Below are 44,098 nucleotides of genomic sequence, written 5' to 3' on the forward strand. Positions count from 1 at the left end.
AAAGAGTGGGTTCGGCAAAACCGGCTTACGAAGTCAGGAAAAATGCTATATAGGAAGAGAAGTCAAACCATTGAGCGGAGTTTTGCAGACGCTAAGCAACTGCACGGACTTCGCTATTGCCGGTTTAGGGGTAGAGAGCATGTACAAGAGCAGGCGTTACTAACGGCTGCTTGTCAAAACATGAAAAAGATTGCCAATCACCTCGCCAGACTGGCGTAGGTATCGGCAATCTTTTCTTTTTGAGTCTACTTAGTGATGGTTTTCCTTTTGTTTTGTCTAATAGAAACCCCCATGGCTTAGATCTTTCCCAAACCATGGGGTTCTTCAACAGCCTGAAGCAGCCTGCCGGCTGCTTGTTTGTTGTTAAAACAGACTTATCTGGTTGTCTTAAGCTGATTGTACTGGGCAAGAATACCGGAGAACAGCGCCGTACCTGCAGCAACTCCCGTATAGTGCTCAATGGCCTTTTCAATTCCCTTGTCCCGGATAAAACCCTGCACTTCGACAGCTTCCGGATCCTCCTGATAATCAAACAGCAGCGCGGCGGCAATAACGGTTGCCAGCCCGACCGGTTCAAACTCATAGGCTGCTGCCTGTGTGGCCGGACTTACCAGACGGTCGGCCGGCGACAGCTTGCGAACCGGTGACCGGCCCACCCGGGTCACCTCATCGCTGATATACGGATTGGTAAAGCGTTTTAAAATTTTATTGATATAGGCTTCATGCTTCTCCCGGTCAAAGCCGTATTTGGCGACCAGGACAGCACCGGTTTCGTGCAGCACTTTCTGGGTCGTGGCCACAATGTCCGGGTTTTTCATGGCCTGGTCAATGCTGGGCAATCCCTGCAGATAGCCAAGATAGGCTACCGTGGCATGACCGGTATTGACAGTAAACAGCTTACGCTCAATAAAAGGCTTGAGGTCATCCACATAGGTTACCCCGTCAATCGCCGGGATAGCGCCGACGATCTGAGATTTATTGACCACCCATTCATAAAAAGGTTCGACTGTAACCAACAGCTTGTCGTCATTTTTCTGCAACGGAACAATCCGGTCAACCGCGGCATCAGGAAAACCGATAACCTTATCGGCCTGCGCCTTGTCGGCGTCGCTCAAAGCAGCATAGACAAAGGATCGCAGTGCCGAGCTGCCGCCAATCATGTTCTCGCAGGCGATGACATTGAGCGGTTCCCCGCCTTGCTGCAGCCGGAGTGAAATGCCCTTGGCAATGACGGGAGCAATAAATTTTAAGATATTGGGACCAATGGCGGTGGTAACCAGATCGGCTTTGGCAATCTCCCGGGCTACCGCGTCTTCATCTTTGCCGTTGACCGCCCGGACCGAGGTCACAGTAAAAGCCGTTTTTTCCTCAGCGGCCAGCACTACCGTATATTCTTTGCGGTTATTGATTTCTTCCACCAGTTCCTGATTGACATCAACAAAGCAAATTTCATATCCTGCCTGATGCAATAACTGTCCGATGAAACCCCGTCCAATATTGCCGGCACCATAGTGAACTGCCAGCATATTACATACCCCTTTCAAAAATATCGATAATCTCTTCGGCGCTCTTAGCCGCTACCAGTTTCTTTACGTTTTCTTCCTCAGCACAGACCAAAGCGATATTGGAGAGAATCTCCAGATGTTCATCGCCCACACCAGCAATGCCGATTAAAAGATAGGCCTTATTGCCTTCCCCGAAGTCAACGCCTTGCGGTACCTGGACAACCGAAATTCCCGAGGATTTTATAAACGGTTTAGCCTCGTTGGTGCCGTGCGGAATAGCTACGCCATTGCCGATATAGGTGGTGATCAGCTCTTCCCGCTCATACATTTTAGTAATATAATCCGGCGCCACATGCCCGTTATCAACCAAAAGCTGGCCGGCCAGGGCAATCGCTTCCCGTTTGTCGGCAACACTGGCATTCAATTTAATTTTATTTTTTCCGATTAATGCTTGACTCATCATTATCTCTCCTTTTTTATCTTTGCTAATACATATTTATATAGATGGGTTGTAAAAAACGCGATAATGCGTTGCTGATTGCCGGACTCCAGGATAGGAGCCAGTTCGTCCTCAATGAGCAATGAGCTGACTTCGCTCAGCACTTCCAACCCTTCCTTGCTGATCCGGGCCGGGGCCAACAGGAGTAAAATCCGGTCGACATCCAGGTATTTCTTATCCATGCCTTTAATGAGCAGCGGATTATCCAGAAGATATAGCCGTGCCGCCGGCCGCAGCACCGCTTCGGTTTTAGCGTGGAACAATGCCAGCCGCATATTGGGAATACCCAGGCCCCCCAGTCTTTGTCTTTCCAACAGCTTTTCAATGACCTCTTCTTTATCGCGGATGACCTGCAACTGCTCCAATTTCCGGCAAATAGCCTCCAGGACCTCTTCTATATGCATGTTTTGATTCAACACGGTATCAAAACGAAAGTTTTCAATAATCGATAAGGTATGACCAATATAAGCCTGCCAGCCTCTCAAATCGCTCAGCACTTCCTCAGTGTTCAGCACATTCGAAGCATCCGGCTGCCAGGGACCTTTTCTGATACCTTTCAGAAAAACATTGATATTGTGAACATCCTCCTTGGTTAGCAAGGGCGTAACCAATACATAATCATCGCGCTGCAGCGACAGGGGAACCGTCGAAATAATCAAGTCATACTCGGTTTCCGGAATTTTATTAATATCAAACAAGGATATATTTTTCGCCAGACCGATATAGGGTAATTCCTTCTCAATCCGGCTGGCCAGTATCTTGGAGGAACCGATGCCGCTGGAGCACACAACCAGGGCCCGGAATTTCTGGTTAAACTGCCCCATTCGTTCCAGCGAAGCGCCAATATGCATCACCAGATAGCCAATTTCCTCCTCAGGCACCGTCAGTTCGTCAAAAACCTCGGCCACTGCCTGCTTCAGGACCTGAAACAAATCGCTGTACCTGGCTTTGATCTCGGTGAGCAAGGGGTTGCGAATCTTCATGTTCTTCTGGATTCTAAATAACGCCGGCTCAATATGCGTGAGCAGACCCTGTACCAGATTCGGGTCAGCCTGAAATGAAACGTCAAGCTGTTCTTCACAGTAGCGAATCATCCGGTTAACTTTAGTGACCAGTTCCAGATTTTTGAATTCAAACCAATCATCATAAGAGCTGCGCAGTTTGGCGCCGCGAAGATGCATGGTAATGTAGCCGATTTCAGAGTCAGGAATATCCATCTGAAAAATACTGCGCAACCGTTGAATAATGGTTTCGGCGATCCGGAATTCGGAGGTAAGCTCCAACTCCTTCAGATGCTCTTCGTCAAAAGTAATTTGTTCTCCCTTTTCAATGCGCTCAATGGCCAGCGCCAAATGAATCACCAGACCGATGAACGAACTGTCCGCCAGAGGATAGGGTAATTCTTCCTCCAGGGTTCGCAGCGAGTTTTCAATCATAATCAGTTTTTCTTTTTCAATTAAGCCCAGCAGCCGTTCGGAAACGGTATTGATATGCCGGGTGGACTTGCCGTGGATATTTTCCTTTAAAATGCCCAGCAGTTCAAATTCATCCAAATGCTCCGTGATCAGTTCGCTCATCGCCTTGCGTTTGGCCGACTCCGAACCGCACAGTTCCACACCGTAACCGCGCTTTCTGAGCAGCGTCAGATCGTAGCGCCGCAGCCAATCCACCATTTCATCCAAATCATAACTGATGGTCGCTGTCGTCACTTTGAGATCAAAAGCCAGTGAAACCAGCTTGACCGGCTCTGTCGCCTCCAGTAGCTGGCACAGGATGAGCAGCTTCCGCTCGTCCGGCGCATACTCCACCGTAGTCTGATTGTACAGAGACAGGCGCAGCTCTTCCTTTTGGCGGGCCTCGCCTTCAATGGCAACGCCAATGCCGGACCGTTTTACCAACTGTAACCCTTGCTGCTCTAACAACGGTTCCAGTTCGGTTAACTCCCGGTGTACAGTACGGGTGCTCACCTCAATTCGGTCAGCTATATCTTTTATCGTGATTTCCTGTTCTTCAGTTAAGAGGATATTCAGAATCATCCGCTGCCTTGAGCTTACGCCCATACATTACCCTCCCCGCAAATGGAGAACAGACTGGGCTCGCGCCCAGTCCCTCCGGATACAGGCAAACGCCCTTGAACCTCAATACTTCTGCTAAGGTGCCATCCGTTCTCAGTTCTGATCAGTTTTGCCTGTGAAAAAGAGTTCACGCTAGTTGGCATACAACTAGCGTGATTTTTTTATTAGGACAAACGTTCTACCAGTTGATCATATTCCGGACTGCTCAGGAAGTTCTCAATGGAAATGTGCTCGGCGCCCGGCAGTTTGCCTTTAGCCCGTTCAGTCAGACTTTTCTGAGTGATAACAATATCGGCATCGCCGGGAAGTTCGTTAATCGCTGTGTTGATGACAGTGATATCCAAACCGGCATCTTTAAATTTCTTGCGAAGGATGGAAGCGCCCATAGCACTGGAACCCATGCCTGCGTCACAAGCGAATACTACTTTTCTTACGTTGGTAACTGCTTTGGTTTCTACTTTTTTGCCTTTCATCTGTTGCATTTTAACAGTGGCTTGTTCCAAATCATCTTCTTCCGTTTGTCCGCCCATCTTTAAGAGAGCCGAAGCGATGAAGAAGGATACGGCAGTGGCTACGGCTACACCGGCCAATACCGGGAACAGCCCGCCTTTCGGCGACATAGCAATTAAAGCGAAGATACTACCAGGCGAGGGAACGGCTACCAGACCAGCTCCTAAGATTTGGAATGTCAGCGTACCGGCTACGCCACCGCCCATAGCGGCCAGGATCAAACGGGGATTCATTAGAATATAGGGGAAGTAAATTTCATGAATACCGCCAAGGAAGTGAATGATGATCGCACCAGGGGAAGACTGTTTAGCCATTCCTTTACCAACCAGCCAGTAGGCCAGCAGAATACCCAAGCCAGGACCCGGGTTTGGTTCAAGCAGGAAGATGATGGATTTACCGGCTTGAGCAGCTTGTCCGAGGCCGATCGGGCTTAAAATACCATGATTGATTGCGTTGTTCAGGAAGAGTACTTTAGCCGGTTCGATGAAGACGTTAGCCAGCGGCAGCATGCCTGCACTGATGATTACGCCAACGCCAGCAGCTAACGCTTTGCTAAGGCCGCCAACAACCGGCCCAACACCGGAGTAACCCACCAGGGCCACGATAGCGCCGCCAATACCGGCGGAGAAGTTGTTAACCAACATTTCAAAACCGGAAGGAACCTTACCTTCGAAAGCCGCGTCAATCTTTTTGATAATCCAGCCGCCGAAAGGCCCCATAATCATAGCGCCCAGGAACATTGGAATGTCTGCACCGACGATTACGCCGATAGTGGCTACAGCACCGACAACCCCACCGCGGACGTCATGGACCATTTTACCGCCGGTATAACCGATTAATAATGGCAATAGGAAGGTGATCATCGGACCAACTAATTTTGCGAAGTACGCGTCGGGTATCCACCCGGTAGGAATGAATAAAGCCGTAATAAGACCCCATGCAATAAAGGCACCGATGTTTGGCATAACCATCCCGCTGAGGAATCGGCCAAACTTTTGAATCGCCACTCTGGCTCCCTGCGATTCGGTTTGAGCAACAGAACTTTGCATTGCATTTACCTCCTCATTATTTTGTTGACAAATTTTAATAAGTCCTTACAGCTATAACTATAAATGATCTAAAACAAGATATCAAGCAAATGAAAATTGAGATTCGTCAAATTACTTGTTGCCAACATTTAATTTCACTGTCTATTTTACCAATAATTTCACGGCCCATTCATTACATTTATTTCCATATTTTACGTTATGTAAAGTTTCGAGTAGCTAACGGCAATAGGAAATTCGCACTTTCTTTTCTTTTTATGACGACTAGTACTTTGTCAGCCTTGAAACGTTGGAATCATGGTAAGACTATTTTCCGGAGGAAGAAGGCATACCGGTAGTATGCTGACGACAACGAAGGACACAGAAATAGCGTCCCCATTCATAAAGATTAAAGCAGATAAGGTACCCGGCCTCTCTAAGGTGGGTAACTTATTAATCGGCCTTGCAAAAAAACAGTACGGCGCTTCCCCGCAGGGAAAACGGCCGTACTGTTTTGAAGCAACTGCCTTGCACGCAGCTGCCGCCTGATTATTCCTTTATATCCTTGCTTTGTTTCAAAGCTCCCAGGCCGTCCTGCGCTACTGCCACATCGGCTTCGCCAAAGGTTTTCATATCGTTCAGCATGTGCAGCGAGGCGTCGAGAATGGTTATCCCCAACGCCGCCCCTGCCCCTTCCCTATCCTGCAGCGCCAAGTGCAGATACGCCGGGACGCCGGTTAAATCCAGAGCGGTTTTCTGTAAGGTCAGCCGGCTGTAATGGGAACCGATCAGATAAGCATCCGCTGACGGCACCAATCTGACAGCAAGCAAGCCTGCCGCCGCCGTTACCAGATTATCCAGCACGACGGCCACCTTATGAGCGGCGGCACCCACAATTACGCCAAGCCAGACAGCCAGCTCAAAGCCTTCCAGGGTCGCCAGGAGAGTAATCGGCTCAAGCTCACCTGCCTGTATGCCGGCCAGGCGCCACAGTAGTTCTCGGGCCTGCATCAATTGCTCTTGTGTCAGTCCTTCTGTTCCTTCCAACTCCCGCTTATCCGCCAGCCAGGCCGTCAGTGCGGCAGCCGCCGGCACTTCCCGGCTGTCGCCTGTGGCAATGCCAATAATCCGGACACCACGGCCGGCTTCGATCGCTGCCAAACGAACTCCCTGTCTGATGGCTTCTCTGATTAGACCGCAACGTGCCGGCAGCGCTGCTATGTCCTCTTCCCCGGTAAACAATTGGGCTATTACCAGATGAGCCTTGCAATGACCGGCAGCCACCTGAAACACGGGCGACCGGTCCGCATCGACTCTACCGTATTGCAACTGAATCAGGCTGCGCGGTAAATCACGCGGTCTGGGATTGGCCGTTATACCGGCCAGCTTAACCGCCAAGTGTTCCAGGGCATGAAGGCTCCCCAACGGCTTGGTCAGATTGTCAATCCGGATCTGACAGCGTTCCATGCTCGACCTGTCCAGGGGCAACACCGCTGCCCCCAGGGTAGTAAGCAGGTCTTCTGCACCGCCCGGTGCCTCTGCCAGACGGATAACCTCTTCCCGGCCGGCCACTTCCGGTTGCCCGGCAGCGGACCGGAGCATTTTTACCGAATAGGCCAGCATATTAACCACAAAAGAAGCGCCAATCGCTTCACCTAGCCGCACTCCCAAATCCAGCATGGCTTCAAGCCCCAGGTGAGCAAGCGCCACTTTGTGGGCCGGCTCGCCGGACAGATGGGACGGCGCCAGATACGGTTTAATCCCGGATTCTATCGCATAAGCCAGCAGCGCTGCCGCCGTAGTGTTCAGCCCGTCGATAACTACCAGACAGCGATGAGCCGCCGCTCCCAACACAACACCGGCCAGGGTGCCCAATTCAAAGCCGCCGATTTTACTCAGTACATCCAGCCCGTCCTTGGGATTAGGCCGGTTGACGGCCAGCACCTGTTCCACGATGGCAATTTTAGCCGCCAGACGACTGTCGGAAATGCCTGTTCCCCTGCCAGTGGCCTGGCGGGGCGAAATGCCTGTAAAGGCCGAAACAATCGCCGCACTGACCGTCGTATTGCCAATACCCATTTCACCGAGGCTAAAGCAATTATATCCCTGTTTAACTTTTTCCCTGACGATTTCAATGCCTGTCTCGATGGCCTGAATCGCCTGTTCCCGGGTCATTGCCGGCCCTTCGGCCACATCCGACGTGCCATAGGCAATTTTACGATGCCAAAGGCCTGGCACACCGGCCAGGTCGACGGCAACACCCACATCGACCACCGCCATGTCGGAACCGGAAAAGTTGGCCAGGGCATTGGCGCTGGCGCCTTGTGAGCAAACATAGTTCTTGGTCATTTGCGCTGTCGTCTCGATCGGATAGGCGCTAACCGACCGTCTTGCCACCCCGTGATCGGCACAGGCAACCACCATGCAGCACTTCGGCACCGTTGGCTCTGTCGTACCTATTATGCCGGCATACTGTACGACCAGCCCCCGCAGCCTGCCGATATCCTGCCCGTCCTTAAGCAAATCTTCCAGCTCGCTACGCACGGCAGTCATCGCCGCCTTATCCAGGCCGGCAATACCGGCAATTGTTTCATTCAGTAATTTCATAATTGCCTCCTAAATTCTTCTTCTCCCGGCGAACACTTTACTGCTGTCGCCAACACTGCAAAAGGGCCCGTTCGCAACAAGGCAGGCAGTACCTGGCGCTTTGGCTGCAAACGGGCTCCGTTGAGTTTGCCTTTATAAAAGTTTTAATACCTGATCTTTGGTAAAAGGGCCGCCGTGGCCACCGTAAAACAGGCTGGCCTGACCCAACAATTGACGGACGCTGGCCAGCAGGCGCTGCTCATCGGTAGCAAAATACGCCAAACAGGGTTCTCCGGTAAACGGCGACGGAACAAGGATGTCACCGACTAAAGCCTGCCCCGAGGCCAGCACGACCGAGATGGAGCAGTCGGTATGCCCCGGGGTATATACCGCCCTGCCGTCAATTCCATAGTCACGCAAGTCAAACGCCTCACCGTTCATAACAATATCCGGCTCTACCGGCGCGGCAAGCAGCGGCAGATTAGGGCGCAACATTTTAAGTACCTTTTCGCCCAGCCCGTTGCGGGCCACAGCAGGAGCGTGCCCACCGGTTCGCAACAGCGGCGCCGCTTGTTCATGGCAAAGCAGCGGTGCGCCGGTCATGGCCTTGAGCAGCGCGGCCTGTCCGTAATGATCGGCATGTCCGTGGGTAACCACAATCAGTTGAATATCCCGGGCCTGTAAGCCCAGCCGGGTAAATTCCGCCGCATACCGTGCCTCATCGACATGAATTCCCGTATCCACCAGCAACACTCCCCGCTCCCTGACCAGCAGCGCGTTGGCAAAGCCTAATACTAACGTATGTATTTCCGTCATCTGTCTCGCCCTTATCTTAAATTTCGTCGAAAAATAAAAACCAGCCCACCGCACGCCTCGGGCGGCATAGTGGGCTGTGCTTTTTCATCATATTCGATGTTTTCCCGTTTGTCAAATCCCAGGGAACCACTGATTTATTCACACTGCACATCCTGGCGGATCTTTTTCTGTCTGGCTGCGTCAGCAAAACCTTGAAACAGGAACCGCTATTCCTGCGGTTTTACTTCCCTGCCCGACGAAAAAATCTCCCGCCAGCCCGGCAGGCTCATTACATCAGCGGTTCCCTAGTGCATGTCGCAACTAGTCCGCTCCGTCCGGGCAAATGACAAACTCCGCTATATTCTAAACTTAGCCACCGCTGCCTGTAATTCACCGGCCAGTTGAGCCAAGCTTTGGCTTGCCGAGGCAATTTCCTCCATCGAAGCCGATTGCTCTTCTGTGGCGGCCGATACATTCTGGGCCTCGGAAGAAGTCGCCGTGCTGACTTTGGCAACGTCCTGAATCCCTGTTGCCATTTCTTCACTGCCGGCAGCCATATGATCAATCGACTGGGCAATACCGTCAATTTGTTCCGACAGCACCACAATGGAATCCACGATTTTGCCGAAAGCTTCCCCTGTTGCATTAACCATCCGGATTCCCGCCCGGATACCCTCTGCTCCGGCCTGCGTAGCAGTAACCGCCTGTTCCATATTTACCTGATTTTTGGTGATCAAGGTGCCAATTTGCTGTGCCGCCTGGTTGGAGCCTTCGGCCAGCTTCCGGACTTCCTCGGCCACAACAGCGAAACCGCGGCCATGTTCTCCCGCCCGAGCCGCTTCGATGGCGGCGTTTAAGGCCAGCAAATTAGTCTGTCCCGCAATGGAAGAAATCAGCGTGACAATTTCCCCGATTTCCCGCGATCCGTTGGATAGTTCCTCAATAGCCTGCTGTACGGCGTCCGAGCCTTCCCCGATACGGTTAATTTGTTCCACCGTCTGCTCTACTGCCTGCCGTCCCTGTTCGGCCTCGGTCGACGTGTTCTGGGCAATATGCGCCACATCGCCGGCTGCCGTGACCACTTCCTTGGTACTTTGCATAATGGCGTCGGCAATCATGGCTATGTATTCGGCCGACCCCGCCTGTTTCTCTGTTCCCTGAGCAATTTCCGTAATTGAGCCGGCCACCTGATTGGCCGCCTCGGCCGACTGGTGAGCGCTGGCTGTCAGTTCCTCACTGGAAGCGGCCACCTGCTCATCCTGGGATAAAACCTGAGCCACAAGAGCGCGGAGTGAAGTCCGCATATCGTTAATGCATTGGGCCAGTTGACCGATTTCGTCCTCCGAGGTGACCAAGTCAGGCCGTTGTCTCAAATCGCCCTGAGACAACAGCAAGCATTCATCACGCATCAACTTAATCGGTTCCGCCAGCCGGCCGCTCATTACCATAATGTAAATTGCCACCAGCACCAATAGAACAAAAGATGCCCCCACCAATGCCGGTGTTAATGAACCAATAGCTGCCAGCGCTTTTTCTTCCGGCAGATTAGCCAGCAATGATTGCCGGGACAAATAATAACCGATGGCCGACAATACGACAGCCGTTATAATTTGCACCGGCAGAAAAGTGAGCAGAAATCTCGTTCGAAGAGTAGTCATGTCCAATTCCATCCCCCTATATCTCCAGTTCTCTAGAGCTATATTATATTTTATATTATTGAAAATTCGACAGATTCTAACTAATCCCTCCAACAGAATGTATCCTGTTAGGACTTACCCGTTATTTTTTAGTATTTTCTCCTCCTCTCCGCCGGTTACGGCAAACTTTCCAAGCCAGCCACAGCCATCTAACTGAATTTACCCTAGTGGGCTATTTACTCTGAAATTACAAGCACTTTACGGTTCTGTTTTCACAAGACTTTGTTATCATTGGCCCACATCCGCCCGATAGGCGCGCCGCCTTAGTCTCGCCTTGAAAAAAACCGCCCATTCAATTTGCATTTTCAAAGTAAACGGCCCACTAGGTCGTAACAATCAACTCCTGCGCCAAACTAAAGCAAGCGGTAAAAGCTCACTAGCTTGCACCCGTCAATCTCCAAACTTAGACTGCCTAGCCGGAAAATCCATCTGCCCATATCCTGTTTTCTAAATAAAAAACCAAGCTGTCGCCTGGCTAATATTACAATAGAGCAACCTGGCAATCATAGACAAAAAGTCCGTAGACCCATAGCTTTGCGCCCTTATTTTTCAATAAGTTTGCCGGATATCCTTAATTTGATTATATTATTCTACTTTATTCGAACGATGTCAATAATAATTAGGACAAAATACCCATTATCCAAACCATCTTCGTGTTTTTATGAGGCAGGACAATGGCAGGCTACTCTTCGCACCCGCTGCAGCCATCACAGCCGCCTTGGCCTACCCTCTCATAAGACGGCCGCCGGGGGACCGGGTAAGCGGCAGGTTTGGAAGGCACTGCAGCCAGTGCTGTCACATACTCGCCAGGTAATCCCTGCTCCCGGGCACCCTCAAGAACAAGATTCAGATATTGCGTGCTGGGTACCTCCGGCTGACCCAAACGGGCTTTCTTATAAATGGTAGCCGCTACCGGAGCTTCTCCATCCACCGACACTTCCACCGGGTAGTGAAAATATTCTCCCGTTCCGTCAGCCCGGGCATCCTCGCAGTTATCCAGGCGCTCCCAGTCATACGGCTCCAAACGGTACAACACACCCCATACAGCAGACTGAGGATCGGGAACCACAGTTTCAACCGCGCCGTCCCAGGTGCGGGAATAACCGAAAAAATCAACCCGGTGTCCCTCCAGCCGTGCAATACCCAATACCTGAGGATTACTGCACTTTAAGTGCATCAATGCCCGGTTGATATTGGCCCCATAAGCAAAATACAAACGTTCCTCAATCTGTCTCATCATGGATTCCCCCTACTCGATCAATTTTGTCCGGCTAGCCGGCGGTGCTCTACAAACATTTCATAGTTCTTCCTGATAATTTGCGGAATGGAAAGTTCGTAAGGACATCGCGGCAGGCAGGCGCCACATTCCACACAGTTCGTCACACTCTCCATGGCCGCCTTGGAAAACTCAATGGAAACTTGCGGCGACATCCGCTTAGCCACAATGGGATAGCCCATGGCCGGTGTAATCATAACCCCGTGTGGACAGGGCTGACAATATTCACAGCGGCGGCAAAACCGCTGTCCCAGCTCGCGGCGGCACTCTTCCATGGCCGCCAGATCCTCCTGCTTAACCTGATTGGGCTCTTCATAGATAGCCAGTATTTCATCAATCGACGCAACCGAATCAAAACCGGGAATAGGAATAGCTTCGGGATACTGGCGCAGAAACTTAAACGCCAGCGCTGCATTATCCAGCGCCCCGCCGGCAAAGGGCTTCATCACGATATTGCCGAGATTCATTTCTTTGGCGATTTTGTGCAGTTCTTCCTTCGGCTCCTGTTCAATAAAATTAAACGGAAATTGGATGGTCTCAAACAAACCTGTTTTCACTAATTTGATGGCCATCGCCAGATTATGGGACGTAATCCCGAGGTGCCTGATTTTCCCCTGTTCCCGGGCTTTCACAACAGCTTCCAAGGCACCTCCCGGCGCCGTAATAGCCTGCCAGTCCTTTTCCTGCGACACCTGGTGCAATTGGTACAAATCAATGTAGTCCGACCGGAACATACGCAAGCTGTTTTCCAGGTGTGCCGTCGCCCCGGCGGCATCCCGCCGGCCCGTTTTCGTGGCGATAATAACCTTGGTCCGGCAATGGCTAAATGCCTGGCCGATTTTGTCCTCGCTGTCTTTATAGGCATTGGCCGTATCATAAAAGGTAATGCCCCGTTCCAGAGAATACTGCAGTATCTTGACCGCTTCGGAAGCCGGCAGGCGTAGAATGGGTATGCCGCCAAAGCCCACTTCGGAAACAGTAAGACCCGTTTTCCCTAATATCCGGTATTGCAAAACAACCATCCTCCTTTGTATTATGCCGTCCGACAATAGCCGGCAGGACTTTTACTGCGTGCTACAACTCCCAAGTTCTGTATGCAAGTGCAAATTCCTGCCAACAGCCTTGCTTCTCTTCCAGCCGTACCGGCAAAATATTTATGTGCCGGAGATCTCTTTTTTATGATAAAAATACTGCTGCCGGTCATCGATCAGCAACCGGAAAGGGCTTAACAACCGCCTGAGACTGCAAAAGAGGCGCGGTCAAACACAAAATGTGTGTTTGGCCGCGCCTTTGCTGTGCCTTATCCGGGCTAAACTTCCATAATGATCGGCAGGATCATCGGCTTTCGTCCGGTCTTGGTAAATAAATATTTTGTCAGCGAATCCCGCATGTCCGACTTCATCGGCATCCATTCGGTAACCGGTGCATTTTGATAACGCTCCAGCACCTCCTTAACCACCCGCCGCGCTTCGTTGATCAGGTTGTCCGCATCGCGGACATACACAAAGCCACGGGAGACGATATCCGGTCCATCCAGGACCAGACCGTTCTGCTTGTCCAGCGTAACCACTACGATCAGCACGCCGTCCTGCGATAACTGCCGCCGGTCCCGCATGACAATGTTGCCCACATCGCCAATCCCCAGCCCATCGACAAAAATCTTGCCGGCCGTAACCTTGCCGGACACCCGGCCTGTTTCCCTCGTAAATTCCAGGACCTGTCCGTTTTCGCCAATAAAAACATTCTCTTTCGGAATGCCCACTTCATTGGCCAGCTTGCCATGAAACTTGAGCATCCGGTATTCGCCATGGACCGGAATAAAGAATTTCGGACGAACCAGATTCAAGATGAGTTTTAACTCTTCCTGACTGCCGTGGCCGGATACGTGAATACCCGAAGAACGCTCGTAGACTACGTCTACTCCCAGTCGCATCAGCGCGTCAATCGTCCGGCCTACTGACCGCTCGTTGCCCGGGATGGGCGTAGCGGCAATCAGTACGGTGTCGCCGCGGTGAACTTCCATACTGCGGTGATTCTGGAACGCCAGCCGGCTTAATGCCGCCATCGGTTCCCCCTGGCTGCCTGTCGTCAGAATCAGGATCTGATTATCCGGATAACGGTTGATTTCCTCCACCCCGATTAGTACTCCATCGGGAATAGTCATATACCCCAGTTCAGCGGCCTTGGTGATAACCGTCACCATACTGCGCCCCAGCAAGGCCACTTTGCGCCCGAACTCGTAGGCCGAACTGATCGCCTGCTGCAGACGCAACACGTTAGACGCAAAGGTGGTCATAATGATCCGGCCCTTGGCCATCCGGAAATGTTCGTTCAGCGCCTCGGTTACCGTCCGTTCCGACTTGGTAAAACCGGGCCGTTCCGCGTTAGTGCTGTCCGACAGAAGCACCAGCACGCCCTGGTCGCCTAATTCGGCAAATTTGTGAATATCAATAATCTTGCCGTCGACCGGCGTCTGATCAATCTTAAAGTCGCCGGTATGCACCACTGTACCGATGGGCGTCTTAAAGTAAATCCCCAGCGCATCGGCAATCGAATGGTTGACCTGGATAAAACCGATCTCAAACTGTCCGGCCCGGATCATGTCGCCCGGCGCCACCGGCATCAGGCTGTTGGCCTGTACGCTATACTCCCGCAGCCGGCCCTCCACTAAACCCAAGGTCAGACGGGAGCCGTACACCGGCACGTCTACATGCTTCAACAGATAAAACAGCGAACCGATATGGTCCTCATGGCCGTGGGTCAACACCACGGCCCGGATTTTATCTTTATTATCCAGTAAATAGGTCATGTCCGGAATGACAAGGTCAATGCCCAGCATGTCCTCCTCCGGAAAAGCCATACCCGAATCCAGTACGACAATGTCGTCGCCATAGCAAAAGGCCGTCATATTCTTGCCAATTTCGCCAAGGCCCCCGATCGGGATAATTAATAATTTTTCATCACTACTCAAGAAAATTTCCCTCCAAATGTATCAATTTACTTCATATATTTATTGTTTACTACAAGCCCCCGCCGGGCTTACTCCGCCGTTTCCCTTGCCCGCCGGTAGAAATTCAATCCAAACCGGTATCAATTATCCGCTCATAATAATTCCTTTAAGTATATACATTTTACCGGATTTTTGCAAGAAAAATCCTTCTGTTGCTCTGCTTTGCAGCCCCGGCGCTAGAAAAAGCATTGCTTTATTATCAATAGTATTCCCAAAAACAAAGCTTTTTCCACAGGCAAATATAGTATGTAACGTTTAGCGCCGGTCAAAAAAGTAAAAAATCAGCTCGCCTTTTGTCCCGGCGTACCGCCCCAAATCAGACTGGCAGCTCCCGATAAAAAAGAGGCTGTATACGGCAGTTGCCGCACTACAAGCCTCTTGTCCGCATTATTATACCGGTTCCTCCGGCTTGCCGGCCGCCGCTTTATAGAGCTTCCGGTTTTGCAACAGCCACACCTTTTCCGAGAACCGGCCGGGCGGGGTACTTCCCAGTACCTTTTGCATATCGTACATCCGGGCATCAATCAAATCAAGATGGTGCAGCATTTCCGCCTCCGGAATCATCGGGCGTTTGGGACTGCCGAACTCCGGCTCATAATGATGGGAAAGAATCATGTGCTGCAGCAGCAGGGAAGCCTCCTCGCCGGCACCGACCTTCCGGGCTACCCGGTCAATCAGCTTGATCCCCTGGACAATATGGCCCAGCAATTCCCCCTCGGCGGTATACTCGGAAACAATACCCCATTCTCCTGCATCCATTTCATCCAGCTTGGCAATATCATGCAAAATGATACCGGCAAACAGCAAATCCTTATTCAACAACGGATAAATCCGGCATGTTTGTTCGCCAAGCTGCAGCATGGTAAGAATGTGATACAAAAGACCGGACCGCACGGCATGATGATTGCTCTTGGCCGCCGGGTAAATCAGCAGTTTCTTCTTACAATCGTCGATGATAAAACTGACAATGGCGTTCAGATCGGCATGTTCAATCTTTCTGACAAACTGCAGCAGTTCGGCATACATCGCTTCGGCATCGCGGGGTGCCACCGGCACAAAATTGGCAATCACCAGCCCGTCTTCCGCCCCGGCCAGCCGGAGTTTCTCTATCTTGAGCTGCAATTTGCCCTGCCATTCAAATACGGCGCCTTTTACCTTAATCAAGGAGCGAGCCACGTACTGCGCTTCGTCTGCCGGACTGCAATCCCATAGCTTGGCATTCATTTCTCCCGTCTGGTCAGACAGGGTAATATCTAAATAGCGTTTATTATTATTCGAGGTTTTGCAATCAACCGCTTTAATTAGAAAAAAGGTCTGTACACTGTCGCCAGGCTTCATATCACAAATTTTCTTATTTTCCATATTTCTCTCCCATGGTCGACGGACCGGTTCATTGCAAAACAGCGGCCCGTGTCTTAATCGTATCGCAATTACTTCTCGAAAACTTTGCAAACTCCTGCCAGTGCTCCGTCAGCTTTGAGACAGGAAGCTGATGGCGAAATTTTGACCGTCAGCAATTTCTGCTCTCAAGGTTGGCGGAGCGCCATCCCGTTTCAGGGAGCCACAGCCACTGCCAGGTCAAACATGCGATCCCAAGGATACGCAACGCGGATGGCGGCAGGGTCAATCCAAAGAAACCGCCGGGCAAACCGCTGCAGCTTCTCGTTGGTCCGGGCGGTGGCCTCAGGATTAAGCCAGCTTAGATATTCCGTTCTGCCCTGGTTAAGATACACCACTTCCCAGCAAACCTCCGGGCGAATATTAGCCTGATAAGCCCAGTCCTCCAAATAGCGGACGGCAAGAAGCCGTTTCCGTTCCTTATCATCCATATTACGGGCCAGCAAGCCCTGTCCCAGTGCATAACCCAGGGTATTGCTGGCCGTGTTCCAGCCCGAATAAGCAGCCAGCTTATCCAGCAAGCCCTGTTTGAACATGGCCTGCAGCAGTGAATTATCGGCACCGTTGGCGTAGGCCACGTCGGCCATGGCCACCAACCGGCCAGCCCGGATATCCTCGGCCATTTGCTGCGCCAGCTTCTCCGTTCGCTCTTCCCTGACCGGCAGGTTGGTAAATACATCGGCTTCCTCAGTCTTGCCGTTAAGCGGCGTATTCAAGTAGAGAACCAGGTCGGCTTGCTGCGCTGTGGCAGCCACCTGACCACCGGCCGCCTTAATGTGATCAACCACCGTAAGCCCCAAAGGCTGGTCCTCATAGCTGGCCAACGTATCCGGCCCGGCCCCGGCGGCATAACGGACATATACGGACGGCCGCTTGCCGGCCAGGCGGTTAGAAGCTCGCGTCAGCAGCACCATGCCTAGCTGGTCGGCACCGGGGAAAGAAGCGAAAGTGCCGGCCGGCAAATCCCTCACCAAAGGCTGTAACGACCGAAACTCCTGATGAGAACGGGAAAAGGGCGAGGTATCGTCCCGTCCCAGCAAGAGGTAATCCAATTGTTTTTGTTTTAGCAGAGCCAGCAGCCCGGTATTGATTTGATAGTTCTTAGCCCGCCGCTCCAGCCAGTCACTCAGATATTCCTGCGGAAGAGACGCCTCCAGGCCTTGCAGCTTGCTTTGCTCTTCCTCCGACAACCCCCGCAGCTCAGCCTCATCCTGCAAAGCCGTAAGCTGGAACAAAGCACCGCCGTATTTTTCGTAATAGACCGGCTCCATGCCGCCGATACTCATTTTCGGCGACCGCATCAGTGTGGCGAAAACATAGACAGGCGCCCGGGCATTCATGAGGCGCAGCCCGGCGAACCGCTGCAGCCGTCCTTCCAGTATAAAGCCGGGCAATTCATGGGTGCGGGAATCGACCAGGCCGCCATAAATCAAAGTATCGCCGGATAAAACAAATGCATCGGCAGCCGGCGCCTGCTCCGCCAGCCACTGCCACAAAGCCTCCGGCTTGCCGGCGCGGCCCCGTCCGGCCAGCAATTCGGCAGGCGGCACAATCAACTGACAGCCTGAAGCCTGCAGCGTATCAACCACATAGCCCAGCGATACCGGCCGGTCGTCGGCCGGTATATATACAATGCTTTTAGCCTCGCCGCGGCCGACAGCCCCGCCGGCGAAACACAACAGGACAAAACTCCAGCAAAGCAATAGCCTGCTCATCCATCGGCCAGCCCCACGTTTCATAACCCCGACCACCCGGCAACCTCCCCCGTTACGCTAATTCAGTAGTATTCTTAGCATAACCGGAGAAGCTACCTTTTATCACAGAGGCACCGCCAGCCAAGAGGCCAATCAATGGTCCTTTTATTCAGATTGCTCTGAGTCTCTTTCTAAAGACAGATACGGTTCCGCGCACGGCTTTCCCGGTAACCGTGGTCCGCGCCACACCCTTGCCATCTGCGACAATAAAAAAAACAGCCGGCATCAGTCTAATTGCTTAAGACCGATGCCGGCTTGTAAAAAGGGAGGACAGCCACTATTTTCTCAACACCTTACCGCTAAGCTTCCCGGTTGGCCGGCCATTATCCAAGGCTAAGCCACCGTTAACAAATACATATTCTATCCCTGCAGGATATTGAGCGGGTTCAATATAAGTCCCTCTGTCCCGGACAGTACCGGGATTAAAAATAACCACATCGGCAAAATAGCCCGGCTTTAGCAGTCCCCGTTCCCGCAGTCCGAAGGCTTCAGCCGGTTTACCGGTCATTTTGCGAACAGCCGCTTCTAAAGTAAGCACCTGCTCTTCCCGCACATACTGGCCAAGCACCTTGGGGAAAGAACCGTATACCCGTGGATGGGGCTTGCCGCCCAACAGTCCGTCGGTGCAGACATTTTGCTCGGGTCGCTGCAGAATGCGAATCACCTGGTCTTCCTTGCCATAAAAATCCACCATGCCGACGGCATTGCCCTCTTCGTTCAACAGATCAAAAGCCGCGTCATACACATTTTTGCCGCGCAGACCGGCGATCTCCACCAGGTTCTTACCAACCAGATCGCGGTTAGCAGCTGTCTTCACACTGGTAACATAAATTTGATCCGGTCCGGCAAAATCCCAGAAGTTATCCCAGCCCGGCAGGCCTTGCTCGATATCGCGAATCATGCGCCGCCGCGCCTCCCGGTCCTGCAGACGTCCGAGCAGTTTGTCGGTGCCGCCGTCATGAGCCCAGGGTGGCAGGATAACCCCCAGCATGGTGCTGCCGGCAGCGTAAGGATATTGATCAAAAGAGACCCTTATCCCCTCCCGGGCGGCTTTATCCAGTAAGTTTAGCATGGGCTCCAGATAACGCCAGTTTTTAACACCGCAAATCTTAAAATGAGAAAAATGTACCTTGACACCCGACTGCCGGCCTATATCCAGAATTTCCTCCATCGATTCCAGTACGGTGTCCGCTTCGCTGCGCTGGTGCACGACAAATACCCCGTCATAGCCGGCAACCACCTGGCATAGCGATACCAGCTCTTGTCGGCCGGCGTAGGCACAAGGCATATAAATCAAGCCACTAGACAAGCCAAACGCGCCGGCCTCCAGTTCCCGCCGGACAATGTCCTGCATTCGTTCCAGTTCCAGCGCCGTCGGCGGACGGTTATCCAGCCCCATAGCTTCCATCCGTACATTGCCGTGAGGTACCAGATAGGCCTCATTAAGCCCGACACCATTCTGTTCCAGCAGTTGCAGATAGCCGCCAGTGGTTTTATAAGTCCAGTCTATCCGGTCGCTGTCGCCGTCCAGCCCGGCCAGGTTTTTTCGCCAGGGCGACACATATTCCACCGGCAACGGCGCCAGTGAAATACCGTCCTGCCCCAGCACCTCCGTCGTAATTCCCTGACACAGCTTGGGTTCTAGCACGGGATTGAGCAGCACTGCCAGATCGGAGTGGCTATGCGTATCAATAAAGCCCGGTGCCACCACCAGTCCTTCGGCTTCGATCACCCGGTCAAAGTCACCCTCCCTGCCAACCGGACCAATACAAGCCAGCCGCTCGCCTTCAATCACCACGTCGGCCGGGAAAAGCGATCGTCCGCTGCCATCCGCCAGGCGGCCGTTCTTAATCAATATCCTCATACAACACTCACCTCAATACCGCGGCCAGAATGCCGTAATAAGCAGCAGCCGCCTGCAGCAGCTGGTCAATTTCAATATATTCGTCAATCGTATGAGCCAGATTTTCCCGGGAAGGTCCGAACCCAATCGTGGGGATGCCGGCCTCCCCGGCGTAATGACTGCCGTTCGTGCAGAAGGAGTATTGTGTCAGTTCCGGCGTCAGGCCGGCCCGGAGCAGGCCCTCCCAGGCCGCCGCAATAAAAGGCTCCTCCTTTTCGTACAGCCAGCCGGGGAAAAACCGATCCCCTTCAATTTCTGCCCCGGTATAGCAACGCTCCTTGCCGGCAGCAAAGCCAACGGATGCCCTACACTCCGGATTTTCCCGCTCCATTGCCGCCAGCAGCTCCTGCAGCGGCTTCAATACCGAGGCCGGCGTTTCCCCGACCAGCAGACGGCGGTCATAGGTTGCCCGGCAATAATCAGGCACCACCGAAGCACCGGGATAAGGCGAGGATTTGATGTCGGTCAGTTCCATAATGCCGGCTCCCATTATGTTATGGGCCGGCGGCGTTAATTGACGGATGCGCCGCACCACTTCAGCCATAAGGTAGACAGCGTTGACTCCCCACTGCGGATTGGCCGAGTGGGCAGGCCTCCCATAGGTTTCCACCACAATCTCCGCCCTCCCCCGCTGTCCCCGTTTTAGGTTAAGCTCCGATGCTTCACCAATAACCACATAGTCGGGTTGAATTCGCCGGCTGATTTCCCTGGCGGACACCCCCTCGAAGCACTCTTCGTGTACAACACCGGCCACGTAGATTTCACCGGGAAAGTTACGGCGGCTGTCAGTTGCAAAATAAGCGGCCGCCGCCGTCATGGCACTGACGGCGCCCTTCATATCGGAAGTGCCCCGGCCATAGATTCGCCCCGCTTCCACTTCGGCCCCGAACGGCGCATGGCGCCATTGAGCGGCATCCACCACCGGCACAGTATCCAAATGTCCGTCAAATAACAGCCTTTTTCCTGGCCGGTTTCCTCTAATGCAACCAATCATATTGCCATACCGGTCACGCCAAAAAGCATCGTAGCCCAAACTGACAAAGGCCTGCTGCAACCGGTCAGCCGCGTCTCCTTCCTCACCGGAATAACTTCGGCATTGCACCAGTTCCCGGCAGAGTTCAATCATCTCCTGCTCCCGTTGCTGATTTAGCATGTTTTCTCCCCCTCCTGCCAGGACGGATACGCCCCGTCCCAGACGATTTTACGATAGGAAGCCGGATCGGTATCGCCTTCGGTACTAATTAACAGCACCCGGGAATGCTGATCCAGCCCCAACGCCATTCTCGCTTCCCACAGCTCTTTTCGCTCCAGGAGAGCAGCCAGCAAACCGGCGCCAACCGCCCCCGACTCTCCTGCTATCACCCGCTCATCCTGACCGACTGGATTGCCCAACACCCGCATACCCTTGGCCGTCAACCAATCGGGACAGGAGAAAAACATGTCACCATAGTCCCGGAGGATACTCCAACTCAACGGATTGGGCTTGCCGCAGGCCAGCCCGGCCATAATAGTCGCCATGTCGCCGCTCACGCTTCGTTTCCGGCCGTCCGCCGCCAGGACCGAACGGTAAAAGCAATCGGCCTGATTAGGCTCGACCAGCACCATCACCGGCCGCTCAGCACCAAATGCAGCAATAAAATGGCCGGCTATAGCGGCAGCAAACGAGCCTACACCAGCCTGTAAAAATACATGGGTGGGCTTTTCCGGCCCCATTTGCCGGAACTGATCAAGGATTTCGGCCGCAATATGGGCATAACCCTGCATAATCCAGACAGGAATAGTCTCATACCCCTCCCAGGCAGTGTCCTGTACCACTACCCAGCCTTTATGGCCGGCCTGTTCAGCCGCCATATCAACTGCCTCATCATAATTCAACTCGGTAATCGAGGCTTCCGCTCCTTCACTTTGAATATGCTGCAGCCTGGTGAGCGACGAGCCTTTCGGCATGTAGACCACTGCCTTCTGCCCCAGCACCCGTGCCGTCCAGGCCACACCCCGGCCGTGATTGCCGTCAGTTGCCGTCACAAAGGTAATCTCACCCAGCGCTGCCCGGACGGCCGCCGAAGACAGAACGGTAAACGGCAGCGTTCCCAGGTCTTTGCCCAGCCGGCCGGCCAGATATTTGCCAATAGCATACGATGCCCCCATAACCTTAAAGGCATTCAGTCCAAACCGGTAAGACTCATCTTTGACATAGATGCCGCCCACCCCCAGCTTATCCGCCAACCCCTGTAAAGAGCGGAGCGGTGTGACCTGATACTGGGAAAAGCTGCTGTGAAACTGCGCCACCTCAGCCAGCGCCGCCGGGCCAAGGAAGGCTACATCGGTGCCATGCTGTCTTTTCAGGGCACTCTTTAGCCAAGCTACCTGATTCATTGGTTCTACCTCGCTTTCTAAAAGAAAAGAAAAACGGCGCTCTAAAGAACCGGATGGTTCTTGCAGAGAGCGCCGTTGCTCATTTATCTCATTTTGAGACACAATTGGTAAAAAAATATCCCCAACAAATGTCTTGGTCTGCCTTTATTATATCTCAAAATGAGATATAAGTCTACGAAAATCGGTGGCGCCAGCTGCATGTTGTCCGGATATCTAAAGAACACTACTTCCATAACGTTGCTTAAAGGAACACCGATGTATTCTCACGGCATGTTCTGACGGAGCTTTTCCTGTGGCTGCGTCAGCCAAACCTTAAAAGAGCCATTTGGTGCAGTTCCACTTCTTCCCTGCCGGCGAAAAATCTCTCACCATGCCGGCAGGCCTACAATATCAGTGGCCCCTTAAGATAATTCATACTCCTTAATTTTGCGGTATAGCGTCGCCCGGCTAATACCTAGTAATTTGGAGGCCTTTTCCTTGCTCCGGACATCGCCGGAAAACTCGGCCAGCGCTTTGACAATGGCCTCTTTCTCCAGATGGTTCAGGTTTAGCGGCAATAATGACCGCTCCAGTTTTGTTTCCGGCAAGGTCAAATTGCCGGCAATCAGCTCGGCCATTTTTACAATAAATTGCAGCATCCATTCCCGGTTATCCAGCAGCAGCCGGGTCTGTTCCCGTTCAAAGCTGATCAATCCGATCACCCCGACAGGCTCACCTTGCACCAGAATAGGCGCAGCCATTTCCGCATCTTCAAAACAGTTCCCCTGGCGCGGGCAGGGTTGGCATAGTTCATGATTGCCCGGATTCTTAATCAGTACTGTTTCCCCTGTCTCCAGCACATGGCGGTATACAAAGCCGTCCAGCATAACACTGCCCCGTCCCTCCCGGTACTTGCCAGTACCGGCGACACGGATCAACTGGGCATCGGCAATTTCCACATCAATCTTTAACACGTCCGCTATAGCTTCCGCTGTTTTCTGTACAGTATCCCGTATATCCTGCAAACCTATCATCATAGCTCACCTCAAGCACATTAACCGCCTGAACGGCTTACCAGCCGGTCATCTCCTCAGGGCGTGTTTGCAACTATCCGAAACGCTCCCTGACGGCGCTTTTTGCACCATACTTCGTTAACATTTTTTGAAATAGGGGCCGCTATTCCGGCAAAATGTTGCCTCGTCTGGTACAAAAATCACTCGCCAGGGATCATTCCGTTAGCTTGCAAACACGCCCTAGGACAACAACAACTAGTTTCTACGTCAGTTTACCAAAAAACGTAGCAATAATAAAGTATTTTCCAAAGGAATTGGCATTTTCGCTATCGGTGACCTGCAAATCAACGGTTGGCAGCAAAAGGCTTGCGGCGAACAAACTGTCCGGCACCGCGCACACCGACAAAGTTACCGTCTTCCACAATCACCTTGCCTCTGGCAATCGTCATTGTCGGCCAGCCAGTGACCTTCTTTCCCTCATACACACTGTAATCAATGCCCTGGTGGAGCCGGTCAGCCTGTATTGTCCCAGTCTGTGCCAGGTCGACCAAAACCATATCGGCCAGGCTGCCCGGCTGCAGAACGCCCTTCTCCGGGTATAGACCGAACAGTTTGGCCGGATTGGCCGACGCCACGGCAACCAGTTGCTGCAACGTGAGCCGCCCTTGCTGAACACCTTCCTCCAAAAGCAACGGCAGCCGGGTCTCAATTCCCGGTACACCATTTACCACTTTAGTGAAATCACGCCTGCCGCCTGTCTCATCTTGCGGCAAAAACATGGTCTTTTCGGCCAGCGTATAAGTGCAGTCATCAGAGCTAACCACCAGAACATCCTGCCCCAAGCCGGTCCAGAGCGCCTGGCAGTCATCAGTATCCCGGAGCGGCGGGCTCATGATGTAACGATATCCTTCCTCCTGCCGGTACATTTCCTGCGTAAGCACCAGATAATGGGGACAGGTTTCGGCATAAACCGGACAGCCTCTAAGCCGGGACTGCCGCACCGTCTCCAGGCCACGCCGGCTGGTCAGATGAAAAATATACAGTGGCGATCCGGCGGCTTCCGCCAGCAGAATGGCCCGCCGCACTGCTTCCTCTTCACAGAGCGGCGGTTTGGCCTTAGGGAAATCAATCCAGTCCAATTCGCCTTTGGCCCGCTGCCGTTCTATATGAAACTCGGCTATCGCATTGGACTCGGCATGCACTCCCGGCAGCGCCCCCCACTTGCGGGCGGCTTCCAGCACAGCCAGCATCCCGTCGTCCTCAATCATAACCCCTTCTTTGCGATAGGTCATAAACAGCTTAATACTGCTGCAGCCATATTCCACTATAGCCGGAATTTCGGCAATCACTTGCGGATTGGCTTCGACAAACTTGGCATGAGTGCTGTAATCAATGACGGCTTTCGCCATTTCCTCCCGCCGCTCTTTCACCCTGGCCAATACCGAGTCGCCCGGCCGGGTATTGGTAAAATCAATAAAAGTGGTAACACCGCCAAAAGCACCGGCCACACTGCCGCTGTAAAAGTCAAGAGCGCCCCGGCAGCCCATGAACGGCGCCTCAAAATGAGTGTGCATATCAATCAGCCCCGGGAGAACGTATTGACCGGCAGCGTTAATCACCCGTTTGGCCCGCCCCAGCAATGCGGCATCGCCGAGGGAAACAATCCGGCCATCTTGCACGGCAATATCGGTTTTTATTATGGCGTCGGCATTCACTATGCTGCCGCCTTGAATAATCAAATCCAGCATATTCTCACTCCTCTCCAGCTACTTATTTACGCATACAGTCCGGTGCGGGAAGGACAAAAACCGCCGGCAATCATCTGCCACAGCGCCGTACAGCCTGCCACCACCGGGTCAATCACCGTCAGTCCGGTCCGCTGCTGCAGCCGTGCCCCAACACCGGTCATTCCGGCACAACCAAGAATGATTACTTCCGCTCCAGCCTGGCGCAAACTTTCGCATTTTTCTACCATTAAATCTTCCAGGCTGCCCGGCCGGCCGGCAAAATCACCGATCGGCACCTCCAGCGCCGCCACACCGGCCAGCCTAGCCTGCAGCCCGTAAGACAGGACCAGCGACTCCATCATGGGCTTGGCCTTGGCCGAAGCCGCCAGTATACCAAACCGGTAGCCCAGCAAAAGAGCCAGCGAAAAAGAAGCCTCGGCAATACCGGTAACCGGCAGCAGTACTTGTTCCTTCAAAGCATAGAGGGCCGGATCGCCAAAGCAGGCTAACAGCAAACCGTCGAAATGGTCCGGCTGCTGCTTGGCCAGCCGCTGCAGGACACTGGCGCCGGCCAGCGTATAGTCACGGAAGCTTTCCAGCACGTCCGGCGCTCCCGGTGTAGAAGTAACCACAAAATCAAAATGCAGTCTGCCGCTCAACACCTGTACCGTTGCTTCAATATCGCCGGTCATGACCGGCGAAGAATTGGGATTGATGACCAGCAGATTAGGCCGTTTCATAACCGCACCTCCGACGCCATTGCCGGTACAGTTCCTCCGGCGTTGCGATGCCCCGGTCAATGCCATATGCCTGCCAAGCCTGGGCCAGAGCAGTCAGCGACGGTGGCTTGAGCGATGCCTGATCAAGAATTTCACGGGCGCCAAACACCTCTCTGACCGTTCCGTCCAGCAGCATGTGCCCCTGGTGCATGACCACGGCCCGCTTGGCATATTGGGCAACAATATCCATTTCATGAGTAATGATAATAATCGTGTGACCATGCTGCCGGTTCAGTTCCTGCAGAAACTCCATAATTTCGATCGATTGCCGGTAGTCCTGGCCGGTAGTCGGCTCATCGACAATAATGACCTTCGGCTTCAACGACAGGATAGAGGCGATCGCCACCCGCTGCCGCAATCCTTTGGTCAGAAAGAAAGGATGCTCACCAAACAGCTCCGGCCGCACACCGGCAATCCGGGCCGCCTCGCTGACCCGTTCGCGCACTTCACTTTCCGTGCAGCCAATATTGCGCGGCGCATAGGCAATCTCATCAAACACATTATTATTAAACAATTGATGGTCGGGATTTTGAAAAATATAGCCAATAGCCGTGACCAACTGTTTTTTCACCTTGGGCCGGGTAGTATCCAGTCCGTCCACCGTTACGGTGCCCGAAGTGGGCTTGAAGATTCCGTTAAGCACCTTGGACAAGGTCGTTTTGCCGCAACCATTTTGCCCGATCAGGGCGATAAACTCGCCGGGGAAAATCTCCAGAGACACTTGGTTGACCGCCCTGGTTCCATCGGGATAGCAATATTCCAAATTCTCAACCATTACAATCGACTGCTGTGTCATGACGTTCTCCCCCGTTTCAGTTCCTGCCCCAGCCGATCGCGGATGTCTTCAAAATAAACCGGCATCTTCGGCTGGGGACTGTCGGCGGCAGCCAGATAGGAAAACCGGATGATGTCGGGCACACGGATCCCGCTGGCGGCAATGCCATGCAGATCGTCAAAAAAGCGTTCCGCCTTTTCCCAGCGGCGGATACTGCCCTCCGCCAGGAGTAAAATTTCATCGGATAATTCCGCTATCTTTTCAATATTATGTTCAATGACTACAATGGTCATCTGAAGCTCTTTTTTCATGGTAGCCAACAGGGAAAATACATTATCCTTTGAGTGGGGGTCCAGCATGGAGGTCGGCTCATCCAAAATGATGATTTTCGGCTTCATGGCCAGCACAGCGGCAATAGCTACCCGCTGTTTCTGGCCGCCGGAAAGATCATAAGGCGGTTTACCCAACAGTTCCCGGATACCGGTCAGCTCGCTTACCCAGTCAAGCCGCTCATTGATTTCTTCCACCGACAGCCCCAGATTTTCCAAACCGAAGGCAATCTCCTCTTCTACGCTCATCGCCGTAAACTGGGCATCGGGATCGGCAAAAACCATCCCGATATGCTGAGCCAGTTCCAGCGAACTAAGTGACCTCACTGTCGTGCCAAAAATCTCGATCTCACCCTGCAGCACACCGGAAAAATGTTCTGGAATCAGCCCCCGCAAGGCAAGGGCCAAGGTTGTTTTTCCTGCTTCATTGGGTCCGACGATACCTAAAAAACGGTTAGCTTCCAAAGAAAAGGAGATATCCCTGAGCGCCATAGACTCACTGCCGCTGTATTTCCAACATAGATGCTTCACTTCTAGAGCCTTCACTCTCCTCCCCCCTTTACCGAGGCCAGCAAAGCCCGGTTCATCAGTGAATGACTGATATCAAACTGATTGGTATGGACTTCAAAGATGACAAAAACCAGAAAAGCAGCCAGCATACCGGAAATCATGGCAATATCGCCGCACCGCACCGGCGATTTGGCAACCAGGTAGTCGGACCGTTTCCGGCCATTAACCTTGCCGGTCAGCACGGTGCCTTTAGCAAACAAAGCCATGCTGATATCGTCACTGCGCCGGATGGCCAGCGTAAACAGCGGCACCATATACATGGCAAAATGCTTGATTTTACCGGTCCAGGACATATCCTCCGTATCCAATCCCCGGGCCTCCTCCGCCTCACGGATAATCCGGTAGTCTTCCAGAAACATGCCTGCCGACCGCAGTGACAGGCCCAAAAAATAAGAGCAGACAAACGGCATACCCGTCGACCGGAACGCCACTAGAATGTCCCTTTCCCGGTTGGTCGAAAAGTAAAAAATCGACGCATAAATAAGAGCCACAATGCGGATGTACACACTCAAAGCCCACATCAGGGAGTGGTATTCCAGGCGTACCCAGCCAGCCTGATACAATAGCAGTGGTTCCCCCTTGCCGACGGGGAAAAAGATGTACATGGCCAGAATAAATATTCCTATCGTGAATACCATGGGTAAATACACCCTCAGCTTGCGCAAATCCACCCGGGAAAACAGGAACAAACCCAAAATAACCAGCAGAAACGCCAGATTTCCCTCCGGCATTTCAATAAACAGGGGAATCACGCCGGTAATCACAAAAAGGGTTAGACGAACCAGGGGATGCAGGGCATAAATCGGTGATTCCAGCGGCACATAACCTAAAATGGTTTTTTGCATAGTCTGTGTCCCTGCCATACATAGCGCCTCCCAACAGCTACCGGGTTTTAGGCCCAGTATTTTTTACAAAAAGTTTTTGATTTAATAACAATGGGTGAAACGAATTTCAGCATAATAACTCCCAGTATCCAGGAAGCCACCGCATTACCGACAAACCAGCCGAAGAATACGGGTAAATGAGCTGCCGGCGTAATCAGATCGAAAGTTCTCAAGACCGTGCTGCCCCAACCGGCGCCAATAATATTGGAAACGATAATACCCCAAAAAGTGAAGGCAACCCAGTCTTTCGGCGTCAAAAGCCGCGGATCGGCACCAAAGGTGCGGAAGGCCCAGCCGGCAATAATGCCTTGCGCCAGATTGCCCGGTATGTAGGCCAGCGATACCGGCAGAGGGGCCGACCCGGAAATAGCATTGGATATAATCGGAAATACAAAGGAAGCAATCCCTCCCCACATGCCATACCAAATGCTGCCAACCGCCTGAATGGCCTGGCCGGGCCAGAAGGCCGACACAAACCCCAGCGGTACAGCAATGCTGCCAAAGGTGCCGACAACAACGCCGACCCCGGTAAACAAGGCCATCATGACAAAATGCCCCAAACCCGATTTTCTTACTTCACCAGCTTCCAATTCCCAGACACTATCCTGCTCTCTTGTTACTACCTGTGTGGACATACGAATCACTCCAGTCATTTTTTTATTATAATAACAACCGACGTTACCGCCGCTGCAATTACCAGACAAACGAAAAGTGCCCTGAGAAGGAACTTTCATCCATTCTCAGGGCACCCTTGCCCAAAAGTCTCATTTCGAGACAAAAAAGTTTAAAAAAATATACCGTTTTATTAAGTTGGTCTCAGTATATCTCATTTTGAGATTTTTGTCCACTCTTTTTATAAAGAAAATTCGTCGCCGGGCTGGCGGCGCCTTTCCCGGTTATCCCCGTAATGTCAGCAACCCTGCGCGGGCCAAGTTTGGCCCGCCAGGGTTGTTGCACTACGTATAATTATGGGGCCGGTCATACTTACACCATGAACAGTTTAGTACAGTGTCCGATCTAATCCTGCCGTTTTAGGTCTGACACTATAGTCGATTACTCTTTCATCGGCACCATGTCGTGCATCTCGTCCGGTTCCTGAACAAACAGCGTCAGTATAAAACCGGCCACAGGCAATACCGCCAATAGCTGGAATACCCATACCAGGCCCGACATATCGGCCATCTGCCCGAGTACCAGCACGCCCATGGCCCCCAGACCAATGCTGAAGCCCAACGTTAGGCCCGAGGCCATACCGACATTTCCCGGCATCATTTTCTGGGCCATCACCAAACTGCTGGTAAAGGTGGCCGCCAGCAGCACACTGATTGCGGCCAACAAAACAAAGGACCACATGCCCCCTGCCAGGGTAAATAGATAGAGCAGCACTCCCACCGGCAGAATGGAATACAACATCACCGTCCTGCTGCCATAACGGTCGCTCAGCGGACCGCCCAACAGCGTGCCGGCCGCTCCCGCGGCCAGATATACCGTCAGCAGCAGCGCGGCATAGGCCGGGCTGCCATGTAAATAAGAGGTATAATAAAGTGGCACAAAGGTACTGATTCCTGAGGTAACCGTGGAACGCATCAGCACCATGCCTAACAGTGCCAGCAGGGCCAAATCCAGCCGCACAGCAGAGACGCCCCGCACGGCGGCGCTGGCCGGCCGCTGCGACTGTCGCACCCATTGCTTTCTGGTCACCAGCAGCAGGCCCCCGATTATGATGTTAGGCAGCACAAATACATAATACAGCACCGTCGGACCAGACAAGAGCATTCCCAAGAACAGCGATCCTATGGCAAAGCCGGCATTACCGCCGACAGTAAATAAGCTGGCCCCCTTGCCTTTCGCCTTACCGCTTAACCAATTGACAACCTTCGCTCCCTCCGGATGAAACACGGCACTGCCGAAGCCGCTGATCGCGGTACACACCAGTACCAGCGGATAGGACGGCACCAGAAGCGAGGCCAGCATCACCGCCCCTGTCGTGAAGCAACCCAGCGGCATCCACCAGGGCCGGGCCTTCCGGTCGCTTAAGTATCCGAACAACGGCTGGCTGACCGAAGAGGTCAGGTTTTGCAACAGCACGATAGCCGTCACCTCGGCATAGGACAAACCGAATTTCGCTTTAAAATATGGCAGGGCCACAAACAAGGCACCGGCCGATAAATCGATCACCCCATGGGCACAGCTGATCAGCCATACGGTGGGAGAAACATTTTTTATGGACGCAAACATGTTCTTACTCCCTTCTTCCCTTTTGACAGCCTATCACTTGATAATGCAGGCGTATATTCATTATACTGTTAAACCGCTGTGATTGCATGGATAATATACTGATTTTCTTATCTTTACAAGGGAACCAGCAGCGGCTAAGTATAAAAACCACCCTTTTCAGGGTGGTTTTTATACTTAGCCGTTATATATTTTTTGTTTTTATTCTTATGCCATAAACATTTTCAAATCGTCTTCCACATCGCCTACGCCGCCGATGCCGAAGGTTTCCACCAGCACTTTGGCCACGTTGGGCGACAGGAAGCCGGGCAGCGTTGGGCCGAGATGAATATTTTTCACTCCCAGGTAGAGCAGTGCCAACAGTACGATGACGGCTTTCTGTTCATACCAGGCAATGTTATAAGCAATGGGCAATTGATTGACATCGTCCAGACCGAATACTTCCTTCAGTTTCAGAGCAATGACGGCCAGCGAATAGGAGTCGTTGCATTGTCCGGCATCCAGCACCCGGGGAATACCGCCGATATCGCCCAAAGGCAGCTTGTTGTAACGGTATTTAGCGCAGCCGGCTGTCAGAATGACGGTGTCCTGAGGCAACGCTTTGGCAAATTCACTGTAATAGTCGCGGCTCTTCATGCGACCGTCGCAACCGGCCATGACAAAGAATTTCTTAATGGCGCCGGCTTTAACAGCCTCTACCACTTTATCGGCCAGACTCAATACCTGATTGTGGGCAAAGCCGCCGACAATCTCGCCCTGCTCCAGTTCCTGCGGTGGCGGGCACTGTTTGGCATGGGCGATTAGGCCTGAGAAGTCTTTTGGCTGACCGGCAGCTCTGGCTGGGATTTGTTTCAACCCTTCAAAGCCAACCACACCGGTCACATATACCCGGTCCTTATAGCTTTCCTTCGGTGTAACCAGACAGTTGGTAGTCATCAGAATCGGTCCGTTGAAGCTTGCAAACTCTTTATCCTGCAGCCACCAGGCATTGCCGTAGTTGCCGACAAAATTATCGTATTTCTTGAAGAACGGATAGTAGTGGGCCGGCAGCATTTCACCATGGGTGTATACATCGACACCGGTGCCCCGGGTCTGTTCCAATAATTCTTCCAAATCCTTCAGATCATGGCCGCTGATCAAAATGGCCGGGTTGTTTCTAACGCCAATATTGACCTTGGTAATTTCCGGGTTGCCGTAGGTGGTGGTATTGGCCTGATCCAGGAGAGCCATGACATCCACCCCGAATTTACCGCATTCCAGTACTAACGATACCAGTTGATCGGCACTCAATTCCTCAGTGGTCGCCTTCAACGCCCGCTGCATAAAAGCGAAAATACCGTCTTGTCCATATCCCAGGGTATAGGCATGCTCAGCGTAGGCTGCCATCCCTTTCACGCCGTAGGTTAAAAGTTCGCGCAACGAACGGACATCTTCATTTTCAGTTGCCAGAATACCGACTGCTTCTGCCTTGGCTTCAAAAGCATGGGGTCCATCAGTCCAGGTTACACTGTCATGGCCTTCCTGTGGCGCCACGCCGGCCTGGAGCAGCTCGGCCTTCACCTGATCGCGGATGGCCAGTGCATCCTGCACCTTGCCGACAAAGTAGGCCTTGTCAAAATTTGCATTGGTAATGGTGGAAAAGAGCGCTTCCATTACAAAGACATCAACTGCCGGTTTATTCACGCCGGCTTCTCTGGCCTGGACATTAAGAATGGAAATTCCCTTCAGCACATAAATCAAAAGATCCTGTAAATTGGCGACGTCCGCTGTCTTCCCGCAAACACCGCGCATAGTACAGCCGCTCCCCTTCGCCGTTTCCTGACATTGATAGCAAAACATTCCCATTGTATATAAGCCTCCTTGTTATTAGGGTATAACAACCTTATTCATAGTGCTATCATACAGTAAACAGCCCGGAGCGGCTGTGACCTGCATCACAGCCGCTCAAAAATTTTGTCAAGCACACAAAAAAGATGGTACAGCGATTTTTGCACCGCCATACCATCTTTACATTCACCTTATTTTTAATAGGTTTCGGCAAACACTTCAAAGAAAGCCTTCGGATGAAGGCAGGCCGGACATTTTTCCGGTGCGGCCGTGGCTTCATGGATGTAACCGCAGTTAGCACATTTCCAAAATACCTTGCCGTCTTTTACAAATACCGTACCGTTGGCTACATTGTCAGCCAGCTTGTTGAAGCGGACTTCATGACATTTTTCAGCGGCAGCAATCATGCGAAAGGCGGCGGCCACTTCAGGGAAGCCTTCTTCAGCGGCAACCTGGGCAAAAGCCGGGTACAAATCGGTCCATTCTTCATTTTCCCCGCCGGCAGCGGCTTTTAAGTTAGTCAGGGTATCACCCTTTTCCACCGGGAAGGATGCGGTAATTTCCAGCATCACCGGCAGTTCGTCCTTCAAGCCTTCCAACAGGAAGTTATAGAACCGTTTGGCATGTTCTTTTTCATTATCGGCGGTTTCGATAAAAATGGATTGAATTTGCTTAAAGCCTTCCTTATCGGCTACCGATGCATAGTATGTATACCGGTTTCTGGCCTGAGACTCTCCGGCAAACGCTTTCAATAAATTTTCAGCAGTTTTAGTACCTTTTAAGCTTTTCACTCTTAAATCTCTCCCTTTTATTTATTATAACGGTTATTATTAACTAATAATAATTATCCGCTATTAACTATTATAGTAGCCTTTGTAAGCTTCGTCAATATCCTACCATCTTATAATTCGCCGTTTTCCACCGCTCCCCTGCCACTTTTGCCCGGCAGGCCGGCAAATTAGTGCAAATCCCTTTGTTTTATGTTATAATCAAAACCGCGCTGTCTCCGGTCCCAACGTCCGGGGACGCCTGACCGAAAGCTCCAGGCTATGGCTACCCATAGATAATTACGATATAGAAAGGAAGCGTTATGGACCAAATCGTTCAGTTATTGCAAAGCTACGGCGTCTGGGGATTATTTTTGATTTCCTTTGTTGAATCGTTCATTTCCCCCATCCTGCCTGATGTCCTGTTAATTCCCATGGTGCTCGCCGTTCCCGATCAAGCACTGTACTATTCGATTCTGGCCACTTCCGCTTCGGTCCTGGGCGGCTTTATCGGCTACGGTATCGGCAGCAAATTCGGGACACGGGCTTTACACAAATTTGTTCCTCCACGGCATAGCCAAAAAATCGAGGAATGGTTTACCCGCTATGGGGGCTGGGCTATTTTCCTTGCTTCGCTGGCGCCCATTCCCTATAAATTCATCTCCATTTCAGCCGGTACTTTCCGGACCAATCTGCCGGTCTTTTTTATTGCCTCATTGCTCGGGCGCGGCAAGCGCTTTCTTCTGATCGGCCTGATCGTTCACTATTTCGGTCCTGAAGCCTTGCAGGTACTTCACCAGTTACCGGCCACCTGGGTCTATGCCGGCCTTGCCCTGTTGCTGCTGACAGCCGCCGGGTTCTATTACTACCGGCGGAGAAGGCCGGTGCAAAATCAGCCTGAATAAATATCAAATACACAAAGGGGATATTCCGCAGTCTTTTACGGAATATCCCCCTTTTCTATTGTCCGTCGTTCACCGGCTGACGCGACTTTAACAAACACATCGTCCTGAAATGCCACAGGCTTGGCCGGTAATGGCTCCTCCGGTACGGCAAGCCGCTCCTCCAGCCGCCGGAGGCTTTCCCGCAACATCCGGTAATCCTGCTTGTTGAGCGGCTGAAATTCCTCTTTCAGCAGGAAACCAAACTTTCCGTTCGGTTCAATAGTGCCCCAGCGTACCTCTTCACAACTGGCAATTCCCGCCTGCCGCAATTCCATCTCCAGTTGCTGCACCGTCACTCGCACCTGCTTTAAATGGTCCTTGCGAATGACACCATCTTCAATAAGCAGAACAGGCTTGCCAGTAAGTACCTTTTTTAGAAACGGAATCCGTAGCTCCGCATATTCCATAAAAATAAGCGTCAGCACTGCCAGCGTGACCACCACAAAAGTACTGTCCAGTTCACTGCCCACCAGTGGTTCAATCAGAACGGTACCGACTGCCAGCATGACCACTGTTTGGGCCACCGTCATCTGAGCCAGCGATTTGCGCCCGGCAATCCGCAAAATCAATGTTCCGTATAAAATAGTTACAATGGTTTTCCAGACCAGGGACAGTTCCACTTCCGTTCCTCCTTGCCAGACCGGCCTGTGCCGCTTTACTTTCTAGTATGCCCGCAGTCGTCCGGCTTATTGCCGCTTGGCAAGTTCGATTTCTCTTTTAAATGAAAAGAACTGTCGCAAAGGATTCTCCCATTACGACAGTCTCTCGCCCTGATTAATTATTTTTTAGACAACGCCAGTTTTATACCGAAGGAAAATAGCATAAAACCTACACAGCGCTGAAAGTTTATCCTAAACAGGGGTTTGGCAAACCAAGCCCGGATATAACTGAAAGCGGAAGCCACGAATAGAAACCACAACAGCACAATCAGTACAGCGATCAACCCCAGGACAAACAGATAAAACTGCGCGTTCTCGCCGGGAACGACAAACTGAGGCAGCAGAGTCAAATAAAAAATCGAGGCTTTGGGATTTAAGACATTCGTCAAAGCTCCCTGCCAAAAATAGCTGCTTAGTTTAACGGCCGCTCCGGCGTTCTCTCCGCCGTCTGCCGCCGTAAGTTCAGCACCTTCCCCGGCATGGCGGAAAGTTATCCAGCCCATATAGCATAAATAGGCAGCGCCAATATACTTTACCCATTCAAACAAGGTGGCCGACTGGGCGATAATCGCCGACAGGCCCAATACTGCTGCCATAGTGTGGACCAAAAGGCCCGAGGCAACACCGCAGGCGCTCAGTTGCCCTCCACTGCGGCCGGCGGCCAGCGTATTCTTCGTAACCAGGGCGAAATCGGCGCCTGGCAAAATAGCCGCTGCCAAAGCAGTCAATATAAAAACTCCGAAATTCTCCATACCGATATCTCCTCAACCCAACCTATTCTTCCACTGTATTATAAGGGTCCCATTCCGTCACTCCCGCCAATTGACTTTTCATCTGCCGGCAAGCGGCCAGCAGCTTATCCTTATCTTGCGGCAAGGTTCCCGCCAATGGGGCGTAATTGGAAATATGATTGCTGCGAAACAGGCAATGACTGCTTTCCGGCAGATTAACCGCCCTCAGCAGTGCCTGCATCTCGCCGGCAATTTCCGCCGGCGACAGCACGGCAAACTGTCCCGCTTCGTATGCCTGGCGTAGTTCACTGCCGCGATACAGCATCAGCGTCAGGACACTGAACATATGAGGCCGAATGGCATTAATCGCCAGCGCCGTATGGCGGGCATGCTGCTCTGACCGCTGCCTGCCGCCCAGACCGGCAATCACCATCAGCGACAGCTTCATCCCCGCCGCCACAATACGCTGACCGGCCGCCACCGCCTGCTGCGCCGTAACCCCTTTACGGACATACTGCAGCACCTCATCGTCACCCGACTCCAAACCGTAATAAACGAGCTGCAGGCCGGCCTCGCGCAAGGCCAGCAGCTCTTCCGGCGTTTTATTTAACATATCGCGCGGACCGGCATAACAGGACACACGGCGCAATTTGGGCAGCGCCTGCCGTAAAAGCGCCAAAATTTCCAATAACCGTTCCGCCGGTAATACCAGGGCGTTGCCGTCGCCGAGAAATACCCGGCGGATGCTCTCTCCATAACGTTTAGCCCGCTCAACCTGAGCCACAATCTCCTCCATCGTCCGCAGGCGGAAGGAAACGCTGCGGTACATGTTGCAATAGGTGCAGCGATTGTGCGAACAGCCGATAGTCACCCGCAGGATGAAACTGTCGGCTTCACTGGGCGGACGAAAGACCGGCCCCTCGGCCGTATCAAAATACATGGCGTTCACCTCTCTCACTTATGGCAAAAGAGATCCGTCTACTTAGCCTTAGCCGTGCCGGCAAACAGCTTCTCATACTCACCATAGCCTTCTTTAACCAAATCTTCCCGGGCAATAAACCGCAATGCCGCCGAATTGATGCAGTACCGCAAGCCGCCAGGCAGCGGCCCGTCGGTAAACACATGACCCAAATGGGAATCGGCTTGCTTGCTCCGCACTTCGGCACGGGTCATGCCATGGCTCCGGTCAAGCTTTTCCCGGACTGTTTCCCGCTGCAGCGGTTTAGAAAAGCTGGGCCAGCCACAGCCTGAATCAAACTTGTCCAGCGAGCTAAAGAGCGGCTCGCCGGAAACAATATCCACATACAGGCCTTCGGCTTTGTGATCCCAAAATTCATTGGCAAAAGGCGGCTCGGTCCCATTTTGCTGCGTAACTTCATATTGCAGGTCGGTAAGCTTCTTTCTTAAGAGGTCTTTGCTGTTTGATTCGCTCATTCCGAACACTCCTCATCAAAAAATATGTACTTTCTTCTTTCAGCTCCCCTACAAATAACAGCCGCCATCAATTCAGTCAGTATTGATGACGGCTGTCGCTCAGCGGCTTCCGCCGGCAAGCCGTTAAGGAATTGCAGCCTCGTTCAGGGCAATGTCCTTTACCGCTTGCAGCACATCCTGCTGGAATGTCAGCATTTTGCTGCTGTAATTCCAGACAGCCTGCTCCGTTCCATAGGTTTTCTCATCAACTGATACCGGAGCACCCCAGCTAAGCAGAACCTGCTCTTTAGTCATGCCCGGTTCCACCGTACCGGCGTCAAGCTGATTCCAGACTTCATCAGACCAGCCCAAGGTAGTACGCGGATTTTCCAAAAACAGGGCAGTCTGCCAGGGAGCCTGCTCCGTCCAGGCTGTCATAGGTTGATTGGTCCAACTGTAGGCAATCGGTAATATCGCCTTTTGTCCATGAACCCGGACAACCAGCCAGATAGGCTCATTGGCTCGTAAGCCGCTATATACATCCAGCACCTGCGCTGCTTCACCCAGCTTTACAGGTACGGCGGCAGAAGACTCCCCAGCCTGTGGATCATACATCCCCTGCAGCATGCGCTGCTTTAAATAAATGGTTTTGCCTAATAACTGTTGTCTGGCTCTTGAAAGATCGGCCTCGGGTACAATCCCTTCCAGCTGCCCCCGCATTGTCCGTCCAAGGAATTTTTGGCCGGTTTTATCGTCTTTAAAATGAACCATATATTCATACTGTTGATCACCGGCCAGATAAGACACGACCGCCGAAACCGTCATTATCTTACCCTCGAAGCTCTGATAAGGCAGCCGGACCGAGGTGTCGCCGGCAAAGCCTTGCTCCGCCTGCTCTTCGGGAAAAATTTCATAGCCCTCCGACTGTTTGTCTGCCGGCAGCGCCAAGAATACAAAGCGGTGACCCACCCATTGATTGGGAGTTAGATTCGGAGAATTGGCCAAGAGTGAAGCTTGGGCCCAGGCAACCGTGGAAAAACTGATGCAAAGCATCGTGCTTACCAGTACCAGGAAAAACAGGGTCACTCGTTTCACTTTTTCATCCTCCTTCGCCGCAGCGCGCCTTCTTGAGGACAGGCGTTCTGTCAGGTATCGTGGTTTATTATATCATAAATAACCGGAGAATATTTTTAGTAACTATTGCTATTATAAAATAAAGCTAACAAATAATTAATATTAAAAAAAACTATTTATACTTTTATTGTTTTTTGGTAAAATATTACTAACAATTAAAAATTGAGTATATTTACCGTTTGTTTGATCTATATTTAAACAGTATGGCTATTGTACTCACTCAGGAGGGATTTTAAATGGAAAAAGGCTTTTTAACCGCTGTGAAAGAAAGAAGAACGTTCTACGGAATCAGCAAGGACATTACTGTAAAGGAAGACCGCATTGAGGAAATTGTCAAGGAAGCCGTTCTCCATGCTCCTTCCGCCTTCAATTCGCAAAGCGCCCGGGCCGTTGTCCTGTTCGGCAAACAGCATGATGCTCTCTGGGATATTACCAAAGAAGCGCTGCGCCAGATCGTTCCCGCCGCCAATTTTGCCGCCACGGAGGAAAAAATCAATTCTTTCCAGAGCGGCTATGGCACCATTCTCTATTTTGAAGATATCTCGGTAGTGGAAAATCTGCAAAAAAGCTTCCCGCTCTATAAGGATAACTTCCCCCTATGGTCCCAGCAGTCTTCGGGCATGCTGCAATACATTATCTGGACAGCGCTGGAAATTGAAGGACTTGGTGCTTCCCTGCAGCATTACAATCCGCTTATCGACGACAAAGTAAAAGAAAGCTGGAATATCCCGGCCAACTGGAAACTTATCGCCCAAATGCCGTTCGGCCAGCCCACCGCCCAGCCTGGACCGAAAGAATCCCAGCCTTTGCCGGAACGGGTTAAGGTGTATAAATAACCCATCCGAAGGACTTAGTTTATGACCCAAACAGGCGTATGCCCTTCCGGGCATGTGAAAATCCTAAACTCGGCAGGCTATGCCGGTTTAGGATTTTTCCTTATTCCATTCCCTTATACTGCTTACAAGAGGAGTGATACCATGCCACAACCAGTCGCTATCATCACCGGCGCCGCCCGGGGCATCGGCAAAGCCATTGCTCTGACACTGGCCCGCCGGGGCGCGGCCGTGCTTGTTGCGGACAGCAGCCAGCTAGGCCGGCAAACCGTCGACGAAATGAAGGAGCAAGGCCTGGAAGCGATATTTTATCAGGCCGACGTCAGTGTGCCCCAGGCCGTACGGCAGGTCGTCGAAACAGCGCAAAACCATTACCGCCGTCTGGACTGGATTGTCAATAATGCCGGCATCAGCGCGTTCAAGCCGATCGACGAAATTTCCATCGACGAGTTTGATCATATACTTGCCGTCAACCTGCGTGCCGCCTTTTTATTCGCTAAGTTTGGCGCCCCGTTGCTCCGGCAGTCGCCGCAGGCGGCCATTGTAAATATTGCCTCCACCCGGGCGCTGATGAGTGAGCCCCACAACGAGGCTTACGCTGCCGCCAAAGCCGGCTTGCTGGGCCTTACTCACGCGCTGGCCAATTCCCTGGGGCCGTCCGTCCGGGTAAATGCCATCTGCCCCGGCTGGATCGCCACGGAAAGTACTCCGGCCCTAAGTCTGGCCGACCATGCTCAGCATCCGGTCGGCCGGGTAGGACTTCCCTCGGACATTGCCAATATGACGGCCTTTCTGCTCTCGGCCGAAGCCTCGTTTATTTCCGGTCAGGCCTTTATCGTTGACGGCGGCATGACCAAAAAAATGATCTACACTGAATAATAAGCACCTTATCAGCCTTAATCAGTGAATACGGGCGGTCTATTTCCCACACCATTATCCTACCGTTTTAGGGCTGACAAGGTACTGTCACCCAGTACTATCCGGTTGCGCCCCGCCTGTTTCGCCTCATACAGCGCTCTGTCGGCCACGGCAATGAGTTCGGACGGCTGCTCGCTGAGCCGGGGTATCTCGGCGGCAATCCCCATGCTCACGGTAATCGCCGTCTGCAGTACCGAAGCGGACAGTTCGTCCTTTGCCCGGCGAATATAGTCCTGAATCCGCTCTCCCACGGCCAGCGCACCGGCCTCGTCCGTTTCCGGCAAAATGATGGCAAACTCCTCGCCCCCGTAACGGGCTACCAAATCGGTAGCCCGTTTTGTTGTCATTTCCAACGCTTCAGCCACAAAATGCAGACAACTGTCACCGGCCAAATGGCCGTAGGTATCGTTATAAATTTTAAAATAGTCCACATCCAGCATAATTAAAGCCAAAGGTGTCTTTTGCCGGACAGCCCGCTGCCATTCCCGTTCCAGCACTTCGTCAAAATAGCGCCGGTTGGCAATGCCTGTAAGCGCATCCAGAAAAGAAATGCGCCGCAATTCTTCATTAAGCCGCACCAGTTCCTCTGTTCGCTGCTTCACCTGGCTTTCCAGTTCATCGTGAGCCAGTTGCCGTACCTGTTCCGCTTCCTTCCGCTCGGTAATATCGGCCACCACTCCGTCCACCCAGAGAATTTCGCTGTCTTCGGCCTGCCGGAGGGTGATACTCACCGAACACCAAAGTCTTTCGCCAAGCCTGCGCCGCAGCAAGAGTTCACAGTTTCTGACAAAACCGTTTCGCTTAAGTTCCGTCTGCAGCTCCGCCCACGCTTTCGGCTCCACGCACAGACGGCGTAGAGAAAGCTCGTGCAATTCGGTTGCCGAGCTACAGCCAAACAGTGTCAGCATCACCGGATTCGTCTGCCGGAAGCGAATTTCCTCCAGATCGCCGCTCCGGAAAATACCGACGTGGAGGTGTTCCACCAGGGAACGATATTTATCTTCACTTTCTCTTAGCTGGGCTTCGCGCTTGCTCAGTTCGTCCGTCATATGGTTAAAGGCAACAGCCAGCAAGCCAAATTCATCACAGGAGGTGCTTGCCGCCTTCCGGCTCATATCACCCTGCGCGATGGTATTGGCGGCTGCCGCAATGGCAGCTATCGGTCTGGTCAATGCCGCCGCCAGCCAAAGGCTTACCAGCGCTGCCAGGGCAGCCGTGCCAAACACCAGCACCAGTACTCTTTGCCGGACGGCCGCCACTTCGACCAGCGCCGCTTCCGCCGGTTGCTGTACAATTACGGCCCAACCGCTAGTGGGAACATAGCTATACCCGGCAAACTGCCGCTTGTCCGGTGCTCCGTATTCCTCCCAGCCGCTTTGTCCCATAAGGGCTTTCCGCAACGGCGGCAAAGCGGCAGCATCGGCCGCACCGCCTGTCTGTCCCTCCGGCTGAAGCAGGAACTTGCCTGCGGCATTGACAATAAACACAGCCCTGCTGTCGGCATTGGCAACTCCGATATACCTCAACCGCTTATCCATCGCCACATTCACCACAATCAAGCCTACCACGGTCTCGCCAGCCTTGATCGGTTCGGCTATGGCAATACCGGGCTCGCCGGTGCCTGTCGTCAGCACCGGCCCGGATATGGCAGACATTCCGTTATGGACGACATCATAAATATACTGTCTGTCCAGATATTGCAGGGACGGATCGGCCGCTTTTCCATCCCAGCGGGCCACTTGCCGACCGGTCAGGTCGACGGTCACCGCCAGCAGTATATCGGGATACCGGGAGACCAGCCGCCGCAGCACACTGGCCTGGCGTCCGGGGTCCAGTGAACGAATGTCCCCGTTACTTGCCGCAAGCCGCAAGACCCGCAGCTTTTCGGCAAGCATCCAGTCCATATCGCCGGCAATTCGTTCGGCAATCTCCTGATTGTTCACCACTACCGACTGTTTCATCGTCTTTTCATAAGGCTGCCAGATCACGAAGGTTATTAGAACGACAGGCAGTACCGTCAATACTACCAGCAGGGCGCCCAGTCTTTGATGCAAGCCAAGATTGGCCCAGCGAGTCCGTATGCAATTAGCTACCTGCTCTCTTACCATGGCGCCCCCTCCTTCGTGATACTGTAAAGTGTTACATTATTCCGCGATAACCCCCTGATTCCTGCTTTTTTTGTTAGGAAACAGCGCTAAACGCCATTTCTCCGTTAACAAGGGACACAACCCCATCATCCGGCATTAGCATGCAGGTTCAAACTGACAAATGTTCCATAACACTTGATGTTTCCACCAAAGGAGGCAATTTTTCAACGGAACAAAACTATGCTTTGGGTACGCAAAAAGACCGGCCATTGCCGGTCCCCTCGTGTATATCAAAACTATCAAGTCTCAACGATGTTGCTCCCGGTTTTTCGCCGCTCCAGATTAGCCAGCAAAATAGCCAGCAGAGTCAGGGCACCGCCGATAATCTGGCTGGGAAATACCCTTTCGCCCAGCACCAGATAGCCACAGACTACCCCGACAATGGGAACCACGTTTAAATACAGAGTAGTAACCGCGACATCCAGACGCTTAAGCACATAAATGTATAATACATAGCAAAGCACAGAGCAAAACACCGCGAGGAACACCAGGTGGAGCAAAGCCTGCAGAGAGAAAAGGCGCCACTCCGCATGCTCAACAAGCGACAGCGGCAGCAAAAACAACGTCCCCAAACAGGTCTGATAAGTGGTCATCGCCACACCGGAATATTTGCCCTGCAGTGATTTATTTACCAGCGTATAAAGAGCCCAGGAAATCATTGCCCCCACCACCAGCAAGTTTCCCTTAAAATTGGACGAACTGAAATCCAATTCACCGTTAGCCGTCACCGCCAGATAGCTGCCCAGCAAGCCGATCACTACGCCGGCTATTTTTAACCGGGTTACCTCGCTGCGAAAGACCAGCACATCCAGACTGATGGTGATAATCGGCACTAGCGCCACAATTAGCGAGGCGTTGGCTGCCGTAGACAGCTTAACGCCGATATTCTCAAAATAAAAGTACAAAGTAATACCAAAAATGCCGCCAAGCACCATGCGGGGAATGTCCTTTTTCGCCAGCTTCGCCTCCGGCTCCAGATGCCGCAGGACCAAAATCAGCAAAGCCGAGGCTATAATAAAGCGCAGCAACGCCATAGTCACCGGTGGGATTTCTGCTACGGCAATTTTAATGCTAATAAAAGAAACTCCCCAAAACAGGGCAACCAAGGTCATGATCAAATTAGAAATCAGCAGTTCGTTAGCCGGGCAACGAATCCACTCTGCAATCCGCGCTTGCATAAAAGCCCTCCTGTTATACCCGCCGGCCGGTTTGTTCCAGCCTCATTCCTTATACTATAGCATACCTGCCGGATATTTCACAATCTGATAAACCGCATGATTATCGCTAAAACGGGAATGCTAAAGAAAAACAGTCAGGAGGGATGCCACCATGGCATTACAATTGACCCAGAAAGAAAAACAATTATTACAGGACCAAAAGTCCCATGAGGAACTCTGTATCGAGAAATATCAGCAGCACGCTCAGCGGGCCGCCGATCCCAAGCTGAAACAACTGTTCGAGTCTTACGCCCAGCAGGAGCAGCAGCACTTAAATACCATTGTCTCCATGCTCAACGGGCAGGTTCCGATGATGAACCAGAACCAATCCCAATCCGGCCAAAGCCAGCAGCCTCAGGCGGGTGCGGCTCAAAGTCAGTCCGGCACGGCTCCGTCCCAGTATAATCAGGCTGATGCCACCTTGTGCAACGACATGCTCATGACCGAGAAATATGTATCCGGTGCCTATGACACGGCCATCTTTGAATTCACCGACGCCAATATGCGTCAAGCGCTCAATCATATCCAAAAAGAAGAGCAGCAGCATGGCGAAGGTATCTTCAATTATATGCAGAGCAACGGCATGTACAACGTAAAATAAGCTTTTGTAATAAGTGCTTTTCCTTGTCTTTTACAGTAGACATAAAAAATGGCTGTCTCCGGTCTGATTCCGGGCAGCCACTTTTTTATGCAGATTACCAGGCATTCTCCTGGATAATGCTAAGCTTTCGTTTAGCGGAACAAATACCCTGTGTATACCTTACAATTTCCCCAGTTCCTTGCAGGTAACATAATAACCTTTTGTTAC

Annotated in this window: 37 protein-coding genes and 1 riboswitch; of the genes, 5 read left to right on the forward strand and 32 right to left on the reverse strand. The window is 52.3% G+C overall.

What is annotated here, in order from left to right; translation table 11 throughout:
• The coding region (locus F3H20_RS14710) for a transposase (RefSeq protein WP_149735669.1) at positions 1–219 on the forward strand (219 nt) is incomplete at its 5' end.
• Positions 220–374: 155 nt separating this feature from the next.
• Here F3H20_RS14710 and F3H20_RS14715 read toward each other — a convergent pair.
• The 25 genes from F3H20_RS14715 to rbr form a co-directional block, all read right to left on the reverse strand.
• Positions 375–1,526 (reverse strand): mannitol-1-phosphate 5-dehydrogenase, encoded by a 1,152-nt coding sequence (locus F3H20_RS14715; RefSeq protein ID WP_149735670.1) that lies wholly within the window; start codon positions 1,524–1,526, stop codon positions 375–377.
• A 1-nt stretch (position 1,527) separates the two neighbouring features.
• Positions 1,528–1,965 (reverse strand): PTS sugar transporter subunit IIA, encoded by a 438-nt coding sequence (locus tag F3H20_RS14720; RefSeq protein ID WP_149735671.1) that lies wholly within the window; start codon positions 1,963–1,965, stop codon positions 1,528–1,530.
• Between the two features lie 2 nt (positions 1,966–1,967).
• Positions 1,968–4,064 carry a BglG family transcription antiterminator gene (locus F3H20_RS14725; RefSeq protein WP_149735672.1) on the reverse strand — a complete coding sequence of 699 codons (2,097 nt, stop codon included), beginning with the start codon at positions 4,062–4,064 and terminating at the stop codon, positions 1,968–1,970.
• 179 nt (positions 4,065–4,243) lie between these two features.
• On the reverse strand, positions 4,244–5,638 hold the full coding sequence (locus tag F3H20_RS14730; RefSeq protein WP_149735673.1) for a PTS mannitol transporter subunit IICB: 1,395 nt from the start codon (positions 5,636–5,638) through the stop codon (positions 4,244–4,246).
• 525 nt (positions 5,639–6,163) lie between these two features.
• Entirely contained in the window at positions 6,164–8,221 is a 2,058-nt protein-coding gene (gene cobT, locus F3H20_RS14735; protein ID WP_149735674.1) for a nicotinate-nucleotide--dimethylbenzimidazole phosphoribosyltransferase, read from the reverse strand.
• 132 nt (positions 8,222–8,353) lie between these two features.
• Positions 8,354–9,016, reverse strand: a complete 663-nt coding sequence (locus tag F3H20_RS14740) for an MBL fold metallo-hydrolase (RefSeq protein ID WP_149735675.1) — start codon at positions 9,014–9,016, stop codon at positions 8,354–8,356.
• A 335-nt stretch (positions 9,017–9,351) separates the two neighbouring features.
• A complete protein-coding gene (locus F3H20_RS14745) occupies positions 9,352–10,653 on the reverse strand; it encodes a methyl-accepting chemotaxis protein (protein ID WP_223191785.1) in 1,302 nt (433 codons plus the stop codon).
• Between the two features lie 526 nt (positions 10,654–11,179).
• Positions 11,180–11,265, reverse strand: a riboswitch (cyclic di-GMP riboswitch).
• 109 nt (positions 11,266–11,374) lie between these two features.
• A complete protein-coding gene (locus F3H20_RS14750; RefSeq protein WP_149735677.1) occupies positions 11,375–11,932 on the reverse strand; it encodes a gamma-glutamylcyclotransferase family protein in 558 nt (185 codons plus the stop codon).
• A gap of 17 nt (positions 11,933–11,949) precedes the next feature.
• A complete protein-coding gene (locus tag F3H20_RS14755; protein ID WP_149735678.1) occupies positions 11,950–12,981 on the reverse strand; it encodes an aldo/keto reductase in 1,032 nt (343 codons plus the stop codon).
• 296 nt (positions 12,982–13,277) lie between these two features.
• Positions 13,278–14,939, reverse strand: a complete 1,662-nt coding sequence (locus F3H20_RS14760; RefSeq protein ID WP_149735679.1) for a ribonuclease J — start codon at positions 14,937–14,939, stop codon at positions 13,278–13,280.
• Positions 14,940–15,368: 429 nt separating this feature from the next.
• Positions 15,369–16,340 carry a 3'-5' exoribonuclease YhaM family protein gene (locus F3H20_RS14765; RefSeq protein WP_149735680.1) on the reverse strand — a complete coding sequence of 324 codons (972 nt, stop codon included), beginning with the start codon at positions 16,338–16,340 and terminating at the stop codon, positions 15,369–15,371.
• Between the two features lie 191 nt (positions 16,341–16,531).
• Positions 16,532–18,115 (reverse strand): DUF4127 family protein, encoded by a 1,584-nt coding sequence (locus F3H20_RS14770; RefSeq protein ID WP_149735681.1) that lies wholly within the window; start codon positions 18,113–18,115, stop codon positions 16,532–16,534.
• A gap of 292 nt (positions 18,116–18,407) precedes the next feature.
• Positions 18,408–19,994 carry an N-acyl-D-amino-acid deacylase family protein gene (locus tag F3H20_RS14775; protein WP_149735682.1) on the reverse strand — a complete coding sequence of 529 codons (1,587 nt, stop codon included), beginning with the start codon at positions 19,992–19,994 and terminating at the stop codon, positions 18,408–18,410.
• A 7-nt stretch (positions 19,995–20,001) separates the two neighbouring features.
• A complete protein-coding gene (locus F3H20_RS14780) occupies positions 20,002–21,186 on the reverse strand; it encodes a YgeY family selenium metabolism-linked hydrolase (RefSeq protein WP_149735683.1) in 1,185 nt (394 codons plus the stop codon).
• Positions 21,180–22,409 (reverse strand): diaminopropionate ammonia-lyase, encoded by a 1,230-nt coding sequence (gene dpaL, locus F3H20_RS14785; protein WP_149735684.1) that lies wholly within the window; start codon positions 22,407–22,409, stop codon positions 21,180–21,182. Before dpaL ends, F3H20_RS14780 begins: the two co-directional genes overlap by 7 nt.
• A gap of 401 nt (positions 22,410–22,810) precedes the next feature.
• Positions 22,811–23,425, reverse strand: a complete 615-nt coding sequence (locus tag F3H20_RS14790; RefSeq protein ID WP_149735685.1) for a GAF domain-containing protein — start codon at positions 23,423–23,425, stop codon at positions 22,811–22,813.
• 320 nt (positions 23,426–23,745) lie between these two features.
• Entirely contained in the window at positions 23,746–25,149 is a 1,404-nt protein-coding gene (gene hydA, locus F3H20_RS14795) for a dihydropyrimidinase (RefSeq protein WP_149735686.1), read from the reverse strand.
• Between the two features lie 26 nt (positions 25,150–25,175).
• Entirely contained in the window at positions 25,176–25,868 is a 693-nt protein-coding gene (locus F3H20_RS14800; RefSeq protein WP_188128358.1) for an aspartate/glutamate racemase family protein, read from the reverse strand.
• Complete coding sequence (locus F3H20_RS14805; protein ID WP_149735688.1) at positions 25,855–26,703, reverse strand: energy-coupling factor ABC transporter ATP-binding protein; 849 nt, start codon at positions 26,701–26,703, stop codon at positions 25,855–25,857. The genes F3H20_RS14800 and F3H20_RS14805 overlap by 14 nt, the downstream gene beginning before the upstream one ends.
• The gene (locus tag F3H20_RS14810; protein WP_149735689.1) at positions 26,700–27,557 is read right to left on the reverse strand and encodes an energy-coupling factor ABC transporter ATP-binding protein; all 858 of its coding nucleotides are present in this window, start codon (positions 27,555–27,557) and stop codon (positions 26,700–26,702) included. Before F3H20_RS14810 ends, F3H20_RS14805 begins: the two co-directional genes overlap by 4 nt.
• Positions 27,554–28,444 carry an energy-coupling factor transporter transmembrane component T family protein gene (locus F3H20_RS14815; protein WP_149735690.1) on the reverse strand — a complete coding sequence of 297 codons (891 nt, stop codon included), beginning with the start codon at positions 28,442–28,444 and terminating at the stop codon, positions 27,554–27,556. Before F3H20_RS14815 ends, F3H20_RS14810 begins: the two co-directional genes overlap by 4 nt.
• Before the next feature lie 29 nt (positions 28,445–28,473).
• Positions 28,474–29,100, reverse strand: coding sequence for a hypothetical protein (locus F3H20_RS14820; protein WP_149735691.1), 627 nt, complete (start codon positions 29,098–29,100; stop codon positions 28,474–28,476).
• A gap of 418 nt (positions 29,101–29,518) precedes the next feature.
• Positions 29,519–30,703, reverse strand: a complete 1,185-nt coding sequence (locus F3H20_RS14825) for an MFS transporter (RefSeq protein WP_149735692.1) — start codon at positions 30,701–30,703, stop codon at positions 29,519–29,521.
• 204 nt (positions 30,704–30,907) lie between these two features.
• Positions 30,908–32,545, reverse strand: a complete 1,638-nt coding sequence (gene hcp / locus F3H20_RS14830; protein ID WP_149735693.1) for a hydroxylamine reductase — start codon at positions 32,543–32,545, stop codon at positions 30,908–30,910.
• 179 nt (positions 32,546–32,724) lie between these two features.
• Complete coding sequence (rbr, locus tag F3H20_RS14835; protein WP_149735694.1) at positions 32,725–33,318, reverse strand: rubrerythrin; 594 nt, start codon at positions 33,316–33,318, stop codon at positions 32,725–32,727.
• A 299-nt stretch (positions 33,319–33,617) separates the two neighbouring features.
• Between rbr and F3H20_RS14840 the strand changes: the two genes are divergently transcribed.
• The gene (locus F3H20_RS14840) at positions 33,618–34,199 is read left to right on the forward strand and encodes a YqaA family protein (protein WP_149735695.1); all 582 of its coding nucleotides are present in this window, start codon (positions 33,618–33,620) and stop codon (positions 34,197–34,199) included.
• Between the two features lie 35 nt (positions 34,200–34,234).
• Here F3H20_RS14840 and F3H20_RS14845 read toward each other — a convergent pair whose 3' ends face one another.
• The 5 genes from F3H20_RS14845 to F3H20_RS14865 all read right to left on the reverse strand — a co-directional run bounded on the left by F3H20_RS14845 (position 34,235) and on the right by F3H20_RS14865 (position 38,136).
• Complete coding sequence (locus tag F3H20_RS14845; RefSeq protein WP_149735696.1) at positions 34,235–34,858, reverse strand: DUF421 domain-containing protein; 624 nt, start codon at positions 34,856–34,858, stop codon at positions 34,235–34,237.
• A 158-nt stretch (positions 34,859–35,016) separates the two neighbouring features.
• Positions 35,017–35,649 (reverse strand): LysE family translocator, encoded by a 633-nt coding sequence (locus F3H20_RS14850; protein WP_149735697.1) that lies wholly within the window; start codon positions 35,647–35,649, stop codon positions 35,017–35,019.
• 22 nt (positions 35,650–35,671) lie between these two features.
• Positions 35,672–36,568: a radical SAM protein gene (locus tag F3H20_RS14855; RefSeq protein ID WP_149735698.1), complete on the reverse strand. Its 897-nt coding sequence runs from the start codon at positions 36,566–36,568 to the stop codon at positions 35,672–35,674.
• 38 nt (positions 36,569–36,606) lie between these two features.
• Positions 36,607–37,062 carry a peptide-methionine (R)-S-oxide reductase MsrB gene (msrB, locus tag F3H20_RS14860; RefSeq protein WP_149735699.1) on the reverse strand — a complete coding sequence of 152 codons (456 nt, stop codon included), beginning with the start codon at positions 37,060–37,062 and terminating at the stop codon, positions 36,607–36,609.
• Between the two features lie 123 nt (positions 37,063–37,185).
• Entirely contained in the window at positions 37,186–38,136 is a 951-nt protein-coding gene (locus F3H20_RS14865) for an outer membrane protein assembly factor BamE (RefSeq protein WP_149735700.1), read from the reverse strand.
• A gap of 275 nt (positions 38,137–38,411) precedes the next feature.
• On the opposite strand from F3H20_RS14865, the gene F3H20_RS14870 reads away from it, so the two are divergent.
• A complete protein-coding gene (locus F3H20_RS14870; protein WP_149735701.1) occupies positions 38,412–39,011 on the forward strand; it encodes a nitroreductase family protein in 600 nt (199 codons plus the stop codon).
• A gap of 141 nt (positions 39,012–39,152) precedes the next feature.
• Entirely contained in the window at positions 39,153–39,887 is a 735-nt protein-coding gene (locus tag F3H20_RS14875; protein WP_149735702.1) for an SDR family NAD(P)-dependent oxidoreductase, read from the forward strand.
• A gap of 59 nt (positions 39,888–39,946) precedes the next feature.
• Here F3H20_RS14875 and F3H20_RS14880 read toward each other — a convergent pair whose 3' ends face one another.
• A complete protein-coding gene (locus F3H20_RS14880; protein WP_149735703.1) occupies positions 39,947–42,034 on the reverse strand; it encodes a diguanylate cyclase domain-containing protein in 2,088 nt (695 codons plus the stop codon).
• Positions 42,035–42,312: 278 nt separating this feature from the next.
• Positions 42,313–43,251, reverse strand: a complete 939-nt coding sequence (locus F3H20_RS14885; RefSeq protein ID WP_149735704.1) for a DMT family transporter — start codon at positions 43,249–43,251, stop codon at positions 42,313–42,315.
• 151 nt (positions 43,252–43,402) lie between these two features.
• Between F3H20_RS14885 and F3H20_RS14890 the strand changes: the two genes are divergently transcribed.
• Positions 43,403–43,891: a spore coat protein gene (locus F3H20_RS14890; protein ID WP_149735705.1), complete on the forward strand. Its 489-nt coding sequence runs from the start codon at positions 43,403–43,405 to the stop codon at positions 43,889–43,891.
• The last annotated feature ends 207 nt before the right edge of the window (positions 43,892–44,098 follow it).

This window comes from Propionispora hippei DSM 15287, assembly GCF_900141835.1.
In the GTDB taxonomy this organism is placed as follows: Bacteria; Bacillota; Negativicutes; order Propionisporales; family Propionisporaceae; genus Propionispora; species Propionispora hippei.

Excerpts from the sequence above, each read along its gene's own strand:
- F3H20_RS14715 (WP_149735670.1), bottom strand. The coding sequence starts at position 1,526 with ATGCTGGCAGTTCACTATGGTGCCGGCAATATTGGACGGGGTTTCATC.
- F3H20_RS14720 (WP_149735671.1), bottom strand. The coding sequence starts at position 1,965 with ATGAGTCAAGCATTAATCGGAAAAAATAAAATTAAATTGAATGCCAGT.
- F3H20_RS14725 (WP_149735672.1), bottom strand. The coding sequence starts at position 4,064 with ATGGGCGTAAGCTCAAGGCAGCGGATGATTCTGAATATCCTCTTAACT.
- F3H20_RS14730 (WP_149735673.1), bottom strand. The coding sequence starts at position 5,638 with ATGCAAAGTTCTGTTGCTCAAACCGAATCGCAGGGAGCCAGAGTGGCG.
- cobT (WP_149735674.1), bottom strand. The coding sequence starts at position 8,221 with ATGAAATTACTGAATGAAACAATTGCCGGTATTGCCGGCCTGGATAAG.
- F3H20_RS14740 (WP_149735675.1), bottom strand. The coding sequence starts at position 9,016 with ATGACGGAAATACATACGTTAGTATTAGGCTTTGCCAACGCGCTGCTG.
- F3H20_RS14745 (WP_223191785.1), bottom strand. The coding sequence starts at position 10,653 with ATGACTACTCTTCGAACGAGATTTCTGCTCACTTTTCTGCCGGTGCAA.
- F3H20_RS14750 (WP_149735677.1), bottom strand. The coding sequence starts at position 11,932 with ATGATGAGACAGATTGAGGAACGTTTGTATTTTGCTTATGGGGCCAAT.
- F3H20_RS14765 (WP_149735680.1), bottom strand. The coding sequence starts at position 16,340 with ATGGAAAATAAGAAAATTTGTGATATGAAGCCTGGCGACAGTGTACAG.
- F3H20_RS14770 (WP_149735681.1), bottom strand. The coding sequence starts at position 18,115 with ATGAAACGTGGGGCTGGCCGATGGATGAGCAGGCTATTGCTTTGCTGG.
- F3H20_RS14775 (WP_149735682.1), bottom strand. The coding sequence starts at position 19,994 with ATGAGGATATTGATTAAGAACGGCCGCCTGGCGGATGGCAGCGGACGA.
- F3H20_RS14780 (WP_149735683.1), bottom strand. The coding sequence starts at position 21,186 with ATGCTAAATCAGCAACGGGAGCAGGAGATGATTGAACTCTGCCGGGAA.
- dpaL (WP_149735684.1), bottom strand. The coding sequence starts at position 22,409 with ATGAATCAGGTAGCTTGGCTAAAGAGTGCCCTGAAAAGACAGCATGGC.
- F3H20_RS14790 (WP_149735685.1), bottom strand. The coding sequence starts at position 23,425 with ATGATGATAGGTTTGCAGGATATACGGGATACTGTACAGAAAACAGCG.
- hydA (WP_149735686.1), bottom strand. The coding sequence starts at position 25,149 with ATGCTGGATTTGATTATTCAAGGCGGCAGCATAGTGAATGCCGACGCC.
- F3H20_RS14800 (WP_188128358.1), bottom strand. The coding sequence starts at position 25,868 with ATGAAACGGCCTAATCTGCTGGTCATCAATCCCAATTCTTCGCCGGTC.
- F3H20_RS14805 (WP_149735688.1), bottom strand. The coding sequence starts at position 26,703 with ATGACACAGCAGTCGATTGTAATGGTTGAGAATTTGGAATATTGCTAT.
- F3H20_RS14815 (WP_149735690.1), bottom strand. The coding sequence starts at position 28,444 with ATGGCAGGGACACAGACTATGCAAAAAACCATTTTAGGTTATGTGCCG.
- F3H20_RS14820 (WP_149735691.1), bottom strand. The coding sequence starts at position 29,100 with ATGTCCACACAGGTAGTAACAAGAGAGCAGGATAGTGTCTGGGAATTG.
- F3H20_RS14825 (WP_149735692.1), bottom strand. The coding sequence starts at position 30,703 with ATGTTTGCGTCCATAAAAAATGTTTCTCCCACCGTATGGCTGATCAGC.
- hcp (WP_149735693.1), bottom strand. The coding sequence starts at position 32,545 with ATGGGAATGTTTTGCTATCAATGTCAGGAAACGGCGAAGGGGAGCGGC.
- F3H20_RS14840 (WP_149735695.1), top strand. The coding sequence starts at position 33,618 with ATGGACCAAATCGTTCAGTTATTGCAAAGCTACGGCGTCTGGGGATTA.
- F3H20_RS14850 (WP_149735697.1), bottom strand. The coding sequence starts at position 35,649 with ATGGAGAATTTCGGAGTTTTTATATTGACTGCTTTGGCAGCGGCTATT.
- F3H20_RS14855 (WP_149735698.1), bottom strand. The coding sequence starts at position 36,568 with ATGTATTTTGATACGGCCGAGGGGCCGGTCTTTCGTCCGCCCAGTGAA.
- msrB (WP_149735699.1), bottom strand. The coding sequence starts at position 37,062 with ATGAGCGAATCAAACAGCAAAGACCTCTTAAGAAAGAAGCTTACCGAC.
- F3H20_RS14870 (WP_149735701.1), top strand. The coding sequence starts at position 38,412 with ATGGAAAAAGGCTTTTTAACCGCTGTGAAAGAAAGAAGAACGTTCTAC.
- F3H20_RS14875 (WP_149735702.1), top strand. The coding sequence starts at position 39,153 with ATGCCACAACCAGTCGCTATCATCACCGGCGCCGCCCGGGGCATCGGC.
- F3H20_RS14880 (WP_149735703.1), bottom strand. The coding sequence starts at position 42,034 with ATGGTAAGAGAGCAGGTAGCTAATTGCATACGGACTCGCTGGGCCAAT.
- F3H20_RS14885 (WP_149735704.1), bottom strand. The coding sequence starts at position 43,251 with ATGCAAGCGCGGATTGCAGAGTGGATTCGTTGCCCGGCTAACGAACTG.
- F3H20_RS14890 (WP_149735705.1), top strand. The coding sequence starts at position 43,403 with ATGGCATTACAATTGACCCAGAAAGAAAAACAATTATTACAGGACCAA.